Here is a 43,217-nt window from a genome sequence, read left to right on the forward strand (position 1 = left end):
ATTATACTTTATGTTTCATTAAGCGTTCTTTTTCACGAGACCAATCTTTGTTTTTCCCGTCATCGCGTTTATCGTGCAGCTTTTACCTTTAGCTAGGTGAAATTCAAGTTTACCCAACATTTTTTTCCAGTACATTGCGGTGGCAATTAAAGAATAGCCATCGCGCTCTGTTGCACCGAATAAACGGTCAAGTTCGCGTCTGCTTAATAGTAATTTACGATAACGAAGTGGGTCGCAAATTACATGGGTCGATGCACTAATAAGTGGCTGAATTTGACTGCCAAGTAAAAATGCCTCGCCATTTTTAAGATGAATATAAGTTTCTGTGATATTTACTTTACCAGCTCGGATACTTTTAACTTCCCAGCCTTGTAGTTCAACACCCGCTTCAAACTTATCGTGTAAAAAATACTCATGCCGCGCTTTTTTGTTTAGCGCGATGGTATTACTTGTCGATTTTGATGAATTTTTCTTAGCCATAGTGCCCTATAATATACGTATTGTGAGATGTTTTACATCGATTTTTTAATAATGCTGTTAAAAATTAAGCTTTAATTAAAGCTGCATGAAAATTTGGGGAAACGCGCAAAGCTTGCTAAAATCCGCCCACACAGTTGGGAGTGAGTATGCCACAAATAGAAAAAAGTGCGCTGGTTATGTACAGCACTAAAGAGATGTTTGATCTTGTTAATGATGTAGAAGCTTATTCACAGTTTTTACCAAATTGCTCAGGTTCAAAAATTGTTTCACAGCACGATAATAACATGACCGCGAGTTTAGAAATATCTAAGGCGGGTATAAAAAAGTGGTTCACCACCGAAAACACCTTTGTTGATGAACAAACTGTGTTACTTCGCCTTGTTGATGGCCCGTTTAAAATGCTAAAAGGGCGTTGGCATTTTCAAGAACTTGACGCTCAAGCATGTAAAGTTCATTTAGAGTTAGAGTTTGAATTTTCAAGTAAGTTAATAGAACTTGCTTTTGGTAAAATTTTTAACGATGTTGCAAAAAATATGGTAAGCGCATTTACCAAGCGTGCAAAGCAGGTTTATGGAGCACGAGTATGATTAATGTTGAGGTGGTATTTGCATTACCAACTATGGCGACGTGTTTATCAATTGAGGTACTAGAGGGGACAACAGTCGAACAAGCTGTTATTCAGTCTGGTATTATAGAAAAGTGTCCTGAAATAGACGCCACTTCCTTAACTTTAGGTGTTTGGAATCGCACTGTAAAAGCTAACTATGAATTAAAAAATGGTGACCGTATTGAAATATACCGTCCATTAATTGCAGATCCTAAAGATGCGCGTAGAAAGCGAGCGGAAAAAGCGAAAGATGAGGGGCGCGCAAATAAAATAACAGGTGGGCGTCCAATAGAGCGGTAGTTATTTACTTATAAATACTAAAAAGGTGAGCATGGCTCACCTTTTTTACCATTTGTGCAAATTATTGCTCTAGTGGTGTAGTAAAGTTTTCAGGTTGGTCGTAATCACCTGAGATTGACACTAGCTTTTCATTTTCAAATTTAATTACTAACTCTTTATTTTGCTCGTTTTTACGACCTTTATTAAAGCTGTAAATATAGCGCCATGTATTGTTATCAAAAGCATCTTCGGCAATAGGTCTGCCTAACACATAAATAACTTGCTCTCGGGTCATACTTATACGTAGCTTTTCAACATCTGATTGCTCTAAAAAGTTACCTTGTGGGATGTTAATTCGGTATACCCAGCTAGAGCAACCAGCTGCTGAGCTAAGTGTTAGAGCAACGATAAGCCAAAGAGAAAAAGTTTTTAACGACTGCATTGTTAGTTGTGATCCTTATTTTTTATAATCTGCATGATACCGATTAGTCACTGAAGGTAAAACCCTTTTAAGCAATTGTTTCTTGTTAAGGGCATAAAGGTAATGTTTTGACCATCAATAATGAAAAAAGTTTACAGCACATTGAACAGAATAACTTAAAAATTGCATCTATTTGGTATTTATACATTGTAGAGACGCGATTTGGGCATTGGTATACAGGGATAACGACTAATGTTGAAAAACGCTTTGCAACTCATCAAGCAGGCAAAGGGGCTAAAAGCCTTAGAGGGAAAGGACCTCTTTTACTTATCCATCAACAGCAAGTAGGTAATAAAAGTGAAGCAAGTAAGCTTGAGTATCAATTAAAAAAGCTCCCTAGGGCCAAAAAGGAAGCGTACGTTTCAGCATTTCATACCGGCGATAGTAAGAGGACTTAGTTTGTATCAATTAAGTCTATTCGTTACGAGCAAAAACTATCTTCGAATATAGTTTTTGCCCATAGCTGCTAGCGGTGTTTTTCAAAAGTAGCTACAAGTGCATCAAGTGTTTGTGCACTGTTTGCTAAGTCCCGAATTGCTTGCTCTGTATTAATTTGTTCGCTCATTGCTTTATCGCTAATTTCGCTAATTTGCTCAATATTTCGGCTTACATCGGCAACCACATTACTTTGCTGCTCAGTTGCAGTCGCTATAAGCGTAGCCATATCGTTTATTTGATTTGCTGTTTCGGTTATCGTATCAAGTAATTCTACTGAATTTTGCATAGCACCAACGCTTTGCTGAGCTTTATCTTTCGATTGGCTAATATCATTAACTACATCATCAGATATTCTCGTAAGCTCTTCAATCATAGATTGAATTTCGGTGGTTGATTGCGATGTACGGTTTGCCAATGCACGTACTTCATCAGCAACTACCGCAAAACCTCGACCATGTTCACCCGCACGGGCTGATTCAATTGCTGCATTTAAAGCAAGTAGGTTAGTTTGCTCCGAGATACCACTAATAGAGTCAACAATGCTTGCAATATCAACGGTCTTTTTCGATAAAAGAGTTACTTGCTCTGTAATGCCATCTATATCGCTTGCAAGAGCCGAAATAGTAGACTGACTTTGCAATACTTGTTTGTGGCTCAGAATCGTGTTTTCGCGGCTAGTATCGGTTAGTTTTGCTGTATTTGCTGCACTTTGTGCAATTTCTTGTACCGTTGCCCCCATTTCATTTATAGCCGCAGCAACGGAAATAGTTTGCTCTTTTTGGCTATCAATTGCTTGTGAGTTTCGTTTTGCTTGTTTAAATACATGATCGGAGCTTTGGCGTATATCGTGACTCTCATTGGCAACTTGAGTAATAGCTGTTTCTATTTTATTAATAAACTGATTGAAGCCGTTACTTAAATTGTTAAGCTCTGGCTGGCTCGATTCTGGAAGGCGGTACGCTAAGTTTGCATCACCTGAGCCTAAGCGTGAAAACAGTTCTGCCATTTTAGATAATGGAGAAGAAAGAGATCGGGCTAATAAATAACTAATCAAGCTAGCAACTAAGGCAACTATTAAGGTAAAGGTAAAAATTTGCCATTGCAAGGTACTTACACTTGCAAATACTTCACTTTTTGGCACTTGAGCAACGACATATAATTCAGTATTTTTAATAGGGGTGGCAGCAACTAAGGTTGGCTGACCATTAAAGTTGATTTCTTCTAGTGCAAAGCCACGATTGTTAAGTAATTTAGTACGGATATTGTTGCTATATAAATCATCAATATTTGCTTTAGCTACTTTATTTGCATCTTTATGAAGCTGAATTAATCCACTTTTATCGACAATAAATACAAAGCCTGTTTGCTCTATTTTAAATTGCTGCAGTAGTTTTTGCATATCAGTAATACTTTTAGCAAGACCAGCTAAACCCATACCGTTAGCTTGCTGGTGATTTACAAACATTTTTACATCATTAGCTGACTCTTGATAAATGCTTATAGAGTATGGCTTTTTTGATTGTTTAAAAGCAAAAAACCAGCCATCAGCCGCATCGTTTTGTAAAACACGTAAAAAACCATTTTGGTTCCAATACTGTGCGGTTTCTCTGTTTGCCCAAGATGCTGTCGCTAAATCGAATTGCTGAGCAACGCGATTTAATTCTTTTAATAATAATGTGTCGTCTTTGCTATTAGATTGAGCCCATTGTAAAACGAACTCGTTCGATGATAGTTGCTGTGCAGCACCAAGCAGTTCGTTTATTTCACCGCCTATGTGATTGCTGATTGTTTGCAGTTTACTAGGGAGCTCTGACTCAATCATACGTTGCTCAATAATATCCTCTGAGCTGTATAAGGAGGTCAAACCGATTAATGCAGCCACACAAATAGCGATACCGCTGCCTAACGCTGTGATTTTTTGAGTAATAGAAAGGTTATTTATCATCATTATATTAATTATTTTACGATTAAGTAGAAAAACATATTAGCACACTATTAATTTGGATCTAAATATTGGCTAAGCAGACGAAATAAAGATATGCCGTATTGGTTAAAGTTTTATTAACGGGCATAAAAAAGCCCACATGCAAAAAACATATAGGCTTGGTTTCTAACAAGCGAAACTTTTATTGTTTAGGGTTAAACAATTTTTTTCATTGCTGACATGTAGCCACGTAATTTAGCACCTACTTTTTCAACAGGGTGTTCACGAAGGGCGGCGTTGATTTGAATTAATGTTTGGTTATCAACTTGGTTACTGTGCTCGCCAAGGCCTTTACCAATAATGTCTGTATCAACATTTTTCATAAAATCTGCAAGTAATGGTAAACATGCGTGGTTATATAGGTAACAGCCGTATTCAGCAGTATCAGAGATAGTACGGTTCATTTCGAAAAGTTTTTTACGCGCAATAGTGTTGGCGATTAATGGCGTTTCGTGTAATGACTCGTAGTAAGCCGACTCTTCAATAATACCGGCTGCAGTCATGGTTTCAAATGCAAGTTCAACACCTGCTTTAACCATAGCGACCATTAAAATACCGTTATCAAAAAATTCTTGTTCTGAGATTTCTACATCGCCAGCAGGGGTCTTTTCAAAGTTAGTTTCTGCTGTTTCTGCGCGCCATTTAAGTAAGTTTACGTCATCATTATTCCAGTCTTCCATCATAGTGCGTGAGAAAGTGCCGTCGATGATGTCATCTTGATGCTTATTATAAAGCGGGCGCATAATTTGTTTTAGCTCTTCACTTAATTCAAACGCTTTTACTTTTGCAGGGTTTGAAAGACGGTCAAGCATGTTAGTAACACCGCCATATTTAAGTGCTTCAGTGATTACTTCCCAGCCGTATTGTATTAGTTTTGATGCATAACCTGCATCAATACCTTTTTCTACCATTTTATCAAAACATAAAATTGAACCAGTCTGTAACATGCCACATAAAATGGTTTGTTCGCCCATTAGGTCAGACTTAACTTCAGCAATAAATGATGATTTAAGTACCCCTGCGCGATGTCCGCCAGTACCTGCTGCATACGCTTTTGCTTGTGCCAAACCAAGACCCTGAGGGTCGTTTTCTGGGTGAACTGCAATTAGTGTTGGAACACCAAAGCCGCGTTTGTATTCTTCACGTACTTCAGAACCAGGACACTTAGGCGCAACCATGATTACAGTAATGTCTTGGCGTACTTGCATGCCTTCTTCAACAATATTAAAGCCATGAGAGTAAGCAAGGGTCGAGTCTTTTTTCATAAGCGGCATAATTGCACTTACTACAGCAGTATGTTGCTTATCTGGTGTTAAATTAAGTACTACGTCAGCTGTCGGAATTAATTCTTCATAAGTACCTACAGTAAAACCGTTTTCAGATGCATTTAAAAATGATTGGCGACGCTCAGAAATAGCTGATGCGCGTAATGTGTATGATACATCTAAGCCAGAGTCACGTAAGTTTAAGCCTTGATTTAAACCTTGTGCGCCACAGCCTACAATAACTAGCTTTTTACCTTTAAGTGCGTCAACGCCATCGGCAAATTCGCTTGCGTCCATAAATTCGCATTGCGCTAATTGTGCTAATTGCTCGCGTAAAGGTAAGGTATTGAAATAATTCGCCATTGTTAGTGTCCTATAAAGTCATGTTTGTTAGATGCGCAATATATTTGCGCTTACAAACACCATATGTAAAATCGTTGCTTGCGTAAAATGATATATTTGAATTAAAGTGTTTCATAATATGAAATAAAGGATTTAGCATGGATCATAAGCATTTAAATTACTTTTTAGCACTAGCTAAAACGCTTCACTTTGGCCGAGCAAGCGAACTTTGCCATATAAGCGCACCTACTTTGAGTCGCAATATAAAGCATTTAGAGGAGGAGGTAGGTGTTGCATTATTTGTACGTGATAATCGCAGTGTTAAATTAACCCGTGAAGGTGAGTCTTTTATTGATTACGCCACAGCCACACTTGCTAATTGGCAGCGCTTTAAAACGAATGTAAAAGACCCACAACAACATATTTACGGCAAAGTAAGTATTTATTGCTCGGTTACTGCGTCTTATAGTTTTTTACATCAAATATTAGAACAACTTCGTGCACAACATCAGTACATAGAAATAACATTAAATACAGGCGATCCTGCACTTGCTATAAATCGTGTGCTAGATGGCCACGAATTAATGGCTATTGCAGCTAAGCCTAATAAATTACCGTCGCAAATTGCTTTTGTTGATATTGGTCACTCACCACTTTTATTAATTGGACCAAAAATTCAATGTCCAATTACTGAAAAATTAACCCAAAATGGAGGTGATATTAATTGGTCTGATCTTGAATTTATTGTGCCGGAGCAAGGTTTTTCTAGGCAGCGATTAGAGCACTGGTGGCGCAAAAATAATATTCACGGAAAAATCTACGCTCAAGTTGCAGGACATGAAGCAATGGTTTCTATGGTGAGCTTAGGGCTAGGTGTCGCAATGGTCCCTAAAATAGTGCTAGATAACAGCCCGCTGAAAGATAAGGTACAAATACTAACACCCAAAATGCAAGCGCCCGATGGGTTTGACATTGGCTTGGCAGTATTGAGGAAAGAGTTAAATGACCCTGCAATCAGTGCTTTGTGGAATATTGCGCAAACTTTAGATGCAAAAGCGATTTAATACGCGCAGAGAATAAGCAAGTTAGTTAAATAGTATGAATATAGGTTGCGTATAAGTTTACTATTACTTAACATTGATCGCTAATAGTAAAAACAATGACGCTTGAGAGTTTATTTATGGACCATGCAGTATCGCTTGCTCATTCTGCCCATTGCTTAAAAAAAGCAATTCCTTTGATGGTAAAACACCGGATGCCGGTTACACCCATTAACTATGCAATTTGGTACTGTTATATTCAAGGAAATAACCCTTCACTGAATACAGAGCTAGACCAGGTTATTGCTCAGCAGCAAACATGTTCACAAGACAAAGCAAAAGAGATATTTGATAAACATTTAACGCAAGACGATCTCGCTTTTTTTCAAGAAATAACTGAAAAATTTAATACAACCATTGAACAAGTTCAGCATGATATAAGTATCACGATCGATCATTCTAAAAGCTTTACGACTTCATTAGTAGACTCTCAAAACGAGTTAAACATGCTATCAGATACAAATTCTTTTAATGAAATTATTGGCTGTGTTGAGCGCTTAACTGATGAATCTATTGCTATGCAAGATTATGCTCGTAAGTTTCAGACAACGTTAGCTTCTGCCTATAACGAGATAAAGTATTTAAAAGAATCGCTAAATATATCAAAAGAAGCTGCTGATACAGATCCACTAACTGGTTTTTATAATCGAGGTCGGTTTGATTTAGATATTGCTGACTTTTGCCGTAATTATTCAGAGCAAACACAGATTCATTCTCTCGCTGTACTTATAATGTTTGATATTGATCATTTTAAGCGTTTTAACGATGATTTTGGCCATCAAAAAGGGGATGAAGTACTTAAGATAGTTGCAAAAAAGGTAAAAGAAAATATTGCTGATACCTCAAATGTATATCGATATGGGGGGGAGGAGTTTTGTATCACGGCTTATTTTGAAACAATAAATGACATGATGGCTTTTGCAGATCGTATTAGATTAGAAATTGCAAAGTTAGTAATTCGTAAAAAGAATGATGTGAATACCAAACGTGCTATTTCAGCAAGTTTTGGCTTGGCAATTTTACGCCCTTTCGCTAATAGCACTGTTTTGGTTGAGCGAGCAGATAGAGCGCTTTATATAGCAAAAACACATGGTCGTAACCGTATTGAGATAGCACCAGATATTTAATAAGTGGCAGAGGGTTATGATTTATCTGGGTTAAAGCCGCTCAATTTAGGGCGATTTAATCCTACTTTAATTTTGTTAAGCAAGTCAGTAAAGCCTAATAGAGGTGTAGCGAATTAGCTCTTAGTCAGTTTTATTTAGATAATTGCATTTTCTTCGTTATTCCTCATTATCAAAGTGTCTTAAACTACTATTAGTAAAAAACTACATAAGCAATTGAAAATACACTCCTTAGATATTATTACCTTAAAAGATAAATAGTCTGAAGGACGCATAAAGTTAACATTTTGCATACAAATTGTGAATAATTGTAACCAGCTAGAGCTAGTTTAAAAAGAGCTTGCTAGTATGGGGAACTCACTTATTTTAAGACTTTGATTTACACTGATGCGGTATGCCTTCTCATTATTAACAGCTCTATGTTTTAGCACTTTGCTTGTTTGCCTTTCGGTGCAAGCAGCACAGACAAGCAAGCATGCTGACGATTATACAGAGCAAGATATAATAACCGATCGTCTGCATTTGAGTTTAAGTGTGGGGGTTGGAGTTATAACCAATCCTTTGCATGGTGGAGAAAATATTCCGCTCGTGCTTATTCCTCAAGTTGCGTTTTATGCAGAGCAATGGTTTTTTGATAATGGCCGCCTTGGTTATTCATTTTTACAAACACCTAAGCATCACTTTAATCTAGTAGGTGAACTCAACTCCGAGTCTCGCTTTTTTATAGATTGGCACCCTAAAAATGTATTTACACTACAAAGTACTGCCCTCAACAATCAGTTCGTAATGCAAGATGAAGTCTCGTCTTCTCGCTATGTTGATATTGATAATTTACATAAACGGCAAATTGCACTCGATGCGGGTATTACTTATCACTATGTAAATAAAGACCATGTTTTTTCGGTTCAGGCTTTACATGATATAACCGATGTTTATCGAGGTGTACGCGCAGCATTGCAGTGGCGGTATCATACTGTGCTAGGAAAGCTCAAAATAAAGCCAACACTTGGAATAAACTATAAATCTGCGGAACTAAATAGCTATTTTTATGGACTTAATGAGGGTGAAACTCAATTTGGCAAAATAGACGTTGGTAGTAGTTGGCAACCTTATGCTAAAATCGATGCCCGTTGGCCGCTAAATAAGGCTGATTCTCTTCGTTTTCATATAGCGTATTATGATTATTCAGCCATGGCTGACAGTCTCTTCTTTACGCGTACTTATTCAATGACTGCCTTTATAGGATTCGATCGTACTTTTTAAGATGAAGTATCCAATATTAATTGTGTTTATAGGCTCACTTTTTAGTGGCAATAGTAATGCACAAGCCACTATTTTTAGCATTTCTCCGAAAGTTTGTGTTGTCTCTGAGCAACAAGATTTTTGCGATCTTGATTTACAGTTTAATTGGCAGCTTAATACCACAAGTGATGTTTGTTTGTACAAAAAAAAGGAGCAGCTTTACTGCGGTCAACAGCAAAGTTCAGGGCAATTTAATTATAAAGCGCGTGTTCAGGTGGAGACCATATACTCCTTAATCAATCCTCATACTGGAGGGGTACTAGCAAAAACAAAGATTGAAGTACAAAGCGCTCATGCTAAAAAAAATAGGCGTAGGCTTCGCTCTCCGTGGAGCTTTTTTTAATTTAGGAGCAACCAATGCCAAAAATTTTACTTGTTGAAGATGATCTCGGTTTACAGCAACTAACAAAAGATTACCTTGAACATAATGGCTTAGAAGTCGCTGTATTAGATCGTGGTGATGAAGTGTTTAGTTACTTAGAAAATAATACACCTGATTTAATGATTTTAGATGTGATGCTGCCCGGTAAAGATGGCTTTAGCGTTTGTAGACAAGTGAGAGATAAGTTTACTTTGCCAATTTTAATGTTAACAGCAAAAGGTGAAGACTTTGATCAGGTACTTGGTTTAGAGCTTGGTGCTGATGATTACGTTGTAAAGCCTGCAGAACCACGTGTATTACTTGCCAGAATAAGTGCACTATTACGCCGAGGACAACCTAATATTAAAGCAAGTGAAGAGCTACAATTTGGCGACTTGGTTATTGAAAAAACTAGCCGCATTGTAAAATTAAGTGAAAGTGAAATAGTGCTTACCTCTCATGAATTTGAACTACTTTGGTTATTAGCATCAAATGCTGGCGAAGTGCTAAGTAGGGATCATGTTCATCAACACATGATCGGCCGTCAGTATGACGGACTCGATCGAACGGTTGATGTACGCATATCTCGAATTAGAAAAAAACTAGGTGATAACAGCGATAAACCTTACCGTATTAAAACGGTATGGGGGCAAGGTTATTTGTTTGTTTCTGATGCGTGGGATCTTTAGCTAATGCAAAATATTAGCTTCCTTTAATGGGAAAACTGTTTACCAGCTTATACGTATATATCATTGTTTCATTATTTGTTGTGAGCGGTGTTATTGAGCAGTTTTGGCCTTATGATGAATCGCAGCAGTTAGTATTGCTAGATGATGAGTTTGGGCAATCTTTATGGTTGCTCTCACAGACTCCTAATGGATTACAAAAATTAAAACATAACTTTGAAAGCAAAGTTATTGCGCGACGAGACTTAATTCTTCCTCAAAAACAACAAGCGCAGCTTAACCAAAATCATTATTTATACTTGTATGACAAAAAACAACGTATTGTTTGGTATGTTGAACTTGGTAATAACTCATTACTTCAAGTAGGACCCGTCGGTGTGTTAACGCCTCAATTACCCTCTGTTTGGCCTTACTTATTACTGCTTATTATTGTTGGCATACCTGTTGGACTTTGGAGCTTTTTACTTTGGCGAGACTTTGCTAAGTTAAGCAAAGCGTGTGCAGCGGTTGAAGGTTCTCAAGATTTTAAGTTAGCGAATACGTCAAAAACATTTTTTTTACCAATTACTGATACCTTAAAAGTTATGCAACAGCGCATTGAATTTTTACTTAGTGCGCAGCAAGAGCTGACTTCGTCGGTATCGCATGAATTTAGAACCCCTCTTGCTCGATTAAAGTTTGCAATAGTGATGTTACAAGAGCAGTTATTGGATGAAAAAGCACATAAGTATTTAACTAATATGAAAACAGACATTAGCGAGCTTGAATCGCTTGTTTCTGAAATGCTTGAGTACGCACGATTAGAGTCTCACCAACCGAGCTTGCAACCTATAAACTGCGACTTAGTAAGTTTGATAAAAATGACCGTTGAAAAACTAAACTTTGAAGCGAGAATCGCTCTTTCCACAAACCTTCCAGAGAGTTTACATTATTATTGTGATAGCCATTTTATGGCCAGAGTGTTTCAAAATTTGATAGGCAATGCACTTAAATACACACATAAACACGTTAAAATTTCACTTTTACAAGAGACAAACCATATCTTACTCATTGTCGAGGATGACGGGCTGGGAGTTACTCCAACAGAGCGAGAAAATGTATTTAAGCCTTTTACTCGATTAGATAAAAGCAGAAAAAAGGATACCGGCGGTTTTGGTCTTGGACTTGCTATCGTTAATAAAATTGTGTCTTGGCACCAAGGTGAATGTAAGGTTACAAATTCGAGTCTAGGTGGGGCTAAATTTATTGTGTGTTTACCGTTTAAATTAAAGACATGAAAAAAGCGCCTATAGGCGCTTTTTTGTGGTTAAAAACCAAAATCAACAAGTAGCAATATAATAGACCGTACTTGATCAAAAAAGTTCTCAGCTATTTTTATTTTTTTCTAGCAATGGCATTAGCATTTGCTCAAGACCATTTAGTTTTACTTCATACATCATCGCAAGTTGACTACCTAGCTTTGAGTCAGGAAATCCCTGCTGTTTAAACCATACTAAATAAGGTTCTGGCAATAATAATAAGGGGCGGCCTGCGTATTTTCCAAACGGCATGATGGTATTAATAGCTATTTTTAGTTGTTTTGGATCCATAAAAAACTACTTATGTATTTAAAGTATGCGTAAGTGTAAGGGATTTTAGAGATATAAAATAGGCTGTGACGGGCAAGAAACAGCCTATTTTGTGAGGGAGTAGGCCCCCTAATTTAATCATTTTATGTTGATTAATTTAAACCAAGTTGAACTCTGATTAGCTGGGATCTAATTGAGTCATAATTAGAACGTGGGCTTATTTAATAAACGTTGTTAGTTTACCTGTTTTTTTTGTAGTGGTGAGTTGGCTTGTAAAGGAATGTAAATAGAATTGCTTTTTATTTTAAAACAAGTAACAAAGTCTTAATTAATTTAAGACTTTGTTACAGATAAACATTCTAAGAATAACTATTTGTCAAACAACTCTTGTTTAACATGTTCTGCAAAACCACTACCTGCTTCTAAGTAAAAGTTATAGGTAGAGTGTACGCCCATTTTTTCAAGTTCTTTTTGCTGATCTGGGTAGTTAGCAATTGCTGTGACTTGACCCTTATAACCAGACGCCTGTAATTGCTCTAGCGCAAAAATATTTTGCATATGTTTTGGCATAGTAAGCATAACCATTTCGACATGAGAGTGATTTACACGTTGCCAAAAATCAGGGTCTGTGGCATCGGCAATTAAGACTTTGCGACCTCTACTAATATGCTTATCTACTACCTCTGGTTTAATATCAATACCTGCCACTAAGTTTGGATGCGTAGCATTTATGGTTTCGTACGCACCTGTACCAATGCGACCCATACCAAAAATGACTATCTTAGTATCATTAAGGTTAACAGGCAGTTCTTCCGCTAGACGTGTTTTACTTTCGAATTTTAGTAGCCATTGTTCTACTTTTACATACAATTCGTTTGAGCGTTTATTTAATGGTGAGGCAATCACAAAAGTAATAGAAACAGCAATCGCCATAACAGCAAGCCACTCGGAAGTGATCATGCCTGTTGTGGCAGCGACTGCACATACAATAAGACCAAACTCACTGTAGTTAGATAGACTGAAAGCGGTAAGCAGTGATGTACGAGCGCGTAGTTTAAATATATTTGTAAACACGTAATAAAGCGCTATTTTAACCGGCAATACAAAAATAAGTATAATAGCAACAATTAAAGAGTTAGTAGTTAGTTCTGCATTTAAACCAATACTTAAGAAAAACCCAACCAGCAGTATGTCTTTTAAATTAAGTAATGATTTTGATAGCTCGCTAGCTTTTTTATGCTGAGCAAACATCATTCCAATTATTAGTGCACCTAAATCACCTTTAAGACCTGCAAATTCAAACGCGCTATAACCTGCAACAAGTGCAAAGAAAAAGCCAAATAATGGGAGTAGCTCGCCATGCTTTGAACGGTTAAGTACCCAATACATTAAAGGGCGTAATACAGGTAATGCAATAATCAGTGCTAACGCCCAAATATTAGGGACTTTCCCTGTACTAATGGCTAAAAAGATTACGGCGAATATGTCTTGCATTACTAATATACCAATTGATATTTTACCGTGTAGGCTTGCCATTTCACCGCGCTCTTCAAGCACCTTTACTGCAAATACAGTGCTAGAAAAGCTAAGCGCAAAACCTACCAGTAAGGCACTTTGCCAACTTAAATCGACAAAAAGTGGAAGGGCGAATACGCCTAGCAACAACATAAAACCACTAAATAATGCACTACTAAAAATAATATGAAGCGTAGCAGGTGCCCAAACCTGAGGTTTAATTAAACTATTAACTTTGAGTTTCAATCCAATACTAAATAATAAAAGAGTGACCCCTAGCGCAGCAATTGTATCAAGCAGTTCGGTACTTTTGTAGCCAGCTAAGTTAAGGGCAAATCCTGCTAACAGAAAGCCTATAAGGGGAGGTAGTTTTAATTGATAAACGGCAAAACCACAAACAAACGCGGTAGCAAAATAGATTAGTTCCATAATTCTTAATATCAGTTCATTTGGTGTTGCAGTGTAGCTAAAAATTGACATCAATGAAAATAAATATCAAAGAAGAACTACATACATTTAATCAATTAGTTGCTTTGTTATGTATGAAAAACACTCACCTAGCACATATTTAATCGTAAATAACATGTAAATAACACTTTTTCACTGACAACCGCTTTTAAATGTGGTTAAGATACTATAACGAAAGAGTTTAAGTTAGAGCATTTAATAGAACATCTTTGCTCTGCTTAAGGAGAAATATATGTTTAAAAAGATTTTAGCATCGGTTGGTATTGGTGCCGCTAAAGTAGATACTATTTTGGAAACAGAGCATTTACAGCCAGGTCAGCTTTTCAATGCACAAATAGTTATTACAGCTGGAGATGTTAACCAGGAAATAGCTGGTTTAGATTTACTACTAATGACTCGTGTAAAAGTAGCCGGTGATGATGGTGATTATTTTACTAACCACGTGATTGATCAATGGCGTATTACAGATATTGGTACCATTGAGCCTGGTGATGTTAAAAGTATTCCTTTTGAAGCACGCCTTCATTCTGAAACACCAATTACAGAGATTAACGCAGGCTATAACCAATCTCATGTGTGGTTAGAAACAGGGTTAGATATTGATTTAGCACTTGACCCAACAGATAAAGATCATTTGCATATTTACCCAAATGAAGCCGTTAAAACCTGTATGCAGGCGATGGAAAAGTTAGGTTTTAGTTTAATGAAGGCTGACGTTGAGAAAGGTCATCTGCGTGCATCTACCTTTCAGTCTGTATCTGGGTGCTATCAAGAGCTTGAATACAAACCCAATAGTAGAAGTTTATTTGGCATTCAAGAGATTGAGTTGTCGTTTGTACCTGAAGCGCACAAAACACATGTTTTAATTGAGCTAGACCGTGCGTTTAAAGGTGATGGTTATATTGATTTAACAATAGAGCATGATCACGTGAATCTTTCTCAGTTGTGTGATCAACTAGAGCGCTTATTTGCTTAATATAAATTAACTAGTGAATAATTTTTTATTAAACCCAGCCTAGGCTGGGTTTATTGTTTATAGGATTTAAAATGCAATTTAAATGTGAGCAGTTTAATGCTTTAGATGCACATACTCTTTTTACTATTATGCGCGGACGTGTTGACGTATTTGTTGTAGAGCAGGAGTGCCCTTACCCTGAACTTGATGATGTAGATATTGCATTAAATACACAGCATCTATATACATTAGGTAATGGGCAACTACAAACTTATGCGCGATGCTATGAAAAAAATGAGCAATACAGCGCAATAGGACGTGTGCTAGTAAATAAAAGCGCGCGTGGTAAAGGTCATGCTGCTTCACTTGTAAGAAAAGCTATAGAGTGCTGTAAAGAGCAATGGCCTGAACGAGATATTTATATTGGTGCACAAACCTACTTGCTCGAATTTTATCGCTCATTTGGTTTTGAGAATTTTTCAAAAGAATACGTTGAAGACGGTATTCCTCACCAAGATATGATTTTAAAAGTGACAGGTACAGATTAAACTAAACTTACAAAAATCAGCCTATACTAGCAATTGTTTATTTGAGTCTCTTAGTCGTTTGTTATTGATATTAACAGATATAAAAAAGCCCACTAATGTGGGCTATTTTAATTAATGACGCTTTAAAAATTCAGATATTACCTAGCTTAATAATGAATTTAAAAATACCATACCAATAGCGAGTGGGCATACAAACTTGGTATACCAAGGCCATACTTTCCAAAACAATGTATTGTGGATCTTAGGGTTACCTTCTTGAATTGCCTTAAGTAAAGAGCCTCTATACCAAATCCAGCCTACAAATAGACAGCACATAAGGCCGAGTAAAGGCTGAGCTACCTTTGTAGTAAGAGTAATAACGAGTCCAAATAAGCTGCCAAGATTACACACAATTACAATACTAACGACTGTGATTAAAGCACCAATCAACCAAGTAGCTTGTACGCGTTTCATTGCAAAGCGCTCTACTGTGTAAGATACAGGAGCTTCAAGCATAGAAATAGATGAAGTTAATGCAGCAATACTCATCAGCGCAAAAAAAGCAAAACCTACAAACACACCTACACTACCCATACCATCAAACAATGCAGGTAATACCTGAAATACCAAAGTGTCTTCAGAAAGGAGTTTACCTGTTATTGGTGAGAATATCTCTACGCCTTGTGCTTGAGCAACATACATAGCAGGAATAATCAGTAAGCCTGCCACAAAGGCAATAAACACATCAATAAGTGTGACATAAGCACCTAATGAAACAAGATTTTCTTTTTTGCTGATGTATGAGCCATATATGATCATCACGCTAGTACCAAGTGATAGCGAGAAAAAAGCTTGCCCTAATGCACTTACCAATAATTCAGCATCAAAAATAGATGAAAAGTCAGGGACAAGATAGGCCTTTAAACCTTCCATTGCTCCATCTTGTGTCATTACGTAGGCAATTAATAAGAATAAAATACCGAGTAATGCAGGCATTAAACGCTTTGACCATTTTTCTATACCGTTTTCGACACCACGACTAATAATAGCGACCGTTAATACAATAAAGACAATGGTAAATATGATATTTCGCGAGAGTGACTGCTCACTAAGCCAAGTTGAAGCTGACTCAGCACCAACGAGTGTCGTGATAGGTTCAGCGGTTGCACTTAGCATCCAACCGGCAACAATTGCGTAAAAGCTTAATATAAAGCCAGCACATAAAATACCACCAAAACCAACAATAAATGCAAAGTGTTTTTGCCAAGGTTTGTTTGATATTTTTTTGAAGCGAAGAAACTGCGTTAGCTTGTCCATAGCGACCAATCATAAGTTCAGCCATTAGAGCAGGATAAGCTAGAAAAAAGGCTAGCACTAAATAGGCGACTAAAAACGCAGCACCACCATTACTAGCTGTTTGTGTTGGAAATCCCCAAATGTTGCCCAAACCAACGGCAGAGCCTGCGGCTGCCATAATAAAACCAAAACGAGAACTAAACTCGCCTCTAATTGCGCTCATATTATTATACTTCTCTATTTTTTGACGGCGCTGACAATCTACTGGAAATGTAAATAAATAAAAAGTGCTTATTTGTCGATTTAACACAATTTAGTAAGGCTATTGTATGATGTGGGCGCTATTTTTAGTAAATGTTATCGTATTGTTAAGTTTAACAGGTTGTTCTCGTTTTAAAATGCTTATTACGGTGTGTAACTAATATTTTATGCTTTGTGGTGCTGATCAATAATAAGGGTAAAGCAAGCCCCACCTAATTTATTACTTTTACTTACATTGACACTGCCATGATGCCAATCAGCGACTTTTTCGACAATTGCTAGACCTAATCCGTAGCTTTTATCTGCACGGTTACGATGTTCTTCTTCTCTAAAAAATGGACTAAATACATTTTTAAAATTTTCTTTTGCGATACCAGGGCCGTCATCCTCAACGGTTATTATAAGTTGTCGATCGTAAACTTTAGCGCTTAGGTAAATATGTTGTTCAGCAAAGTCACAGGCATTGGTTAGTAAATTAGTAATCGCACGCGCAAGCCAGTGAAGATCCGCATTAATAATATCACGTGTGCTATTGTGTTGTACGTTGAGCATTTGCGATTCAAGTTTAGGTGCAAGCTGTACTAAAATATCATCAAGGTAGTGCTTTATATTAGTCGAAGAGTAGGTCAGTTTATTCGCGTTTTGTTCAAGTGTTGAAAAAGCTAAGTAGCTTTTTAGCATCGACTCCATATGGTCTAAATCGTTTTCCATACGGGATAAATACAGTTTTATTTTTTTTCGTCATGACTATCGATGGCGGCATCTAATCCAAAACGCAGACAAGCAATAGGCGTACGTATATCGTGAGATAAGCTTGAAGCCATTAGTTTGTTTTCAGCGACTAATTTTTCTATTTGGCTTGCCATCCTATTAAACGTTAGCTCTACATCTTTGATATAGGTAAAGTACGAGACTTTAATTCGGACCTGTATATTGCCTGATGCAAACTTTTTTTGCCGCTTCATTTAATACAGTCAAACGTTTAGCTAACGGCGCAATAATAAACCCCATAAAGACACATAGTCCGGCATAAAATAGCAGTGTTAAAAATATATCATTGCGTTGTTCGGTGTCTGCACGTTTATCAAGTCGCATTGATATATGAAAAGGGTTTAACGTTTGGTTGCTATACAGCATATAAAAGCCTTGTTGATCTTCTAAAATCAAACCGCCTGGTGTGTGCATTTGCAGTAGTAACGAAGGGGGAAGGGCGAGGGATTCATTAAGTTTGTAATCAATTGATAAACCAAACTCATTAGCGAGTTGTTTTACATATGCGCTGCGCTCAGAAGTAGGGGTATTAGCCAATTGTTTACTAAAGCCCATCATCATTTTATTTTGCACACTAAATTCATCTTGTGGGATATGTGCTTGTTGGCTAAATGCATCAATCAGCCAGCCAAGTACCACAATAGATAAAAGTGCGCTGCCTAAGAGCGATATATAAAACTTTTTCATTTAAATTAACATCACTTAATTACCACGCAGTAGAAACTAATAAATAACCACGACCCCATATTGTTTTTATTTTTTCTGGATTTTGTGGATCGTCATTAAACTTTTTACGTAATGCTGAAATAAGCACATCAACGCTTCTATCAAGACCATCATATTCTCTGCCTTTAGTTGCTTTAAAAACAGCGTCACGAGACACTACTTGCCCTGCATTACTCGCTAAATAGTGAAGTAATAAGTACTCAGCACTCGAAATATTTACGTCTTGTTCGCTGAATTTTACATTTCTAGATTCGGTATTTATGCTCAATGAACCTACATTTACAACGCTTTCGTTTGCCAGTGATTTGTTTGGTTCACTGCTTTGACGCAGTGCTGTTTTAATTCTCGCTAAAAGTGCGCGAGGTCGAACCGGTTTCATTATGTAATCGCTTGCGCCAACTTCTAAGCCAATGACTTCATCCATTTCTTCATCGCGTGCAGTGAGCATTATAATAGGTGCGTTATAAAAGCTGCGAAGCTCTCTACATACGCTAATACCATCTTGCCCTGGGAGCATAATATCAAGCAGTACGATATTGGGATTAAGAGTTTTTACCTGACTTACAACTTCATCGCCTCTGTGGCAAACATGTGTTGAATAGCCTTGCTCAGTTAAATATTCTGCAACCCATTGAGCAAGCGATACATCGTCTTCTACAAGTAAAATAGTACCGTAGTTATCCATAAATTATCCTTAATACATTGGTTAAAATAATCGCCAGCGACGTTTTTTGTCTATTTTGGTATACCCATTGAAGCTTGACTTCGGCAATACTAATTATTTTAGATGTATTGCTGTCAAATAGTTCAAATGAAATACTTTGCTGTGAATCAAATGCGTAATTAAAAGTACCGCTTTGTTGCTTGAGCCAGCATTGCATAATATATTTTGAAGTCGCATCACGTAGGCAGTAATTACCAATGGCAGGTTGCTCCCATGTAAGCGAAACATCAGCATAACAATTTCGCCCTTCGCGTAATGCAACACAGGTATCGGGGACTGCTATGAGTGCCTGTGGAGGCTCCTGAGCTTTAACAGTAAAAGTACTGTGTAAGAACAATAACAAACAGATCCATCTAAAAGACATAACGTAGGCCTACCTTGGCTTTGTGTTGATACCCTTGTGAAATAATAGGGCTGTCGTCAATTTCTTTTGAAAACCATGTGGTAAGCCAGCCGGCTAAAAAGACCCAGTCCTGGCTCATTGGGTACTCAGCATGAAACTCAAAGATAATACTTGTACTTGCATTGCTACTGTACAAAGGACGAATGCTAGTCGCTTCATCAGCATCTATACCGAAGTAATAATTAGTGAAATCAGCAGAATAAGCACTTACGCCAACACCAGATCTAAATTCCCAGTTTTTCCATGGTAAAATGTGGCTAAAAAAGCTATTCACAACCCAACCATTGTGTGCCCCAGATACATCATGGAGGTATTCAAAAGAGAATTGTGAATTTTCAAATCGACGGGATAGCCTAAGACCAACGTCAAAGTCATAATTACGTTTTTTTATGCCTTTGAGTTCTTTTATGACACCATCGTTATAAAATCCGAGGCCTTTTTCGTCAAACCCTGCTTGAGTATTTGTGCCTAATATATCTAGACCCCAATCAAATTTATCTACGAGGCTGTAGCCTATTACAAGGCCACCGCTGAGTTGATTGTGATCAAAATCAAGGTAAAATTTATCGTAGGAAACTGCAAGGCTTAAATCAAGCTCAACGCCTTTATCGTAAGACTCAATCCCGACAAGGTAAGAATCTTCAATATAAAAGCCTGCACCAGCACTCCAATCCCATGCAAAACCTTGGGTTGGCTCTAACGTATTATCTGCATAATAGCGGTTACTTGCCATGCTTGATGTGCTAAAAAGGCAGAAAAAAAGCAGTGTTATGCTCAGTAAAGTATGGTTAAGCAAAGCGTTTTTCATCCCTAGGAGCCTAATTATTATTTTTTATTGTGCGTAGTATATTGTTAATTCATTCCTTTAATCTGTAAAAAAATGTAGTCAATACAAAATTTACTGAACTTTAATTTTATCGATTAATATACTGCTTAAGTAAAATTGCATCATAGGTGTTAATGCACTAATTTCCGTTCTGCTGCATGGGCCACTAAGTTTTGTAAGGCTTGATAATTTAGAAAGCGTTTTATATTGAGGAATTTGAATATCTTTTCCAAGTCTTTCAATGCGAGCCTCATCAGTATTTTGTTGATGAACGAAAGCAACAACTTCAAGCTCATTAGTGATTTTTTGTTCTTCACTAAAGCTATAAATTAATGGCTCACGATGAAAACTTGCACTATCGATAGATGATTTAGCAAACCAAACAACATCACCTGAAGCTTTATGTGTTAAGCGCATACTAACCTGTGCAAAAATTGCGGCACACTGTTGGGTTGGGTATTGTTGAGCAACATTTGAATAAAGAGTATAAGGTGTCTCTGGTTGCTTTATTGCGTACTTGGTATCGTCTGTGAAAGTTAAGTCAAGTTGCTGAATAGTCAGTGTGTAATCACTGTTATCTTTAGTTGATACTTTTAGCTGTTTATCGTTCAGTGCTTGGCTAATTTGCGATAAAAGTTTATCGGTCACGCTCGCCTTGTCTGTAATGATTTTTACTGTTTGGTTTCTAACTACATTATGGGCTGGAAGTTGCACAGACTTAACTTTTGGAGACGAATGCTCAGTGATGTACTCAAGTTGATAAGTCTGACTTTTTAATGTTGGCTTTAATGGCATAGCCAGTGGTTCGGCTGGCTGTTTTGTAAGAGTACAACCAGTTGATAATAAGATAAAAAGTGACAAAACAAAAAAACGCATAAGTACTAAACACTCACTAAAAAATAAATAATTTTCATATTGTACGTTAGTCCAAACAAAACTTCATGATATTATCTACGCAGATGCAATTTAAAAGATAAAGTTTATAAAAATGAAGTACCTCAATTCTTTATTGTATTGCCTCTGTGCTTTGTGTTTGCTGTTTAGCTCTGTGGGTTTTGCAGCAAAAGCGGATCCTGATTGGGATGCATTTGTAAAAAAGTATGGTCGTTACGCCGATAAAAAACTAAAGAGTAAGGGTATACCAGGTGCTGCGCTTTCTATAGTAAGTAAAAATAACGTAGATTATATTCACACTATGGGTGTAACTAGTGCACGAAATGGACAAAAAATTAATAAACACACTCGGTTTAGACTCGCGTCTGTTTCTAAAACATTTGCAGGTTCATTATCAGTTAAATTGGCGAATGACGGGCTACTGGATTTAGACAGAGCTGTTAGCGATTATATAACTGATTTTAAAGGGACTGTTTATCAAGATGATCTAAAGGTGTTTCATCTATTAAGCCATTCGAGTGGGTTAGTTCCCAATGCGTACGACAATTTAATTGAATCTCGTATGGATTACCCAAGTATTGTTGAGAAATTACTTGGCGTTGAGCCTATTTGTAAACCAGGCAAGTGTTACGGCTATCAAAACGTAATGTTTAGTCTTATAGGCGATGTGATACTACAAAGCACCTATAAAAGTTACGAACAGTGGTTACAAGAAGCTATTTTTGAACCTTTAAAGATGAGTGATGCAAGCCTAGGTTTTGAAGCAATGGTACATAATAAAAATTATGCATTACCTCATGTGCGGAGTAAAAAACGCTGGTATAGCGCAAAGCTTAAAAAAAATTATTATAAAGTGGGGCCCGCAGCTGGTGTAAATGCGAGCGCAAGTGATATGGCTATTTGGTTAAGAGCGCAGCTAGGGCAATATCCTGATGTTTTATCATTAGATATACTCGCAAAACAAACACGTCCTTATACGCATACAAAAAAGAAATGTATCGGCGAGTATGGAAAAAACACCTTAATGAAGCTTATTACGGACTAGGTTGGCGCGTTTATAACTACGCAGATGAAACACTTTACTATCATAGTGGCTGGGTGCAAGGATATAGAAGTGATGTAGTTGTATTTCCACATTTAAACACCGGTTTTAGTTTAATTGTGAACGCTGAAACAGGCGTAATAAATGAACTCACGACAGAATTTATCGACCGGCTATTAGCCTATAAACGAGGTGAGAAAATATGAATAAAAAAATATTGATAATCAGCTTTTTAATCATCTCATTTAATTGTAGTTTGGCATTTGCAGTACCTGATGAGATATATTTATTTCGTCATAGTGAAAAGCTAACGGGTAAAAACCCTGAACTCTCCGAGGCAGGAAAGGCACGCGCTAATAATTTAGTTACTTTGTTTAAAGAATACCGAAATATACATATTTTCAGCAGTAACTATAAGCGTACGTTACAAACAGCGGCCCCTCTGCAGGCTCATTTTAGTACAGATATAAATATATACAATGCCAGTCAACTTTTTGATTTGAAAATCAAATTGCTAAAATTAAACGGCGTGGTGGTTGTTATAGGGCATAGCAATACAACACCAGCACTGGCCGAACTACTTTTAAATGAAAAAGTGCCGGCTATGAGTGAGATACAATTTACTCAATACTTTAGGTTGAACAAGAAGCCGAATGGTAATGACACTGAATATGATGTGACGCATCATAAAATGAGTTTTTAAATTAAAACCGCTAAATAATAAAAAACCAGCATTAAGCTGGTTTTATATTTGGCTAACTAAATTACAAAAAATAGCTTAGTTACGCGGTAAGTGTATTTTTTTCTCAACACTTTGACGGTAAAGCACGATAGTGTGACCAATTGTTTGTAGCTTAGTTGCACCCGTTTCACGAACGATTGCTTCAAAAATAAGTGCTTTTGTTTCACGATCATCAGTTGGAACTTTAACTTTGATTAATTCGTGAATTTCTAATGCACTTTGAATTTCAACTACTACGCCTTCGGTTAAACCGTTAGAACCTAGTAAAACTACAGGCTTGAGGCTATGTGCCTGACCTTTTAAAAACTGCTTTTGTTTGTTTGATAATGTCATGTTTATACAAATTTTGCTGAATATGGCTTGAATTAAGGGTATTCTAACGCCATCTAGAGAATATTACTAATTAGTTGCGTGTTAATTTATGACAAATAAAAAACAGTCAGCCAGTTCACAGCGATGGCTGAAAGAACATTTTGATGATAAATATGTTCAAGAAGCGCAAAAAAAAGGCTGGCGTTCCCGAGCGGTTTTTAAATTAGATGAAGTACAAAATAGAGATAAGTTACTTCGTCCTAGTATGACCGTTGTTGACCTAGGGGCAGCGCCAGGGAGTTGGTCACAATATTTGGTTGAAAAAGTAGGTGACAAAGGCCAAGTAATTGCATGTGATATATTACCTATGGACTCCCTTGCAGGTGTTGACTTTTTACAAGGAGACTTTCGTGAAGAGGCTGTATTAAATGCGTTACTAAAACGTATTGATGGTAAAAATGTTGATGTGGTACTCTCTGATATGGCACCAAATATGAGTGGCAATAACTCAGTAGATCAAGCGGGCAGCATGTATTTGGTAGAACTTGCGCTAGATATGTGTAGTCAAGTACTAAAGAAAAATGGCGCATTTATAGTTAAAGTTTTCCAAGGAGAAGGCTTTGATCAATACTTGCAAGATGTACGTAATAGTTTTAAAGCAGTGAAAATACGCAAACCTGATGCCTCACGTGCCCGTTCTCGGGAAGTATATATAGTAGCGACCGGATACAAACTATAGTACAGTTGCTTGGCGTTTAGTTGAATTTAAATTAATTGGATACAAGAGGTTAACCCCTTGAGCGATATGGCGAAAAATTTAATACTATGGCTTGTGATAGCAGTTGTACTGATGTCAGTCTTTCAGAGCTTTAATGGAGGCGAGAAAGTTGATCGTCAAACAAACTACGATCAATTTGTTAAAGATGTCCGCAGTGGCTCAATACAAGAAGTGGCAATAGAGAGCACCAGTGGAACAATCACAGGTACTAAAAATAATGGTGAGCGCTTTCAAACCATTATTCCAACTTACGACAAAGACATTTTAAATGACTTACTTAAAAATGATGTAAATGTGAAAGGTGTAAGGCCTGAAGAACAATCATTCTTAGCAAGTATATTTATTTCTTGGTTCCCGATGATACTGCTTATAGGTGTATGGATATTCTTCATGCGTCAAATGCAAGGCGGTGGCGGCAAAGGCGCTATGTCATTTGGTAAGAGTAAAGCGCGCTTGATGAGCGAAGATCAAATTAAAACAACGTTTGCTGATGTTGCAGGTTGTGATGAAGCGAAAGAAGATGTTACCGAGCTGGTAGATTTCTTACGAGATCCTTCAAAATTTCAAAAGCTTGGCGGTAGTATTCCTAAAGGTGTACTCATGGTTGGCCCTCCAGGTACCGGTAAAACGTTACTTGCAAAGGCTGTTGCTGGTGAAGCTAAAGTCCCATTTTTTACAATTTCTGGTTCAGACTTTGTTGAAATGTTTGTTGGTGTTGGTGCATCACGTGTACGTGACATGTTCGAACAAGCTAAAAAAGCAGCACCTTGTATTATCTTTATAGATGAGATTGATGCTGTAGGTCGTAAGCGTGGCGCAGGAATGGGCGGTGGTAACGACGAGCGCGAACAAACACTTAACCAAATGTTAGTAGAGATGGATGGCTTTGGTGGTAACGAGGGTATTATCGTTATTGCTGCAACAAACCGCCCAGATGTATTGGACCCTGCACTTCTTCGTCCAGGTCGTTTTGACCGTCAAGTTGAAGTCGGTTTACCAGACATTCGTGGTCGTGAGCAAATACTTAAAGTACATATGCGTAAAGTGCCATTAGGCGATAACGTAGAAGCGGCTTTAATTGCTCGTGGTACACCTGGTTTTTCAGGTGCTGATTTAGCTAACTTGGTAAACGAAGCAGCCCTTTATGCTGCTCGTGGAAATAAACGAGTTGTCAGCATGGCTGAGTTTGATGCCGCTAAAGATAAAATTATGATGGGCGCAGAGCGCAAGACCATGGTAATGAGCGAGCAAGAAAAAGCAATGACAGCTTATCACGAAGCTGGTCATGCGATTGTAGGTCGTATGGTACCAGAGCATGATCCTGTTTATAAAGTATCTATTATTCCACGTGGCCGCGCGCTGGGTGTAACAATGTACTTACCTGAACAAGACCGTGTTAGTCATTCAAAAGAGCTTTTAGAGTCGATGATTTCTAGTCTTTATGGTGGCCGTATTGCTGAAGCGCTTATTTACGGTGCAGATAAGGTAACAACGGGTGCGAGTAATGACATTGAGCGAGCTACGGATATTGCTCGTAAAATGGTTACCCATTGGGGCTTGAGTGAAAAACTAGGTCCGTTATTATACGCTGAAGATCAGAACGAAATGTATATGGGCGGTGGTTCAAGCCGTGCATCTAGCATGTCAGACGATACAGCAAAAGTAATAGATGCTGAGGTTCGATTGCTTTCAGATCGCAACTATCAACGAGCAGAAGAGATATTAAAAGAAAATATAGATATCCTTCATTCAATGAAAGATGCGCTAATGAAGTACGAAACCATCGATGCTAAACAGATTGATGATTTAATGGCACGCCAACCAGTGCGTGAGCCGCGTGATGCACATGATCGTCATGAAGCAAAACCGGTAAAAGCGGAAGCATCTCAAGAACCAGTTGTTGATGAAAGTTCAAAAACTGATGATTCATCAAAAAAAGATGAAACAAACCTTGATGACAAAGCTGAATAATCGTTAAAATAGAAAACGAAAGCCCCGAAATTCGGGGCTTTTTTGTATCCGCTATTAATACTGGTTCTGTTCTATTGGTATTAGAAAAAGAATAAAGGTTAGTAATGACTACTATATTAAAGCTTCCGAGAGGCCGCGCGCTTAATTTTGAAAAGCCCGTTATAATGGGAATCTTAAATGTAACGCCGGATTCATTTTCTGATGGAGGGCAGTTTTTAGATCCTGCAGTTGCACTAAAGCGCGCAATGCAATTATTACAAGATGGCGCGCAAATTATAGATATAGGGGGGGAATCTACCCGCCCAGGTGCACCTGATGTTAGCTTAAATGACGAACTGGCCCGAGTAATTCCCGCTATTAAAGCAATACGAGAGCACAGTGATTGCGCTATTTCAGTCGATACCAGCAAAGCGCAGGTAATGGATCAAGCAATACTTGCGGGTGCAGATATAGTCAATGATGTAAGAGCTTTGCAAGAACCAGATGCCTTAGAAACTGTTGCGCAGTACGAAGACGTAGCAATTTGTTTGATGCATATGCAAGGGCAACCTCGTAGCATGCAATTTGCACCTCATTACGATAATTTGTTTGCAGATATAAATATATTTTTTAGTGAGCGCATTAAAGCGTGTGAACGCGCAGGGATTAAGTTTGAACGGCTTATTTTAGACCCTGGTTTTGGATTTGGAAAAACACTTAGCCATAACTATCAAATATTGGCTAAGTTTGATCACTTTAATAAATTAGGTTTGCCGTTATTGGCCGGTTTATCTCGTAAATCGATGATAGGTAATTTATTAAACAGAGAAACAAGTGACCGGTTAGCTGGCAGCTTAGCAGGTGCGTTAATCGCAGTGCAAAACGGCGCAAAAATTATTCGTGTACACGATGTAAAAGAAACAGCAGATGTACTTAATGTACTGCAAGCCTGCGAACAAGGGGTTTTATAAATGAAAGAAAGAAAATATTTTGGTACTGATGGTGTTCGTGGATTGGTTGGTACCGCACCCATTACACCCGAGTTTGCAATGAAATTAGGTTGGGCCGCTGGGCGTGTTTTATCTAAAAATGGTACTAAAAAAGTTATTATTGGAAAAGATACACGTATTTCTGGTTATATGCTTGAAACGGCAATTGAGTCTGGCTTTATTGCCGCTGGAATTGATGTTGTACTACTTGGGCCCATGCCAACTCCAGCAATAGCTTATTTGGCACAAACTTTCCGCGCAGAAGCTGGTGTTGTTATTAGTGCTTCACACAATCCATATTATGATAACGGTATTAAGTTTTTTAATGGCAGTGGCTTAAAGCTTGATGATGCCGTTGAGCTACAAATAGAAGCGATGCTAGATGAGCCAATGACATGTGTAGCCTCAGACAAACTAGGTAAGGCGAGTAGGTTACCCAGTGCCGATGGTCGTTATATTGAGTTTTGTAAAAGCCAGTTCCCGCAAGGGTTATCGCTTGAAGGCTTGAAGATAGTTGTTGATTGTGCAAACGGAGCAACGTATCACATAGCTCCTTCCGTTATGCGAGAGTTAGGTGCAGAAGTCATTACTTTTGCATGTGAGCCTAATGGTGTGAATATTAATCATGAATGTGGTGCTACACATGTAGATACTCTAAAGCGTAAAGTACTCGAATTTAAAGCAGATGTAGGCATTGCCTATGATGGCGATGGCGACCGCGTAATGATGGTTGATCATAACGGGCGTGTATTTGATGGTGATGACCTCGTTTATATTATTGCTTGCCAAGCCGCTCAAGATGATAACTTAGGTGGTGGTGTTGTTGGTACTGTTATGTCGAATATGGGTTTAGAAAATGCGCTAAACGCAAAAGGTATTGAGTTCGCTCGCAGTAAAGTGGGCGATCGTTACGTGATGGAACTATTGCAGCAAAAAGGTTGGAAAATTGGCGGTGAAAGTTCTGGGCATGTATTGAATCTTGATTTAATTAATACAGGTGATGGTATTATTTCAAGTTTGCAAGTTTTAGCTGCAATGGTTGCGCAAAATCATACCTTACAAGATTTAGGGGCCGGTTTTGTTAAGTATCCAATGAAAATGATAAATGTACGTTATACCCCAGGGACAGATCCAACGAAGGCTGAAGAAGTACTTGCTGCTGTAGCTCAGGTTGAACAAATTTTAGGTAATAAAGGCCGTGTTTTGCTGCGTAAGTCAGGCACTGAACCAGTGGTTCGTGTTATGGTTGAAGCCGAGCAAGAAAAGATTGTAATCGACAGTGCTCAAAAAATTGCAGCTGTTGTAGAATCTATGAGCAAACAAACTGATTAATAACAATAACCTCTTGTAACTTTGGGTGAGAAAAGTTAATATCTCGCCCGCTTTCTAATGTGGAGTGGATAATGGCAATACGCAAGGCGATGGTCGCGGGCAACTGGAAAATGAATGGCTCTTTGGAGCTTGTTAAACAAATGTCTGATGCTATTAACGATGTAAAATCACAAGAGATGGACATTGTTTTATTTCCTCCATTCCCACTTGTACCAGCAATGATAGCTAGCGGTGTTTCTACAGGGGCTCAAACTGTTTCTGAAAATTCACCAGGTGCATTCACTGGTGAAGTTGATGCGCAGCTTATAAAAGATTTAGGTGCAACTTACGTACTCGTTGGTCATTCTGAACGACGCAGTATTTATAACGAAAGTAATGTAACAGTTGCTGAAAAGTTTGCTAGAGCACAGCAAGTTGGTTTAATACCCATTTTATGTGTAGGCGAAAGCGAAAGTGAACAAGAAAACGGTCAAACCGAACAAGTAGTTGCTGCACAAATTGATGCAGTAATTGAGAAATTAGGTGTAGCAGCACTGAAAGATTCTGTGATAGCATATGAACCCGTTTGGGCCATAGGCACAGGTAAGACTGCATCGCCGGAGCAGGCACAAGCTGTTCATAAATTTATCCGTGATAAAATTGCCTCACTTGAGAGCAATTTAGCACAAGGGCTTACCATTTTATATGGTGGTAGCGTTAATGAAAAAAATAGCGAATTATTATTTGCACAAACAGATATAGATGGCGGCTTAATTGGCGGCGCAAGTCTAAAAGCAGAATCTTTTACTGCAATCTGCAACAGTGCAAAAGGGACCGTATAAGATGTACGAAATATTATTAGTAGTTTATTTAGTTGTGGCTTTAGCGCTAGTTGGAATGGTTTTAATCCAACAAGGTAAAGGCGCTGATATGGGTTCTTCATTTGGCGCAGGTGCATCAAGCACTGTTTTTGGTTCGTCAGGTGCTGGTAACTTTATGACAAAAACAACCACAAGCCTAGCAACGGTATTTTTTGTTTTAAGTATAGTGTTAGGAAACCTAACTGCTGGTCAAATTAAACAGACTGACGAATGGGAAAACCTAGGAGCAGCTCCTGCAGCAGAAACTGTAGTTCCTATTGAAGAAGATGTTCCAGTAACATCTACTAAAGAGCAAAGCTCTGATGTACCAAACTAATTTAGCGTAAAGCTATCGTTAAACGATTTATCCTCCTCAAATAAATCATATGTTTAACACCTGAGTGAAAGTTTAAAATGCGGATGTGGTGGAATTGGTAGACACGCCACCTTGAGGGGGTGGTGCTTTAGGGCATGGGGGTTCAAGTCCCCCCATCCGCACCAAATTTAGAAACCAGTATCATTTATGTTACTGGTTTTTTATATCTTAATTTTATGATGAATGTTTTTGTACATAATTGATGCTTATTTAAAATAATAGGCTTATTTATGAAAAAATAGAAAAAAACTAGAATTATTACAAATTTAGCTCACACTTATGAGTATTAAGCCGATAAAGAATATAGACAATAAAATAAGGTAGCACAGTATGGCTTCAGGCTTCTCTTTTCAAAACCTAAGCATCACTAAAAAGATACATGCAATAACATGCATTGCGGTAGTGGCTTTTGTAGTGATCGTATTGATAAACTATTTAGCGATGAATGATAACAAAGTTGCTCTCGATGAAATGAGTAGTTCATCGTATAAAGTAGTTAAGTTAACTTCAGCAAATGTAGGTCTCTTAGAAAAATTAGACGAACTTTATACTCAGGCGGTTACATTTGGTGAGCAAGATCTCATCGTTAAAGCTGATGATGTATATAAAACGATAGAATCTAACATTACATTAATAACTCAATTGAGTAGCTCTTATATTAACAATGATATTATAAAAGAGCTGTCAGATTACGAAAAAATATCATCAAACATTGCTAGTGGTATGGTTAACGGCACAGCAGATTTTAGTAAAATACAGCAACAAGCCCAGCTTAAAACAAGTTTGTACGGTTCTGTTTTAGACAGTTTCAAAGGAGCGCAACAAAAAGCCGATAACCGTTTTTTTGAGCTTGTTGCTAGTACAAAAACTCGTTCTGATGAAGCATTAACACTAATGCTAGCTGTATCTATTATTTCCTTAATTTTATTATTGTTTATGGCTATTTGGATAGCAAAGAACATTGGTTCATCTGCAAGCGAAGCCGCTAATAATTTAAGTCTGTTAGCAAGTGGAAATGGCTCTTTAAGTACACAGCTAGCAGTTAATTCAGAAGATGAAATCGGTCAAGTATCTATCAACTTTAATGCCTTTATAGCCTTATTAAGAGAGACGGTATTAGAAGTTATTGCTGTTTGTGAGCCTCTGATGGAAAACTCAACACGACTAGTCCAAGGTATGGAGCAAGCTGAGCGTGCTACAACTAAGCAGACTACGGATGCTGAAATTGTTAAACAATCCATGGAAGAAATGAAGCAGAGTGTTGGCGATATATCACAATCTGCAGCGAGCGCCTCTCATGCAGCACAAACTGCAGAAAAAGAAGTAGAACAAAGTCGCACTCAAGTGCAAACGTCTGTGACCGCTTCTCGTACGCTTAGCGATGAGATAAATCAAGCAGCAACTACAATTAACAAACTTGCAGATGATACGAAAAATGTATCACAAATTTTGAATGTTATAACTTCAATTGCAGATCAAACTAACTTACTTGCTCTTAATGCAGCTATTGAAGCTGCACGAGCAGGTGAGCATGGACGAGGTTTTGCTGTAGTTGCTGATGAGGTTCGTGAACTTGCATCTCGTACTGCGCATTCTACTAATGAGATCCGCGAGTTACTGGGTGCATTAACGACTGCTGCAAATGAGTCTGTAACCGCTATGACCTCTGCACGTGATATGGCAACAGACAATGCGACGGCAGCAGAGAAAACAGGTATTTCAATTGAGAAAATAGCAGAGCAAATGCTAGAAATTAATGGTATGAATTCGCAGATAGCTGCTGCGACAGAAGAGCAAACGTCTGTAGCTGCCATGGTTGTTGAAAATGTATCTAATATGCATGTATCATTTGAAGACACAATGGATTCATTACTTGCTGTACGTGATGTTGCCAAAAACTTACATTACTTATCTGATAACCTACTTGATGCAACCGCTAAGTTTAGAATTGAATAATCAAGAGGGTCATTAAAATTATCATAAAGCCTCCACTAGGAGGTTTTATTGTTTTTAAAGGCAAGTTTTAGAACAAAATTCAGTAATTACAAATGAACTGAGCGTTACTAGGGCGTGTTGATCTTTGGCAGTTTAATTTGCACCATGCAGTTTGCTATTTAAGCAAGGCAGAGCCTGTGATGTGTGGTTGTTCCCCATAAATAGGCAATAACTCAGCATAAATGCCAAACATGCGCTGCCCTTTTTGCTCTTTCTAGGAGCGGTTAACTCTTTGTTGCTTGGTTTTTACTTATTCTTACACGGATGCAAGCCAGTTGGGTAACTCATCACTAGGTTACAAACCTCACGCCACGATTCAATCTTCCTTGGATGGAACAAATTTCAATCCACAAAGTTCAACACGCCCTAGTGTTTTATTGACGACTTAAATACGCTCTTATTACATTCTGCATTTAACTTTTTTGCAGATATAAAAAAACCACTAAACAGTGGTTTTTATGTTTATAAGTTAACAATTAAAACGTGGCAATCACTTTGACTTTATCACTAACTTTAGCGCTATCAATATAACCAATAGCGTCGCCATTGGCGGCAACAAAGTCAATTACAGCTTGGTCAGATGCAAGCTTTTCAGGCGGGGTACCCTTACCTGTAAATACGAGCTTAGACCAATATGCATTAAGTTGGCTACTAGATTTACCCACTACTTTATCGTTGAACTCATCGGTAACAGGAGTACCGTCTTGGTTCACAGGGTTAACCTTATTACCGTTACTAAATGACTTAGCTTTACCTAAATAAATCTTCTTGATTGTATCTGCATCTAAAGCGCTCGTATTACTTGAGTTAACGATAACAGCAACTTCTGCAAAAGCATTAATTGAGCACAATGAAAGTGCACTAGCTAAGATTATTTTTTTCATTATATGCTCCAATTAAAATACTAGGTCTACACCAACAGCTACAACATCAGTCTCTGTATCAGTTATATCATCTTCAAAGCGACTAAAGTCGATTTTGAATGCAGCCGATGGATGAAAGTCGTAACGAGCACCAATTGTGTAAACATTGCTTTGTGCACGAAGACCTTCAAGAGCACCATTTACAGCTGAATTTAAGGTTGGTATTGACTCAATGGTATTAAAACGTGATGAGTCATGTTTGTCATCATTGTTTTCATAAGTAAAATGAACAATTACACTGTCAATACGGTAACCAACGGATGCGTAATACTGTGACTGTTCTGGTAGTATACTGTCTTCAACTTCAAATTGGGTGTATTCGGCATCAAACAAAAAGTTTTCATAATCAACAGAAAAACCAACACCAACGAAGCTCGTTTTATCTTCTTCAGTGATTAGGTCATTCGCAGTATTAGTTAAGCCACTATCAGACAATACACTTACGAGACCAATTAGGCCGCTATCATTTGATGAAATGCTAGTGTCGGCCACAATGTATGCAGCTCGCGCACTGAACCAGTCGTATGATAGACTCCAGTTTATACCGCCTAAATTATTTAATTCAGCAGGTAATTCTGAACCGAATACATCGATATCACCATCGAATGCACCATAAAAGCCTTGAAGCGTAGAATCCCAATCACCCAATTGAGAGCTGTAAACTACACTAACTCCTTCATAAGTTGAAAATGGGATACCGTATACTGATTTTGGCGGACGTACCCAGCGATAAGCATAACCTACATCCAAGAAATCAGAATACTTGTAAAAAGGAACACGCATTTTACCAGCGCTAAATTGCAGTTCATCGCTGTATTCATAAGTAACGTATGCCCATTCGAATGTAGCGTCAAAGTCATCCTCTCCACGCGCAATAATTTGAGCTGTTGCAGTTAGTTTTTCTTGAAGGTCTGCAGATAACTGTAAAGCGAATTTACTCTCATTTTTAAACGTAATGTCATCATCATAGCCGTACAAAGTACTGTCACTATCCAGACTTTTACCACCGACAATTGATGCAAAACCATTAATTCTTACCTCAGCACTAGTATAGCTAGATGCTAAAACTGCACATACAGCCACTGCTACAGATAGCTTTTTCATATGTTGTTCCTATTTTTATTTAGATGTTGATTTCACATCTATTATAGAAGCGCATTTCTTATTTACCTAAGAATTATAGTTTTTTTTAGATTTTTAACTATTAATATAGACATAAGTATTAAAAACCACTCTGCAGCAGAGTGTTTTAGATTCAAAATAGTAATCTATTTGAAAAGGAATGATACAAAGAGGGCCAACTCATTATAATTTTATGTGTTGAGGGTTTAAAGCGGACATAGTCTATTTAAATTATATAAGGTTCCTTTTATTAAATTTATGACTTAGTTATTTTATTATTAAGATTTTTTTGACACCACAATAGAGCTTGTTGCTTATTTTTTACAGATATTTTTTGGTAAATCTTATGTAGATGAACTCGAACTGTTGCTTCACTAATAAATAAGTTATCTGCAATGGTATTTGAATTTAGGCCAGAGGATAATAGATTTAAAACTTTGGTTTCTTTACTGGTGAGATTGTTGGATTGCATAGTGGTTCGTTGTTCATTTGCTAACATCTCTCTCATCCACTCATCAGTTGCTGCGCGTGGAAACCATAATTTACCTTTTTCAATGGCTTCTAATCCTTGCTGAAGTAGCTCTTCGTCAGTTCCTTCATAAAATAATCCTTTTAAATTAGGCCACTCTTTTAATGCAAGTACATCACTGTCCTTAGGGACGTCAAAAATAACAAGCCCTTGATGGCCATTTTCTAGCATAAATTGATTAATAAGTTCATAGTTAGTGATTGTGTTTAAGGCTTTATAATTTACAAGTAAGACATTGAAGTGAGTAGATACACAAAAAAGTGAGGTGTAATTGGGATTGTTAAAAAATTTGAGATGCTTATTTGTTGTATCCATAATATTCTATTCATAGATTATGTCTTAATACTATATTCCTATCTTTAGTTGATTTCAATAATGGGGGGCGGCATTTGTGTTGTTTATTTAGAACTAAAAGGACATGGGGACAATGTGTTTACGTGCGTCATTAAACTATGCGTATATTTTTGAAATATTATCCGTTTTGTTAACTTCCCTTATTGGGGATAATGCATATAAAGTAAATAATATTTAATTTTCTATGTTTTATGCAACTGTTTAAATAATTTTATACGTTTCCTCACAATATTGTCATATAATTTCCCTCCAAAGGAAAGATGCTATTTAGTGTCTTTTTTTATGCCTGAAATTTATATTATTTGAATATAAATTTATAACTAAAATCATACGGTATCCTTTGGAGAATATTTTGAAACTACGCGCACTCTCACAGTTAAGCCTAGCAATTGTCGCTGCACTATCTACCTCAGTAAATGCTGAAGAAGCTAAAACAACAGCAAAACAAGACGCGTTTGAAAAAATCGAAGTTACAGCTCGCAAACGTACAGAGAGTTTGTTTGAATCTCCAACTGCTATTACTTCAATTGGCGCTAACCTAATTGATAAAGCGAATATGAGTAACTTAGAAGATATTGGTAAATATGTTCCTAATTTAAACATTACTCGCTATGGTGTTGGTAATGCTGCTCATGCTTCAGTATTCATCCGTGGTATTGGTTTGCAAGATCACATCATAACAACTGATCCGGGTGTGGGTGTGTATCTTGATGGTGTGTACTTAGGTCGCCAAATGGGTTCTAATTTATCGTTACCAAATGTTGAGCGTGTTGAAGTACTTCGTGGTCCACAAGGTACCTTATACGGCCGTAACACATTGGGTGGTGCCGTAAACGTTATTACAAAACAACCGGGTGATGAGGGTATTGTTACCACTACCGCAAAAGTTGCTAGCCGCGGCCGGATTGCTGGTAATGTTTATTTTAATAATTCACTAAACGATGAACTAAGTATGTCTGCAAGTGCATCGTATAAAACACGTGATGGTGTTGGTGAAGCTGTTAATTTGGTAAACCCAGAGAAAGAAATTGGCGAAGAAGAAGAATTCAGTGGTCGTATCGCACTTAAATGGCAAGCAAATACCGACTTAGCATTTACTTTTTCTTTAGATGGCGTTGATAACGAATCGGGTCAATCGCCTTACACAATTGAGTTAACTGACCCACTAGACTCAAACGATGTATTTAATGGAGATTTCCCATTATTAACTCAAGATTTAATCCCATCAGACCCAGATGATTTAGGTACAACTGTTGCGGGTATTGAATCGACCTCTTACTCTGGTTGGGGAACATCGTTCTCGGCTGATTGGGCAATTAACGATACTTATACTACTAAGTTTATCTCAAGCTACCGAACATCTGAGTATGAAGGTGGCCTTGATGATGATGCATCCCCTTTAAATTTATCTGAGTTCCCAGAAGAGGGGGGTGCGGATCAGTATTCTTTTGAAGTTCAGCTAAATGCAACATTTGATAATATGGACTTTGTATCTGGCCTTTATTTCTTTAATGAAGATGGCTTTACACGCTCAGGTCCGTTTGTATTCAGCCCATTTAATACACCTAATGGCTTGTTGAATGATGGTGAAACAGAATCATTTGGTGGTTACGGCGATTTTGAAATTAACCAAGAAACTAATTCTTACGCAGCCTACTTTAATGCAAGCTACGATGTAACTGACGATTTAACCGTTGGTGGCGGTCTTCGTTATTCAAAAGATGAAAAAGATGCAAATGCTATATTCCCATCATTTCCAACTCGTAAATATGTAAGTGCAGATTTTGATGCGGTTACGTGGGATGTAAATGCATCTTATCAGCTTAGCAATAATATGAATGTTTATGGCCAGATTCAAAAAGGCTATCAAACAGGTGGTTTTCCACCGCGTCCATTTGGTGGACCAGATCAATTTGTATCGTTTGACGAAACAAAAGCAATTAACTACGAAATGGGCTTAAAAGGCCAAGTACACGAAAATATATCTATGATGCTTGCGGTATTTGTGACTGATTACACCGATTTGGCATTACCGTTTTCAGATCCAACAGCAGGTGGTGGCTTTGTAACAATTGTAGAAAATGCAGGCCAGTCTAAAGCACAAGGCATTGAGCTTGAAACAACTGTTGCGATTACCGATGATTTTACTATTCGTAGCGCAGTTGGTTATTTAGATTCTGAAATAACAGAAGTGGCTGAGGGCGTACAAGGCATAGGTAAAGGTGATTCACCAGCACTTACACCACGTTGGACTGTCATGGTTGCACCTTCTTACTTTATGGATTTAGAGAGTGGCGCAACACTTGCGTTTAATGCTAATTATTCGTATCGCAGTGAAATGCAAGGCCAATCAGTTTACAACCAAAGTGAGACCATTGATTCTCGTGAACTAGTTGGTTTTAATATTTCGTACACTAATCCATATGGCGATATGGAAGTTACATTATATGGTGAAAACGTGCTAAACGAAGTTTACGATGTGGGTCGCCTTCAACAATCAGGTTTTGTTGGTGTAATGCGTAGTAATGACCGCAGTGAATTTGGTTTAAAATTCAAAAAAGATTTTGAGTTATAAACTTAAATTTGCATAGAAATAGGATGTAATTTACACATTATATTTTATTTATCTCGAAAGGCCGAATCAGTTTTTGATTCGGCCTTTTTAGTTTGTGTAAAGGTGAGGTTGTTCGTTACAATAGCGTCACTTAATTGCCAAACGGATTCTGTAATGAAAATTCTTGCCGATCAAAATATGCCTTTAGTTGAGCAGTACTTTGCAGACTTTGGTGAGGTTGAACGTTTTGATGGTCGTAAATTAACGCCTGAACAATTAATAGATGTAGATGTACTTCTTACTCGTTCAGTGACTAATGTTAATAATGAACTGTTGACGCAAGCTAATAAGTTGAGTTTTGTAGGCACAGCCACGATTGGTATAGACCATATAGACACGCAATTACTGCATGATAGAGATATTGTCTTTACTAGTTCACCGGGTTGCAATGCAATTGCTGTAGCGGAATATGTAATTAGTAGCTTATTTGCATTAAGCCAAGAAAATGCGCGCCCATTGCGTGGTCAAACAATTGGTATTGTAGGAATGGGTAACATTGGTACATGTTTGGCGCAAAAGTTAAAAGCATTAAATGTCGACGTGTTATTATGTGATCCAATTAAGCACGAGCAAGGCTTACTTCAAGATCATCTAGCATTTGATGAGTTATTAGCGCAATCAGACGTTGTTACTTTTCATGTCCCACTTGTTAAAAGTGGCGAGCATAAAACGCTGCACATGATGAATAAAGAGCGATTAAAAGCACTTAAGCCAGGACTTACGCTAATTAACGCAAGCCGAGGCGATGTAATTGATAACCAAGCTTTGCTTGAGGTAATGGAAGCTGGGGCTGATTTAGATTTAGTACTTGATGTATGGGAAAAAGAGCCCAATATTCTAACTGAATTACTAGAGCACGTTCGTTACGCCAGTGTGCATATCGCAGGGCATACACTTGAAGGAAAGGCACGAGGTACACAAATGTTGTATCAAAAACTGTGTCAGCTCAAAGGTGTTGAGGCGAGTAAATCGTTGGATGATTTTTTACCAATACCTGCCATTACAAGCACAACTATTACACAAAGCCTTAATGAGCAAGATATTGCCCGTCTAGTGCATTTAATTTATGACGTCCGCCGCGATGACGGAATTTTACTTCGCCACTTAGAAAGTGACGGCTTCGATAGTTTACGTAAAAACTATCCGGTAAGGCGAGAATTTAGCACTTTATCTCTGCAGGGTGATAGTCCACAACTAGCTGCACTTAGTCAACTTGGTTTTACTATAGCTCAATAATTATTTAACTAACGATGTTGCTTTAATGTCGTTTATAGAGGAAGAAATATGTCGCAAAAATATAACGTTGCCGTACTTGGCGCTACTGGTTTAGTAGGCCGTCAAATCATTGAAACGCTAGCAGATCGCAAGTTTCCTGTTGATCAGCTATTTTTACTTGCTAGTAGCCGTAGCGCGGGTGAAGACATAAAGTTTCGTGGTGAGACCATTGAAGTACTTGACGTTGAAGGCTTTGATTTTAGCCAAGCGCATATAGGCTTGTTTTCTGCTGGTGGTAGTGTATCTGAAAAATATGCTCCTATTGCTGCTGATGCTGGCTGCATTGTAATCGATAATACATCGCATTTTAGAAATGATTTTGAAATTCCATTAGTGGTGCCAGAAGTTAATGCTTCAAGCTTAGCTGATTTTAGAAACCGTAATATTATTGCTAACCCTAACTGTTCAACTATTCAAATGATGTTAGCACTTAAACCAATTTATGATGCTTACGGAATAGACCGTATTAACGTATCTACTTACCAAGCTGTATCGGGTGCAGGTAAAGAAGCAGTTGATGAACTTGCAAAGCAAACAGCTAATTTGATGAATGCACGCCCTATGGATAATAAAGTATTTCCAAAGCAAATTGCATTTAATGTTATCCCGCAAATTGATAGCTTTGAAGATAATGGCTATACACGCGAAGAAATGAAAATGGTAAACGAAACGCATAAAATTTTGGGTGATACTACTATTGCAGTAAACCCTACGTGTGTACGTGTACCGGTATTTTTTGGTCACTCTGAATCAATTAACATTGAAACGCGTATGCCTTATGACTTTGAACACGTTAAGCAGCTTTTAAAAGATGCGCCTGGTGTAGAGCTAATAGATGATGAAGGTGATTACCCAACAGCCGTTTCTGACGCAAGTGGTAACGATACTGTTTATATAGGCCGATTACGTGCTGATATTTCTCATCCTCATGGATTAAACATGTGGGTTGTAAGTGATAACACTCGTAAAGGTGCTGCAACTAACAGCATTCAAATTGCAGAAGAGCTTATTGCTAATTACATGTAATAGTTAATAGCGCTGAACACACTTTAGAAGCGGTAAACATTATTTGTTTGCCGCTTTTTGTATATATTGCCAACTTTTTGCCGTTTAATTTTAAGCGTATATAAACCTACTGATAACGTTAAATAAATTAATACTTACAAATATGTTTTAAGACATTTATTTTCAAGGTGTTGCGATGGATATTAAACCTTAACTGGTTTATAGTTTGTAATTGGAATAGAGCTTGCTACAAAAATAGATTGTGATAACAAATGCGAGTCAGTCATTTGGCTGATAACGGCAAGAATAATCAATGTTTATGCACTTAATTTTTTGGTGCTTCGTTAACATTTAAACATTAAAGGATCAGCATGCGCGGTTTAGCTACACTTATAATATTAGCGTCTGCATTGATAGTAACGCCTGCTTACTCTCAAGACAGTACCCAGTTAAAGGGGCCAAAAGGCGTTGACTATGGTGCGCAAGGGCGATCTATTGGGCCAATTAAACCAACAGACACACTTTGGCGTATAGCGGCTAAGGTTCGTCCTGATAATTCCGTTAGTATTTACCAAGTTATGCAGGCCTTATATAACAAAAACCCCAATTCATTCTTAGAACAAAATCTCAACCACATACAAAGTGGTGCCTATTTAAAAATTCCTACTTTAGCTGAGATAAAAGGTGTAAATACACAACTTGCAAAGCAACGCTCAGAGCAAGATGATGCATTATGGGAAAAGAAAAAAATGGCACACTTACGCAAAGCGAAATTACCTCAGCACAAACAAAAGTAACTCAAGCTCGTAAAGTCGACGTAGACGACGCAAAAAAAGAATTACAAAAAGAAATTAAAGAGATTAAAACTGACCAAACCAATAAACTAGTTGAATTAAAAAACAATTTGAAAGTTCAGTAAGTAATGTTGAGGAAATTTTAGTAGAAAATAACAACCTCAAAAATCAATTAACGGGGATTTCTAAAGAGCTCGAAAATGTGCGGTTGCAACTTGGTCAAGACAGCGAAATACAGCAACAATTAAAAGAGTTAATACTTAAACAAAATGAAATAATAGCGCAGCAAAAAATTAAAGATATTAAACCAGAAGAAGCGTTTGATTTTTGGGCGTTGCTATCTAATCCTATATTGCTTGGATTATTAATGTTTATTCCTGGTTTACTAATTATTTTTGCTCTTGTTATGTTTTTACGTAAAAAATCAGACAAAACAGCTGATACAGAGTCAGATGACGACTTCTTGCCAAAAACACCCAGTTACAGCGCTGATAATGATTTAGATATAGACCTAGATAATGATCCTATCATTCCAGACCCACTAGACGATTTAAGTGTTCAATTAGACGACAGTCTCGAAAATGATATGTTACCAGATGATGATTTACTTGATGACAATGTAGACGATTTTTCAGAGTCAGATAGTTTGCTTGATCAAGATGAATTAGAAAGTTTACTGAGTGATGATATCGTTTTTGATGATGAAAATACGGATGACGATGAGCTCGATATTTTTATGCAGCAAGGGTTTGATGAGCCATCAGGTGATAACTTAGAAGAAGATATTGATTTAGATTTTTCTGAAGACCCCGTAAACAATGACGAAATACTAAGTAACGATGATTTAGATAGTTTGTTTGCTGAAGACGACAGTTTACCTGGGTTTGACACACTACAAGAAAATGATGATCTAGAAGATAATAGCTTAGAGTCAAATGACGAGATGTCTGCTTTAAGTGAAGAGTTAGCTGCAGATGATGACGATTTTGATATAGACGATTTATTAGACCAAACAGATACTGAATTAAATGATTCAAACAAAACTGATAATTTGACAGAAGAGCTAGATACAGCAGATGACGGATTAGTTGAAGAAAGTGATGACTTCGACTTAGACGACATAGACAGCCTAATTGAAGAAGCTGCGGTTGATACAACAGATGACGCAGTAGTTGAAGAAAGTGATGACTTCGACTTAGACGACATAGACAGCCTAATTGAAGAAGCTGCGATTGATACAACAGATGACGCAGTAGTTGAAGAAAGTGACGATTTTGATTTAGACGACATAGACAGCCTAATTGAAGAAGCTGCGGTTGATACAACAGATGACTCATTAGCTGAAGAAAGCGATGATTTTGATTTAGACGACATTGACAGCTTACTTGATGAGGCAGCAGTGGATACTGCAGATGACTCATTAGCTGAAGAAAGCGATGATTTTGATTTAGACGACATAGACAGCTTACTTGATGAGGCAGCAGTGGATACTGCAGTTGACTCATTAGCTGAAGAAAGCGATGATTTTGATTTAGACGACATAGACAGCTTATTTGAAGAAGCTACGGTTGATACAACAGATGACGCAGTAGTTGAAGAAAGCGATGATTTTGATCTAGACGACATAGACAGCCTAATTGGTGATGAACTAGAAAATTCAGATGTAAGAGATTCAGAAATTGATAATGCATTGGCAGACTCCGTTGAGGATTTAGCAGATGCTCAAGAAGAATTGAATGTTGATGATATTGAGTTGCTTGCTTCATCATTAAATGAAGAGCCTGAACTTTACGATGAGCCAGAGCTTGAAGAAGAGCCAGAGCTTGAAGAAGATCCTGAGCTTGAAGAAGAACCTGAGCTTGAAGAAGAAACTGAGCTTGAAGAAGAACCTGAGCTTGACGATGAGCCAGAACTTGAAAAAGAGCCTGAACTTTACGATGAGCCAGAGCTTGAAGAAGAACCTGAGCTTGAAGAAGAGCCAGAGCTTTACGATGAGCCAGAGCTTGAAGAAGAACCTGAGCTTTACGATGAGCCTGAGCTTGAAGAAGAGCCAGAGCTTGACGATGAGCCAGAGCTTGAAGAAGAGCCAGAGCTTGAAGAAGAGCCAGAGCTTGATGATGAGCCAGAACTTAAACAAGAACGTGAACGCCAAGAACAATTAGAAAGTAATGATATCACGCTTGATGATTTTTCAGATACATCACAGACCCTCCTTGATCCTGAAGATGCACTTGAAGAGTATACAGATGATACTTTAAAGAGCGTTGATGAGCTTTTAAGTGAATTACAACAAGACACTGATGATGATTATACAGAAACACCTGATTGGTCTTTAGATGAGCTTGATGATGACCTTGAAGAAGTAGAAGTAGATCTTGGTGACGATCCGCTAGCGGGTGACGATGCCTCAGATCTAACTGAAATTGAAGAACTGCTTGATGGCGAGCTTGTAACGCCAAGTGAAGAGTTGGATGAATATCCTGAACTTGAGTTAGACGATGATCAATCATTATTAGAGAATGAACCTTCGTTTGAGGCGCAAGAACTTAAAGGAGATGCATCGGGTGATGAAAATGCAGTATCACTTAGTCAAACAGAAAAAGATCTCGCAAATGCGCTTATGGCGGATGCGCACTTAGATAGTTTAGAAGATGACTTTGATGATGATTTATTAATTGAAAACGATTTCTCTGAACTAGAACCAGAGATTAAAAACGAGTCGGATAATGATGATTCAATTCAAGAAACTAATGAATATGCAGGGGCTAACGAGCCGCTAAGCGCGGAAGACAACTTAAAACCATTAGATCTCGATAAAGTTCAAGAAACATTAGAAAGTGAGTTGCCATTTACCCCTGAAGAA

General features: G+C 37.7%; 35 protein-coding genes, 1 tRNA gene and 6 pseudogenes. 26 read left to right on the plus strand and 16 right to left on the minus strand.

Translation table 11 applies throughout. The features are described 5' to 3' along the window. Window position 1 precedes the first annotated feature (1 nt). Window positions 2-480 (minus strand): annotated as a pseudogene (gene smpB / locus P20652_RS00580) (SsrA-binding protein SmpB). Between the two features lie 146 nt (window positions 481-626). Here smpB and P20652_RS00575 point away from each other — a divergent pair. Together P20652_RS00575 and P20652_RS00570 are read left to right on the plus strand one after the other, a co-directional pair. Next, a complete protein-coding gene (locus P20652_RS00575; protein WP_008172830.1) occupies window positions 627-1,067 on the plus strand; it encodes a type II toxin-antitoxin system RatA family toxin in 441 nt (146 codons plus the stop codon). After that, window positions 1,064-1,387: an RnfH family protein gene (locus tag P20652_RS00570; RefSeq protein ID WP_008172832.1), complete on the plus strand. Its 324-nt coding sequence runs from the start codon at window positions 1,064-1,066 to the stop codon at window positions 1,385-1,387. Before P20652_RS00575 ends, P20652_RS00570 begins: the two co-directional genes overlap by 4 nt. A 61-nt stretch (window positions 1,388-1,448) precedes the next feature. Here P20652_RS00570 and P20652_RS00565 read toward each other — a convergent pair whose 3' ends face one another. Continuing rightward, entirely contained in the window at window positions 1,449-1,808 is a 360-nt protein-coding gene (locus P20652_RS00565; protein ID WP_008172835.1) for an outer membrane protein assembly factor BamE, read from the minus strand. Between the two features lie 107 nt (window positions 1,809-1,915). Between P20652_RS00565 and P20652_RS00560 the strand changes: the two genes are divergently transcribed. Continuing rightward, on the plus strand, window positions 1,916-2,245 hold the full coding sequence (locus P20652_RS00560; protein ID WP_008172837.1) for a GIY-YIG nuclease family protein: 330 nt from the start codon (window positions 1,916-1,918) through the stop codon (window positions 2,243-2,245). 68 nt (window positions 2,246-2,313) lie between these two features. On the opposite strand, the gene P20652_RS00555 is transcribed toward P20652_RS00560, so the two are convergent. After that, window positions 2,314-4,233, minus strand: coding sequence for a methyl-accepting chemotaxis protein (locus P20652_RS00555; protein ID WP_033018226.1), 1,920 nt, complete (start codon window positions 4,231-4,233; stop codon window positions 2,314-2,316). A 191-nt stretch (window positions 4,234-4,424) separates the two neighbouring features. Continuing rightward, window positions 4,425-5,897: a ketol-acid reductoisomerase gene (gene ilvC / locus P20652_RS00550; protein WP_008172841.1), complete on the minus strand. Its 1,473-nt coding sequence runs from the start codon at window positions 5,895-5,897 to the stop codon at window positions 4,425-4,427. A gap of 137 nt (window positions 5,898-6,034) precedes the next feature. Between ilvC and ilvY the strand changes: the two genes are divergently transcribed. The 6 genes from ilvY to P20652_RS00520 all read left to right on the plus strand — a co-directional run bounded on the left by ilvY (window position 6,035) and on the right by P20652_RS00520 (window position 11,726). Further along, entirely contained in the window at window positions 6,035-6,940 is a 906-nt protein-coding gene (gene ilvY / locus P20652_RS00545; protein ID WP_008172843.1) for an HTH-type transcriptional activator IlvY, read from the plus strand. Between the two features lie 116 nt (window positions 6,941-7,056). Next, window positions 7,057-8,103 (plus strand): GGDEF domain-containing protein, encoded by a 1,047-nt coding sequence (locus P20652_RS00540; protein WP_237707164.1) that lies wholly within the window; start codon window positions 7,057-7,059, stop codon window positions 8,101-8,103. Window positions 8,104-8,550: 447 nt separating this feature from the next. Further along, entirely contained in the window at window positions 8,551-9,363 is an 813-nt protein-coding gene (locus P20652_RS00535; RefSeq protein ID WP_008172849.1) for a MipA/OmpV family protein, read from the plus strand. Between the two features lies 1 nt (window position 9,364). Further along, a complete protein-coding gene (locus P20652_RS00530) occupies window positions 9,365-9,745 on the plus strand; it encodes a DUF3019 domain-containing protein (protein WP_008172851.1) in 381 nt (126 codons plus the stop codon). Between the two features lie 14 nt (window positions 9,746-9,759). Continuing rightward, window positions 9,760-10,452: a response regulator gene (locus P20652_RS00525; protein WP_008172852.1), complete on the plus strand. Its 693-nt coding sequence runs from the start codon at window positions 9,760-9,762 to the stop codon at window positions 10,450-10,452. A gap of 26 nt (window positions 10,453-10,478) precedes the next feature. After that, window positions 10,479-11,726 carry an ATP-binding protein gene (locus tag P20652_RS00520; protein ID WP_008172854.1) on the plus strand — a complete coding sequence of 416 codons (1,248 nt, stop codon included), beginning with the start codon at window positions 10,479-10,481 and terminating at the stop codon, window positions 11,724-11,726. A gap of 87 nt (window positions 11,727-11,813) precedes the next feature. On the opposite strand, the gene P20652_RS00515 is transcribed toward P20652_RS00520, so the two are convergent. After that, window positions 11,814-12,038 (minus strand): DUF3820 family protein, encoded by a 225-nt coding sequence (locus P20652_RS00515; RefSeq protein ID WP_008172855.1) that lies wholly within the window; start codon window positions 12,036-12,038, stop codon window positions 11,814-11,816. Between the two features lie 348 nt (window positions 12,039-12,386). Continuing rightward, window positions 12,387-13,961 (minus strand): cation:proton antiporter family protein, encoded by a 1,575-nt coding sequence (locus tag P20652_RS00510; RefSeq protein ID WP_008172858.1) that lies wholly within the window; start codon window positions 13,959-13,961, stop codon window positions 12,387-12,389. A 271-nt stretch (window positions 13,962-14,232) separates the two neighbouring features. On the opposite strand from P20652_RS00510, the gene P20652_RS00505 reads away from it, so the two are divergent. Both P20652_RS00505 and P20652_RS00500 read left to right on the plus strand, forming a co-directional pair. Further along, the gene (locus tag P20652_RS00505; protein WP_008172860.1) at window positions 14,233-14,976 is read left to right on the plus strand and encodes a sporulation protein; all 744 of its coding nucleotides are present in this window, start codon (window positions 14,233-14,235) and stop codon (window positions 14,974-14,976) included. 71 nt (window positions 14,977-15,047) lie between these two features. Then, a complete protein-coding gene (locus P20652_RS00500) occupies window positions 15,048-15,503 on the plus strand; it encodes a GNAT family N-acetyltransferase (RefSeq protein ID WP_008172862.1) in 456 nt (151 codons plus the stop codon). Between the two features lie 141 nt (window positions 15,504-15,644). Here P20652_RS00500 and P20652_RS00495 read toward each other — a convergent pair. The 6 genes and pseudogenes from P20652_RS00495 to P20652_RS00475 form a co-directional block, all read right to left on the minus strand. Further along, a pseudogene (locus P20652_RS00495) lies at window positions 15,645-17,001 on the minus strand (sodium-dependent transporter). A 203-nt stretch (window positions 17,002-17,204) separates the two neighbouring features. Continuing rightward, window positions 17,205-18,497: pseudogene (locus P20652_RS19300) on the minus strand (ATP-binding protein). A 19-nt stretch (window positions 18,498-18,516) separates the two neighbouring features. Beyond that, window positions 18,517-19,221: a response regulator transcription factor gene (locus P20652_RS00490; protein ID WP_008172871.1), complete on the minus strand. Its 705-nt coding sequence runs from the start codon at window positions 19,219-19,221 to the stop codon at window positions 18,517-18,519. A 21-nt stretch (window positions 19,222-19,242) separates the two neighbouring features. Continuing rightward, window positions 19,243-19,624: pseudogene (locus P20652_RS00485) on the minus strand (DUF3019 domain-containing protein). Then, complete coding sequence (locus P20652_RS00480) at window positions 19,614-20,396, minus strand: MipA/OmpV family protein (RefSeq protein WP_008172875.1); 783 nt, start codon at window positions 20,394-20,396, stop codon at window positions 19,614-19,616. Before P20652_RS00480 ends, P20652_RS00485 begins: the two are co-directional and overlap by 11 nt. Before the next feature lie 165 nt (window positions 20,397-20,561). After that, window positions 20,562-21,365 carry a hypothetical protein gene (locus P20652_RS00475; protein ID WP_008172879.1) on the minus strand — a complete coding sequence of 268 codons (804 nt, stop codon included), beginning with the start codon at window positions 21,363-21,365 and terminating at the stop codon, window positions 20,562-20,564. A 112-nt stretch (window positions 21,366-21,477) separates the two neighbouring features. On the opposite strand from P20652_RS00475, the pseudogene P20652_RS19305 reads away from it, so the two are divergent. Then, window positions 21,478-22,631 (plus strand): annotated as a pseudogene (locus P20652_RS19305) (serine hydrolase domain-containing protein). After that, entirely contained in the window at window positions 22,628-23,128 is a 501-nt protein-coding gene (locus tag P20652_RS00470) for a histidine phosphatase family protein (RefSeq protein ID WP_008172886.1), read from the plus strand. Before P20652_RS19305 ends, P20652_RS00470 begins: the two are co-directional and overlap by 4 nt. Window positions 23,129-23,203: 75 nt before the next feature. On the opposite strand, the gene yhbY is transcribed toward P20652_RS00470, so the two are convergent. After that, window positions 23,204-23,500, minus strand: a complete 297-nt coding sequence (gene yhbY, locus P20652_RS00465) for a ribosome assembly RNA-binding protein YhbY (RefSeq protein ID WP_002963153.1) — start codon at window positions 23,498-23,500, stop codon at window positions 23,204-23,206. Between the two features lie 88 nt (window positions 23,501-23,588). Here yhbY and rlmE point away from each other — a divergent pair, with 88 nt between their 5' ends. The 8 genes from rlmE to P20652_RS00430 all read left to right on the plus strand — a co-directional run bounded on the left by rlmE (window position 23,589) and on the right by P20652_RS00430 (window position 31,699). Next, complete coding sequence (gene rlmE, locus P20652_RS00460; protein ID WP_008172889.1) at window positions 23,589-24,218, plus strand: 23S rRNA (uridine(2552)-2'-O)-methyltransferase RlmE; 630 nt, start codon at window positions 23,589-23,591, stop codon at window positions 24,216-24,218. 66 nt (window positions 24,219-24,284) lie between these two features. Then, window positions 24,285-26,228 (plus strand): ATP-dependent zinc metalloprotease FtsH, encoded by a 1,944-nt coding sequence (gene ftsH / locus P20652_RS00455; protein ID WP_033018236.1) that lies wholly within the window; start codon window positions 24,285-24,287, stop codon window positions 26,226-26,228. A 104-nt stretch (window positions 26,229-26,332) separates the two neighbouring features. Next, window positions 26,333-27,178 carry a dihydropteroate synthase gene (folP, locus tag P20652_RS00450; RefSeq protein WP_008172893.1) on the plus strand — a complete coding sequence of 282 codons (846 nt, stop codon included), beginning with the start codon at window positions 26,333-26,335 and terminating at the stop codon, window positions 27,176-27,178. Then, a complete protein-coding gene (gene glmM / locus P20652_RS00445; protein WP_008172894.1) occupies window positions 27,179-28,528 on the plus strand; it encodes a phosphoglucosamine mutase in 1,350 nt (449 codons plus the stop codon). A 71-nt stretch (window positions 28,529-28,599) separates the two neighbouring features. Beyond that, a complete protein-coding gene (tpiA, locus tag P20652_RS00440; protein WP_008172896.1) occupies window positions 28,600-29,349 on the plus strand; it encodes a triose-phosphate isomerase in 750 nt (249 codons plus the stop codon). 1 nt (window position 29,350) lies between these two features. Beyond that, window positions 29,351-29,704, plus strand: coding sequence for a preprotein translocase subunit SecG (gene secG, locus P20652_RS00435; RefSeq protein WP_008172898.1), 354 nt, complete (start codon window positions 29,351-29,353; stop codon window positions 29,702-29,704). Between the two features lie 79 nt (window positions 29,705-29,783). After that, window positions 29,784-29,868, plus strand: a tRNA-Leu gene (locus tag P20652_RS19310). 205 nt (window positions 29,869-30,073) lie between these two features. Continuing rightward, the gene (locus P20652_RS00430; RefSeq protein ID WP_008172900.1) at window positions 30,074-31,699 is read left to right on the plus strand and encodes a methyl-accepting chemotaxis protein; all 1,626 of its coding nucleotides are present in this window, start codon (window positions 30,074-30,076) and stop codon (window positions 31,697-31,699) included. Window positions 31,700-32,214: 515 nt separating this feature from the next. Here the strand turns inward: P20652_RS00430 and P20652_RS00425 are convergent. The 3 genes from P20652_RS00425 to P20652_RS00415 form a co-directional block, all read right to left on the minus strand. Beyond that, window positions 32,215-32,622 carry a hypothetical protein gene (locus P20652_RS00425; protein WP_008172902.1) on the minus strand — a complete coding sequence of 136 codons (408 nt, stop codon included), beginning with the start codon at window positions 32,620-32,622 and terminating at the stop codon, window positions 32,215-32,217. A 12-nt stretch (window positions 32,623-32,634) separates the two neighbouring features. Next, a complete protein-coding gene (locus tag P20652_RS00420; RefSeq protein ID WP_008172903.1) occupies window positions 32,635-33,765 on the minus strand; it encodes a porin in 1,131 nt (376 codons plus the stop codon). A 274-nt stretch (window positions 33,766-34,039) separates the two neighbouring features. Then, a complete protein-coding gene (locus P20652_RS00415) occupies window positions 34,040-34,627 on the minus strand; it encodes a LuxR C-terminal-related transcriptional regulator (protein WP_008172905.1) in 588 nt (195 codons plus the stop codon). 391 nt (window positions 34,628-35,018) lie between these two features. Between P20652_RS00415 and P20652_RS00410 the strand changes: the two genes are divergently transcribed. The 5 genes and pseudogenes from P20652_RS00410 to P20652_RS19315 form a co-directional block, all read left to right on the plus strand. Then, entirely contained in the window at window positions 35,019-37,241 is a 2,223-nt protein-coding gene (locus tag P20652_RS00410) for a TonB-dependent receptor (protein ID WP_008172907.1), read from the plus strand. A gap of 153 nt (window positions 37,242-37,394) precedes the next feature. Next, a complete protein-coding gene (locus P20652_RS00405; RefSeq protein WP_008172909.1) occupies window positions 37,395-38,516 on the plus strand; it encodes a 4-phosphoerythronate dehydrogenase in 1,122 nt (373 codons plus the stop codon). A gap of 48 nt (window positions 38,517-38,564) precedes the next feature. Then, on the plus strand, window positions 38,565-39,581 hold the full coding sequence (locus P20652_RS00400) for an aspartate-semialdehyde dehydrogenase (RefSeq protein ID WP_007586655.1): 1,017 nt from the start codon (window positions 38,565-38,567) through the stop codon (window positions 39,579-39,581). 350 nt (window positions 39,582-39,931) lie between these two features. After that, entirely contained in the window at window positions 39,932-40,357 is a 426-nt protein-coding gene (locus P20652_RS21220) for a FimV/HubP family polar landmark protein (protein ID WP_008172912.1), read from the plus strand. Between the two features lie 199 nt (window positions 40,358-40,556). Beyond that, window positions 40,557-43,217 (plus strand): annotated as a pseudogene (locus P20652_RS19315) (hypothetical protein); the annotation flags it as partial.

It is taken from the genome of Pseudoalteromonas sp. BSi20652, assembly GCF_000239855.1.
In the GTDB taxonomy this organism is placed as follows: domain Bacteria; phylum Pseudomonadota; class Gammaproteobacteria; order Enterobacterales; family Alteromonadaceae; genus Pseudoalteromonas.

Coding starts and splice junctions, on each gene's coding strand:
- P20652_RS00510 (WP_008172858.1), bottom strand. CDS start 13,961: ATGGAACTAATCTATTTTGCTACCGCGTTTGTTTGTGGTTTTGCCGTT.
- P20652_RS00540 (WP_237707164.1), top strand. CDS start 7,057: ATGGACCATGCAGTATCGCTTGCTCATTCTGCCCATTGCTTAAAAAAA.
- P20652_RS00405 (WP_008172909.1), top strand. CDS start 37,395: ATGAAAATTCTTGCCGATCAAAATATGCCTTTAGTTGAGCAGTACTTT.
- P20652_RS21220 (WP_008172912.1), top strand. CDS start 39,932: ATGCGCGGTTTAGCTACACTTATAATATTAGCGTCTGCATTGATAGTA.
- glmM (WP_008172894.1), top strand. CDS start 27,179: ATGAAAGAAAGAAAATATTTTGGTACTGATGGTGTTCGTGGATTGGTT.
- folP (WP_008172893.1), top strand. CDS start 26,333: ATGACTACTATATTAAAGCTTCCGAGAGGCCGCGCGCTTAATTTTGAA.
- P20652_RS00425 (WP_008172902.1), bottom strand. CDS start 32,622: ATGAAAAAAATAATCTTAGCTAGTGCACTTTCATTGTGCTCAATTAAT.
- tpiA (WP_008172896.1), top strand. CDS start 28,600: ATGGCAATACGCAAGGCGATGGTCGCGGGCAACTGGAAAATGAATGGC.
- P20652_RS00515 (WP_008172855.1), bottom strand. CDS start 12,038: ATGGATCCAAAACAACTAAAAATAGCTATTAATACCATCATGCCGTTT.
- P20652_RS00415 (WP_008172905.1), bottom strand. CDS start 34,627: ATGGATACAACAAATAAGCATCTCAAATTTTTTAACAATCCCAATTAC.
- secG (WP_008172898.1), top strand. CDS start 29,351: ATGTACGAAATATTATTAGTAGTTTATTTAGTTGTGGCTTTAGCGCTA.
- P20652_RS00400 (WP_007586655.1), top strand. CDS start 38,565: ATGTCGCAAAAATATAACGTTGCCGTACTTGGCGCTACTGGTTTAGTA.
- P20652_RS00575 (WP_008172830.1), top strand. CDS start 627: ATGCCACAAATAGAAAAAAGTGCGCTGGTTATGTACAGCACTAAAGAG.
- P20652_RS00565 (WP_008172835.1), bottom strand. CDS start 1,808: ATGCAGTCGTTAAAAACTTTTTCTCTTTGGCTTATCGTTGCTCTAACA.
- P20652_RS00525 (WP_008172852.1), top strand. CDS start 9,760: ATGCCAAAAATTTTACTTGTTGAAGATGATCTCGGTTTACAGCAACTA.
- P20652_RS00420 (WP_008172903.1), bottom strand. CDS start 33,765: ATGAAAAAGCTATCTGTAGCAGTGGCTGTATGTGCAGTTTTAGCATCT.
- P20652_RS00490 (WP_008172871.1), bottom strand. CDS start 19,221: ATGGATAACTACGGTACTATTTTACTTGTAGAAGACGATGTATCGCTT.
- P20652_RS00570 (WP_008172832.1), top strand. CDS start 1,064: ATGATTAATGTTGAGGTGGTATTTGCATTACCAACTATGGCGACGTGT.
- P20652_RS00500 (WP_008172862.1), top strand. CDS start 15,048: ATGCAATTTAAATGTGAGCAGTTTAATGCTTTAGATGCACATACTCTT.
- P20652_RS00505 (WP_008172860.1), top strand. CDS start 14,233: ATGTTTAAAAAGATTTTAGCATCGGTTGGTATTGGTGCCGCTAAAGTA.
- ftsH (WP_033018236.1), top strand. CDS start 24,285: ATGGCGAAAAATTTAATACTATGGCTTGTGATAGCAGTTGTACTGATG.
- rlmE (WP_008172889.1), top strand. CDS start 23,589: ATGACAAATAAAAAACAGTCAGCCAGTTCACAGCGATGGCTGAAAGAA.
- P20652_RS00520 (WP_008172854.1), top strand. CDS start 10,479: ATGGGAAAACTGTTTACCAGCTTATACGTATATATCATTGTTTCATTA.
- P20652_RS00480 (WP_008172875.1), bottom strand. CDS start 20,396: ATGGCAAGTAACCGCTATTATGCAGATAATACGTTAGAGCCAACCCAA.
- ilvC (WP_008172841.1), bottom strand. CDS start 5,897: ATGGCGAATTATTTCAATACCTTACCTTTACGCGAGCAATTAGCACAA.
- ilvY (WP_008172843.1), top strand. CDS start 6,035: ATGGATCATAAGCATTTAAATTACTTTTTAGCACTAGCTAAAACGCTT.
- P20652_RS00530 (WP_008172851.1), top strand. CDS start 9,365: ATGAAGTATCCAATATTAATTGTGTTTATAGGCTCACTTTTTAGTGGC.
- P20652_RS00430 (WP_008172900.1), top strand. CDS start 30,074: ATGGCTTCAGGCTTCTCTTTTCAAAACCTAAGCATCACTAAAAAGATA.
- P20652_RS00475 (WP_008172879.1), bottom strand. CDS start 21,365: ATGCGTTTTTTTGTTTTGTCACTTTTTATCTTATTATCAACTGGTTGT.
- yhbY (WP_002963153.1), bottom strand. CDS start 23,500: ATGACATTATCAAACAAACAAAAGCAGTTTTTAAAAGGTCAGGCACAT.
- P20652_RS00555 (WP_033018226.1), bottom strand. CDS start 4,233: ATGATGATAAATAACCTTTCTATTACTCAAAAAATCACAGCGTTAGGC.
- P20652_RS00470 (WP_008172886.1), top strand. CDS start 22,628: ATGAATAAAAAAATATTGATAATCAGCTTTTTAATCATCTCATTTAAT.